Here is a 56326-nt window from a genome sequence, read left to right on the forward strand (position 1 = left end):
GGGGGGCCGGGCGGCAGCGGGGGAGGGGCCGACACCGACCGCAGCTCCGTGGCGCGCGACGGGTCGAGGATCCGCTCGGCCTCCTCGTCGAGGGCGCGCGCGGAACCCCCGTGCGAATCCGGGACGAACGACCACGTGGCGCTCGCGTCGTCCGACAGGCCGGCCGGCCACGACGTGCGGACCACCCACCCGCCCGAGCGGTCCTTCCACGCGTCCCACGTCACCAGGTCCGGATCCACGCCGCGGCGGTCCAGGGCGGCGCCCACGCGGTCGGCCAGTGTGTTGAGCGCGGGCCCGTCCGGCAGCACCGGGTGCGCGGCCCGCGCCAGGTCGGCGGCGTTGGCCCGCTCCAGCAGCACGGGCACGGCGAAACCCTCGATGCGGGACAGCGGCACCCCCGCGTCGGCGGCGACCTCCTCCGGGGACGCCCCGTGCCGGATCCGGTCCTGGATCTCGCGGGGACGCAGCGTGCCGGTCACCGGCGCCCGGTCCGATCCGCCGGCCACGAACTCACCGCGAGCGGCGGCACGGAAACGGTCGTCGAGAGGCAGGGTGAACTTCTCACCGGAGTCCGGGACCTCGCATTCGACGACCGACGACTCGGTGTCCACACCGATGATCCTCAGCTTCCGCATGCGGCCTCCTCGACTCCTCGCGGCCCCGTCGGCGGCCTGAGCTGCTCCGCTGCCCGGGGGCCTGGGCGCGTTCCCACATGGTAGGGCAGCGCAGCCCACCCGGCGCGCGGACGGGCCGGGTGGGCTGCGGAAAAGTGCGGGTCCGGCCGGAGGGGGCCGGCGTGCCCGGGGCGGCTCAGGAGAGCTGGCCGACCACGTGGTCGATGCAGCGGGTCAGCTGCGTGACGTCCTCCGGCTCGATCGCCGGGAACATGCCGATGCGCAGCTGGTTGCGGCCCAGCTTGCGGTACGGCTCGGTGTCGACGATGCCGTTGGCGCGCAAGGTCTTGGCGACCTTCGCGGCGTCGATCTCCTCGGCCAGGTCGATGGTGCCCACGACCTGCGAACGGTGCGCCGGCGCGGCGACGAACGGGGTGGCGAAGTCGCTGGCCTCGGCCCAGTCGTACAGACGCGAGGACGAGTCCTTGGTCCGCGCCACGGCCCAGTCCAGCCCGCCCTGGTCGTTCATCCACTCGATCTGCGAGGCGAACATCAGCAGCGTCGCCACGGCCGGGGTGTTGTACGTCTGGTTCTTGCGCGAGTTGTCCACCGCGGTGGGCAGCGACAGGAAGTCGGGGCACCAGCGGTCGGTGGCCGCGATCTCGTCGACCCGCGCGAGGGCGGCCGGGCTCATGATCGACACCCACAGGCCGCCGTCGGAGGCGAAGGACTTCTGCGGGGCGAAGTAGTAGACGTCGGCGTCCGCGATGTCGACGGGCAGGCCGCCGGCGCCGGAGGTGGCGTCGATCGCGACGAGCGCGTTCTCCGAGCCCGCCGGGCGGGACACCGGCACCATCACGCCGGTGGAGGTCTCGTTGTGGGCCCAACCGATGAGGTCGACGGACGGGTCGGAGGTCGGCTCCGGCGCCGAGCCGGGGTCGGCCGAGATGACGATCGGGTCGGCGAGGAACGGCGCGCCGCCGGTGACCTTGGCGAACTTGGAGGAGAACTCGCCATAGGTCAGGTGCAGCGACTTCTCCCGCACCAGGCCGAACGCGGCGGCGTCCCAGAACGCGGTGGTGCCGCCGTTGCCCAGCACGACCTCGTAGCCCTCGGGGAGGGAGAACAGCGCGGCCAGGCCGTCGCGCACGCGACCCACGACGTCCTTGACCGGGGCCTGGCGGTGGCTGGTGCCCATCACCGTAGTGGCGGCGTCGGCCACGGCCGAGATCTGCTCGGGGCGAACCTTGGACGGACCGCAGCCGAAGCGGCCGTCGGCGGGCTTGAGGTCGGCGGGAATGGTGGGCAGCTGATCGCTCATGCTCTTGGGATGCCGTTTCGGTGTCGTCGGGTGGGTCGCGCTCCATGGTAGTCCGGCCCGGCGCCGGGCCCGGAGTACCGTCTGGGGTCATGGAGGAACCGGTCCTGGAACCCACCGACTTCGACACCATGCGCGTCGGGTACGGCCTGCACGCGCGGCTGGACGTGGCCGACCTCGCCGGCGGGTGGTTGCCCCTGTTCACCGAGTGGTTGGACGAGGCGGGCCGGCGCGGCGTCCGCGAACCCAACGCCATGGTGCTCGGCACCGTCGGTGCAGAGGGACGGCCGTCGACCAGGACCGTCCTGTGTAAGGGCGTCGACGAGGGCGGGGTGACCTTCTTCACGACGACGACGTCGCGCAAGGGCGTCCAGTTGGCGCAGACCGGGTACGCGTCGGTGACCTTCCCCTGGTTGATCGCCGAGCGTCAGGTGCACGTCGAGGGCGCCTGCCATCCGATCGACCGGGCGGACAGCCTCGCGTACTGGCGCACCCGGCCGCGGGGCTCGCAGATCGCCGCGTGGGCGTCGGAGCAGTCGCGCCCGGCGGAGTCGGTGGCCGAGCTCGAGTCGCTGTACGCGACCGCGGAGCAGCGGTTGGCCGGCGTCGACGAGATCCCCATGCCCGACCGGTGGGGCGGGTACCGGGTGGTCCCGGACCGGGTGGAGTTCTGGCAGGGCGGGCCGGACCGGTTCCACGACCGCGTCGAGTGCCTCCGGGACGGCGACCGGTGGACGGCCCGTCGGCTGCAGCCCTGACGCGGGGTCGGGTCGCCGGGCCGGGTCGCCGGGGGGAGAACGGGAGAACTCCCTTCGAACCCCGAACGGCGGCCACGGTAGGGTGTGGCACAGCACATTCGTGGCGGGACTCGACCGCCGGGACCAGTCGTCGGAGAGGGAATCGCGTGACCGCAGGCTCGAACGGTTCGGACCGCAAAGCAACACTGTCCTACCCCGGCGGTGAGCTCGAACTCGACGTGGTGGAGGCGAGCTGCGGTAGTGACGCCGTGCAGCTCGGCTCGCTGTTGGCCGAGACGGGGATGACCACCCTGGACGTCGGCTTCGTCAACACCTCCGCGTGCACGTCCTCGATCACCTACATCGACGGTGCCGAGGGGATCCTGCGTCACCGCGGCTACCCGATCGACCAGCTCGCCGAGAACGCCTCGTTCCTCGAGGTCTCCTACCTCCTCATCTACGGCGAGGATCCCACCGAGGCGCAGCTCGCCGAGTTCACCGACAAGGTCCTCGCGGAGACGGCGCTGCCCGGGCAGATGATGCCGCTGCTGCAGGCCTTCCCCCGTGACACGCACCCGATGCCCGTCCTCTCGGCCGGCGTCAGCCTGTTCGGCACGCACGGTGACGACCTGGACATCGACGACCCCAAGGCCGTCGACCTGGCCACCGCGCGTCTGCTCGGACGCGGCCCGACCCTGGCGGCGGCCATCGAGCGCATCCGCAACGGCAAGGACGCCATCGACCCGGACCCGTCGCTCGGGTACGTCCGCAACTTCCTGCGGATGACGTTCGGCCCGGACTACGAGATCACCGACGAGGTTGCCAAGGCCCTCGACATGCTCCTCGTCCTGCACGCGGACCACGAGCAGAACTGCTCCACCTCCACGGTGCGGATGGTCGGCTCCTCCGAGGCGCCGCTGTACTCCTCGATCACCGGTGGCATCAACGCCCTGTACGGCCCGCTTCACGGCGGCGCCAACCAGGCCGTGCTCGAGATGCTCGAGCGGATCGAGTCGGAGGGCGGCGACGCCACCGATTACATGGACCGCGTCAAGAACAAGGTCGACGGCGTCAAGCTGATGGGCTTCGGTCACCGCGTCTACAAGAGCTACGACCCGCGCGCCCAGATCGCCAAGAAGCACGCCCACGCGCTGCTGTCCCAGAGCAACGACCCTCTGCTCGAGATCGCGCTCAAGCTCGAGGAGACCGCGCTGGCCGATGACTACTTCGTCGAGCGCAAGCTCTACCCGAACGTCGACTTCTACACCGGCCTCATCTACCGTGCGATGGGCTTCCCGACCGACATGTTCACCGTGCTGTTCGCGCTCGGTCGCATGCCCGGCTGGATCGCCCACTGGCGCGAGATGCGCGAGGATCCCTCCACCAAGATCAACCGCCCGCGCCAGGTCTACACCGGCCCGGCCGAGCGGAGCTTCACCCCGATCAGCCAGCGCTGAACCCGGGATTCCCACCCCAGGAGAACATCATGGACAAGCCCGAGATCGACATGCCGACGGGTCCCGCGCCCACCGACCTCGTCAGCGAGGACCTCACGGTGGGCGACGGCGCGGAGGCGGTCGCCGGCGGTAACGTCACCGTGCACTACGTGGGGGTGGACTACGAGACCGGTGAGCAGTTCGACTCCTCCTGGGATCGGGGTGAGTCCATCACCTTCCCGTTGAACGGCCTCATCCAGGGTTGGCAGGAGGGGATCCCGGGGATGAAGGTGGGCGGACGCCGCCAGCTGGTGATCCCGCCGGACAAGGCCTACGGCACCTCCGCGGCCCTGCACCCGCTCGGTGGCAAGACCCTGGTCTTCGTGATCGACCTGCTCGACGCCTGACCGGGCGGTCCCGGAACGCGACAGCGGCGCCCCGTCCTCCTTTCACGGGAGGGCGGGGCGCCGTCGTCTGTCGGGCCGGAACCCGCGACGCGCCCTCCGCCCGGTACGCACACACACCCGGCCGGTACGCACAAGTCCGGCCGACGGCTGCTGGCCCGGCCCTGCCGCAGCCCAGGGTGCCCGACCGCCACAGCCGCCCCTCGCCATGGCGTCTCGCCTGCCCCGCGGTTCGCGCCAGGCGCCATGGCGAGGGGCGGCTGCGATGCGCAGCGTCATCGACGGGAGCGAGACGCCATCGACGGGAGCGAGACGCCATCGACGGGAGCGAGACGCCAGGCGCGGGCGCGGATGCGGGTGCCCTGCTGTCGCAGGCTCGGGTTTACCCCTGCTGCCGAAGGAAAGGCGCGAGGGCTTCGAGGACGGCTGGGTCCTCGATCGTCGACGGCACCGCCACATCCTGCTGGCCGTCGGCGATCTGCCGCATCGTCTTGCGGAGGATCTTGCCCGAGCGGGTCTTGGGCAGTCCCTGCACGACCGTGCAGTCGCGGAAGGTGGCCACCGCCCCGATCTCGTCACGCACCATCGCCACCAGCTCCGACCGCAGCTCGTCGGGGTCGCGGACCTGGCCGGACTTGAGCACCACGTAGCCGACGGGGCGCTGGCCCTTGAGAGGGTCCTTCACGCCGATCACCGCGACCTCCGCGACGGCGGGATGCCGAGCGATGACGGCTTCCATCGACCCCGTGGACAGCCGGTGGCCGGCGACGTTGATGACGTCGTCTGTCCGACCCATCACGAAGACGTAGCCGTCCTCATCGATGTACCCGCCGTCACCCGTGGAGTAGTACCCCTCGAAGACTGTCATGTACGAGGAGACGAACCTCTCGTCGTCCTCCCAGAGACCCGCCAGCGTGCCCGGGGCCATGGGCAACTTTATGGCCAGGTTCCCCTCCTCGCCGGGCGGAAGTGGCTTGCCGTCTCCGTCGAGCACATGCAGGTCGTAACCGGGGACCGCGACGGTCGGGGAGCCGGGCTTGATCGGCATCGGTTCCAGGCCGCGCAGGTTGGAGGCGATGGGCCAGCCGGTCTCGGTCTGCCACCAGTTGTCCACGACGGGCTTGTCGAGATTGTCGGTGGCCCACTGGTAGGTGTCCGGATCGAGACGCTCGCCAGCGCAGAAGAAGGTGCGCATGGCCGACAGGTCGTACTTGCCGATCTCGAGGCCCTCGGGATCCTCTTTGCGGATCGCCCGCACGGCGGTCGGAGCCGTGAACAGCGCGACCGCGCGGTGCTCGGAGGCCACCCGCCAGAACGACCCGGCGTCAGGGGTGCCGACGGGCTTGCCCTCGTAGATCACCGAGGTCGCGCCGACCAGCAGGGGCGCGTAGACGATGTAGGAATGGCCGACCACCCAGCCCACGTCCGAGGCGGTCCACCACACGTCGCCCGGGCGGATGCCGTAGACGTTCCACATCGACCACGCGAGCGCGACGGCATGTCCGCCGTTGTCGCGGACCACGCCCTTGGGTAGCCCGGTCGTACCGGAGGTGTAGAGGATGTACAGCGGATCGGTGGCCTTCACCGGGATCGGTGCCGCCGGATCGGAGCCGGCGACGGCGTCTTCCCAATAGCTCCAGGTGGTCCCCGGGGTGTCGGGGAACGCCATGTCGGGGAACTGGTCGTGACGCGGGGCCACGATCACAGCCCCCGGGTTGTGGCGGGTCAGCTCGAGCGCCTTGGCGACCATGGGGAAGTAGGGCACCTTGCGCGTCGGCTCGATGCCGCCGTGGGACGTGACGATCACCTTGGGGCGGGCGTCGTCGATCCGGATCGCCAACTCGGGCGCGGCGAAGCCGCCGAAGACAACGGAGTGGACGGCACCGAGCCGGGCGCACGCGAGCATCGCCACGGCGGCGCGGGGGACCATCGGCATGTAGATGACGACCCGGTCGCCGCGACCCACGCCCTCCGCGGCGAGCGCGCCCGCGAACTCCTCGACCTGCTGTAGCAACTGGGCGTAGGTGATGGTCTGCTTGACGCCGGTGACCGCCGAGTCGTAGATGAACGCGGCCTGCTCGCCCCGCCCGGCGGCGACGTGCCGGTCGACGCAGTTGTACGACGTGTTCAGCTCACCGTCGGGAAACCACCGGTAGAAGGGCGGACGGGATCCGTCGACCGCCGTCGTGGGGGTCGTGGTCCAATCGATGTCCCCGGCGACGTCCAACCAGAAGGCATCGGGAACGTTGATCGATAGCCGGTGGGCGGCGTCGTAGGTCGAGGTCGTCGAGTCCGACATCGGGTACTTCCCCTCACGTACGGGAGCGGGCCCGCCGACCGCGCCGACGGGATGTGACTGGTTTCACTCTAATCCGAGGCCCAGTTCGCGATACCGCATCATCCGCTCGGCGTACCTCCGCTCAGGGGGGCGTCGGCGGACCTCGAGCAGCGCGGACGCGACCGCGCCGGCCATCCGGTCGCAGAACGCCTCGGGCTCGTCCGCGGCGTCGGGACGTTCGGGCACGACCACGTCCACGATCCCGGCCTCCAGCAGGTCCGCGGAGCTGATGCCCTGCGACCGTGCGACCTCAGGGGCTCGGCTCGTCTCGTGGTGGAGGATCGCGCTGGCGCCCTCCGGCGGCAGGGGGGCGAGCCACCCGTGACGCGCGCACAGGACCCTGTCGGCGGGGAGCAGGGCGAGAGCGGCGCCGCCGGTGCCCTGCCCCAGGATCACGGAGACGGTCGGGGTCGGCAGGGTGACGAGGTCGGCCAGACTCCTGGCGATCTCACCCGCCAGTCCGCCCTCCTCCGCCTCCCGCGACAGAGCGGCGCCGCGGGTGTCGATGAACAGGACCAGAGGGACCCCCATCTCCGCGGCTATGCGCATACCGCGGCGTGCCGACCGCAACGCGGACGGGCCGAGAGGGCTCTTCTCGTTCTCCGCGTCCCGGTCCTGCGCGAGCACGACTGCGGACTGGCCTCGGAACCGGACCAGCGACAACAGGAGTGATCCGCTGTCCTCGCCCTGCCCGGTGCCGGACAGGAGCACCCGGTCGGGCGCCACGCGGTCGAGGAAGGCACGCGCTCCGGGGCGGTCCGGGCGCCGCGACCGGGTGATGGCGTCCCAGGCATCGGGGGGACGTCCGTCGTCGGACTCCGGTTCGGGGACCGGCCCGTGGGGCGGCACCGGCTCGTCGTCCGACGGCGGGTCCTGGCACAGCACCCTCAGGGCTCGGGCGGTGAGGTCGCGAAGCCCCTCCGGTGGGAGCACGCCGTCGATCATCCCGCGTCGCGCGAGGTTCTCGGAGACCTGGACCCCGTCCGGGAACGGCGCGTCGTAGAGCGCCTCGTAGACGCGGGGCCCGAGGAAGCCGATGAGTGCGCCGGGTTCGGCCACCGACACGTGACCGAGCGACCCCCACGACGCGAACACGCCGCCGGTCGTCGGATGCCGCAGATATACGAGGTAGGGCAGCCCCGCGCTCTTATGACCGGCCACGGCGGCGGAGATCTTGACCATCTGGAGGAACGCGAGCGTCCCCTCCTGCATCCGCGTACCGCCCGAGGTGGGAGAGGCGAGGATCGGAAGCCCTTCGGCCGTCGCCCGTTCTATCGCCGAGACGATCCGCTCGGCGGCGGCGATCCCGATCGACCCGGCGAGGAAGTCGAACTCGCACGCGATGATCACGACCCGGCGGCCCAGTAGGGTCCCCTCACCGGTGATGACCGACTCGTCCACCCCTGACTTCTCGGTCGCCCGCTGGAGCGCCTCCTCGTACCCCGGCGCCGCGTCGACCTGTGGCGGGCGGACCGGGGCGTCGTCCCAGGACCGGAAGGAGCCGTCGTCGAGGACCATGTCGAGGATCTGCAGAGCTCCGGTGCGCGCCATGACCGCATCGTACGGTGGGGCGCCTACCAGCGGGTATCGTGAGGGTGAGGGTGCACTGCCGTACCCCCGTCACGCAGAGGAGCCCTCCGTCGCCATGATCGTCAGCCGCAGGGACGGCGCAGTCGTCGTCGTCACCATCGACCGTCACGAGACCCGCAACGCGCTCGACGCCGAGGTGTGCATCGCCCTGCGCGACGCCATCGAGGCCGCCGGCGCGGAGGCCGACGCCGAAGACCCCGTCCGCGCAATCGTCATCACCGGAGCGGGAACCGCTTTCTGCGCGGGTGCCGATCTGTCCGGCGGGGTGTACAACTCGGATTTCTACGACGCACACGCCGGGATGCTCCGCGCAGTCGAGTCGGTCCCGGTGCCCGTCATCGCCGCCGTCAACGGCCCGGCTGTCGGTGCGGGCGTGCAGCTGGCACTGGCCGCGGATCTGCGGGTGGTGGCGCCCGGTGCCGTCTTCACCGTGCCCGTCGTGAAGGTGGGGCTGGCACTGGACAACTGGACCATCAAGCGGTTGGCCAACGTCGTGGGCGGCGGCCACGCCCGGTCGGTGCTCATGACCGCCCGCCCCGTCGGTGCGGAGGAGGCTGCCCGGATCGGACTGGCCAGCGAGATCGGGGACGTCGAGGCGGCCATGGAGCTGGCTGCCGAGCTCTCGCGGTTCGCACCGCTGAGCCTGCGGCACATCAAGACCGTGATCAACGATGACGACGCCCGGCTGCTCCCGCGCGAGGAGCACACCGAACTCCAGTTGCGCGCGTGGAGCAGCGAGGACATGGCCGAGGCCCGGGCCGCCCGCGCCGAGAAGCGGCCACCCGTCTTCCGCGGGCGCTGAACCGCCCCACCGCAGGACGCACGGTCGCCGTGGCGCCCCACGTACGGACACCGCGGGTCGCCCGGCCGGGTAAGATTCACCGCGCCCGACCCGGACCCGCGTGTCGCGGGCGTCTGGCACGACCCCGGGTATCGCATGACCGGGGGGAGCGTCACCGATGGCCAGGCACAGCGCATCGCCGCAGAACAACAATCCGACGGCCCGGCGGGTCGTCCTCGTGGGGGCGGCGATCCTCGCGGCCGTGCTCGTGGTGGGACTGGTGATCTCCGGGCTGTCGAGGGCGGGCGTCGCCGGCTTCTGCGGGGCTGAGCCGCGGATCAGCGTGGCAGCCGAGCCCGACATCGTCGAGCACGTCCGAGTCCTGGCGGAGCATGCCGACGGTTGTCACGCCTTCGACGTGGAAACGGTCTCCTCCGCGGACATGTCCACCCGCACGGTCTCGCGGGAGGCGTTGCCGGACATCTGGGTGCCGGACTCCGCCGTACGTCTCGCTCAGGTGTCCCAGGACGTGCAGATCCCGTTCGAGACGGTCCTCAACTCCCTCGCGTCGACCCCGGTGGTCATCGCTTCCCGTGACGCCGGGGTCGACAAGTCGACGTGGACCTCGGCGCTCGCCACGCCGGGGCTGATGATGGGTGATCCGGTCCGGTCCGGGGTAGCGGACGCGCCGATCCTCGCTGCGACCTCGGAGGTCGAGATGCTGCGGTCGGCTCCGGAGGCGCTGGGGGCCTCGATGGCGATGTTGGCCCAGGGGCAGATGAGTCGGATGGAGGTCCCGCCGACCTCCCGAGAGATGCTCGACAGGGTGATCGCCGGCGGCGGCGCGGCGATCGTGACGGAGCGAGACGCGGTGCTCGCGCAGCGGGCGGCACCCGACTCGGGGATGGAGCTGTACGCGCCCGCCACCGGGGCGGTATTCCTCACCTATCCGGTGGCCGTGACGACCCAGGATTCGACGCGCCGCGTCGACGTGGTCGAGGCCGCTGAGGCGCTCCGGGACGCCACCGCGGCGACCGCTGTCGCCGACGGGCTCTCCCGGGACGGTTTCCGGACCGCCTTCCGGGCGCCGCTCGCCGGGGGAGCGGGGGTGGGCGAGATCGAAGCGCTCGTGGTCCGGGATGCGAACCGGGTCCACAGTGCTCTGCGGGGCCCGTCGGTCGGTGACCTGGGCCATCGCGCTCATCGGCGGGTTCTACCTGTTCACCCTCGTCCTGGGCTTCGGTGCCGCGGCGATGGTCGGACCCGAGGTCATCGAGAACGCCCCCGGCGGTGTGAACTCGGCGGCGCCGCTGCTCGCCTTCGCGCTCGGAGGTGAGATCTTCCTCGGGATCATCTCGGCCGTCGCCTTCGCGACAATCCTCGCCGTGGTGGCCGGACTCGCCATCACCGCCTCCGCTTCCTTCGCGCACGACATCTACAACGGCGTGATCAAGCACGGGCAGGCCACCGAGCAGTCGCAGCTGCGAGTTTCCCGGATCACGGTCGTCGTGATCGGCCTCGTGTCGATCGTCATGGGCATCGGCGCGATGGGGCAGAACATCGCCTTCCTCGTGGCCCTCGCCTTCGCGATCGCGGCCTCGGCGAACCTGCCGACGATCCTCTACTCGCTGTTCTGGAAGCGGTTCAACACCACCGGCGCGCTGTTCTCCATGTACGGCGGCCTGATCAGCACCCTGGTGCTCATCGCGCTCTCGCCGGCGGTCTCCGGCAGCGAGAAGTCGATGATCTCGAGCGTCGACTTCTCCCTGTTCCCGCTCTCCAACCCGGGCATCGTGTCGATCCCCCTTGCGTTCCTGCTGGGCATCATCGGGACGTTCATCGGCAAGAAGGACGAGTTCCCGGAGAAGCGCGTGGAGATGGAGGTCCGCTCGCTCACCGGAGTCGGTGTGGAGAAGACCATCGCGCACTGACCCTGACCCCCATTGGCCCGCCCGACCGTCGCCAGACGGTCGGGCGGCGTCGTCGTGCCCACCGAGGGACTACCCTCGGTGGGCACCACACCGATTCGGAGGCGGTAGAGATGTATCCTGGACAGGACGACCACACCCGACGCATGGGTCAGCAACCCGACTCGCGTGCCTACTCGAGGATGAGCGGCGACCGGGCGTACGACCCCGCCCATGACGACGGCTACGGCGCCGAGGGCGGCTACGACGACGGCTATGTGGAACCCCGCCAATCCCGCCGCGGGCCCGCGATCGACGTGGGGAAATTCGTCGGCAGCGTGGCCGCCACCGCACTGGTAGCAGCCATCGCGGGGTGGCTGATCGCCTGGGTGGTGGACGCCGTGTTCTCCCGTTTCGGCCACCAGTGGGCCAACGGCGGGAACACCCCGACGATGTACGCCGTCTACGGCGCCGTCGCGGCGATCCTCGCCGGGTTGCTCTGGTACCTGCTGCTGATCGGCACCGCCAACCCCCAGCAGTTCTACTCCTGGACGGTGGGGCTGCTCATCGTGGCGGCTGTGGCGCTGCCGTTGCTGGTGACGGTGCCGTTCCTCGACGGGCTCGCGGCCGCGATCGTGCACCTGTTCATCGGTCTGCCGATCCTCGCGCTGACGAGCGCCTTCTCGGCCACGCTCAGGCGCTGACGTCCCGCCGGGTCCGCGACGCCGACGCGGCCCGGGCGATCAGTGGTGCCCCCGAGAGGAATCGAACCTCCGACACCGGCTTTAGGAGAGCCGTGCTCTATCCACTGAGCTACGAGGGCGGGAACCGGGGAGAGTCTAACCGATGGGCCGCTCTGTCGTGATCGGCGACTTGGAGTGGGCGCCTGCCGGACGGTATCGTCGACTGTCGGCGTCCATGTCGTCTCCTTTAACGGAGACGGTGGACCGCCTCGCACGGGTCACCACCGGCCGCCGTTCGAGGGGGAGGGCGCCTGCCGGCCGGCAGCCCACTAGACAGACAGAGGTATTGCCTGTGTCCACGTACACCCCCAAGCCCGGGGACGTGACGCGCGCCTGGTATGTCATCGACGCCACCGACGTGGTGCTCGGTCGACTCGCCGTCCAGGTCGCCAACATCCTCCGTGGCAAGCACAAGCCGCAGTTCGCCCCGAACGCCGATACCGGCGACTTCGTCATCATCATCAACGCCGACAAGGTCGCGATCTCGTCCAACAAGCGTGACCGCGTGGTGCAGCACCGCCACTCCGGTTTCCCCGGTGGGCTGAAGTCGCAGACCCTGGGCAAGGCCATGGACACGCGCCCCGACCGCGTCGTCGAGAAGGCCGTCAAGGGCATGCTGCCGAGCAACAAGCTCGGTCGTGCCGTCGCCTCCAAGCTCAAGGTGTACGCGGGTCCGGATCACCCGCACGCCGCCCAGCAGCCCGTGCCCTTCGAGATCAAGCAGGTGGCCCAGTGACCGACGAGAACATCACCCCCGAGGCCGAGGTCGCCGACGACATGGTGGCGGATCTCGCCGCCGAGGTCGCCGAGGATTACAGCGAGGCCGACTACGCCGGTGGCAGCGACTTCGTCGCCGACGCCGATGCCCAGTTCGCGCCCGTCGTCTCCTCCGGCCCGGCCCAGGCCGTCGGCCGCCGCAAGGAGGCCGTCGCCCGCGTCCGCCTGCTGCCCGGCTCCGGCCAGTTCACCCTCAACGGCCGGTCCCTGGAGGACTACTTCCCGAACAAGGTGCACCAGCAGCTCGTCAAGTCGCCGCTGGTGCTGGTCGAGCGCGAGGAGCAGTTCGACATCGTGGCGCTGCTCCACGGTGGCGGCCCTTCGGGTCAGGCCGGCGCGCTGCGTCTGGCCATCGCCCGCGCGCTGACCCAGTACTCGCCGGACGATCGCCCGGCGCTCAAGAAGGCGGGCTTCCTCACGCGTGACGCCCGCGCGGTCGAGCGCAAGAAGGCCGGCCTCAAGAAGGCCCGTAAGGCCCCGCAGTACTCGAAGCGCTGATCCGCCAGGATCACGACACCAGAGCAGGTTCCCGCGACGCGGGGCCTGCTCTGGTCCATTTGCCGAGTGCGCGACCGGACGGGGTTATCCTGACCCGGGCATTCCCGATCCGCCCCGCGGCGGCGACCACAAGACCTCGGAGGACTACACGACATGACGCGACTGTTCGGCACCGATGGGGTCCGTGGGCTCGCCAACCGGACCCTCACCGTCGACCTGGCGGTCCGGCTCGGTGCGGCGGCCGCCGTTGTCCTCGCCACTGAGACCGGCCCCGTGTCCGACCGTGCGGGCGCGCGCCCACTGGCCGTCGTGGGTCGCGACCCGCGCGTCTCGGGGGAGATGCTCGAGGCCGCGCTCGCGGCGGGGCTGGCCAGTCAGGGCGTCGACGTTCTGCTGGTGGGCGAGGTGCCGACCCCGGCCGTGGCCCACCTGACGGACCGCCACGACGCCGCGCTCGGCGCCGTCATCTCCGCCTCGCACAACGCCATGCCGGACAACGGCATCAAGTTCTTCGCCGCGGGCGGTCACAAGCTCGGCGACGAGGTCGAGGACCGGATCGAGGCCGCGCTCACCGAAGGTGCCATCACCGGGCCGACCGGGTCGGCGATCGGCAGGATCTCACGTGCGACCCCCGAGGATGCCCTGGACAGTTATGTCGGTCATCTGCTCAGCGCGACGCCGGCCCGGCTGGACGGAGTCCGCGTCGTCGTCGACTGTGCCAACGGCGCCGCCAGCGTCGCCGGACCGCGCGCCTACCGCGAGGCGGGCGCGACGGTGATCGAGATCCACGCCAGTCCCGATGGCTACAACATCAACGACAACTGCGGCTCCACCCACCTCGACGACGTCCGTGCCGCGGTCCTCGAGCACGGCGCGGACCTCGGGCTCGCCCACGACGGGGACGCCGACCGCTGCCTCGCGGTGGACTCGAGCGGCGAGGTCGTCGACGGTGACCAGATCATGGCGATCCTGGCCCTGGCCATGCGCGACGCCGGCGAGCTCGCGGGCAACGCGCTGGTCGCCACCATCATGAGCAACCTCGGTCTCAAGGTGGCGATGCGGGAAGCCGGCATCGAGGTCACCGAGACCAAGGTCGGCGACCGGTACGTCCTCGAGCGCCTCCGCGAGGGCGGATACAGTCTCGGCGGCGAGCAGTCCGGCCACCTCGTCCTGCCCGCGCACGCGACCACCGGGGACGGGGTCCTCACCGGACTACGCATCATGGCGCGGATGGCCGAGACGGGCAGGTCGCTCGCCGAGTTGGCCTCCGTGATGCCGGTGCTGCCCCAGATCCTCATCAACGTGCCGGTGGAGGACAAGGCCGCGGTCGTGGCGTCCCCGGCGGTCGGCGACGCCGTCGCCGCCGAGGAGATGCGGCTCGGCGCCGCCGGCCGCGTTCTGCTGCGCCCCTCGGGGACCGAGCACCTGGTCCGCGTCATGGTCGAGGCCCAAGACGCGGAGCTGGCCCGCGAGGTCGCCGAGCGGCTCGCGAGCGTCGTCGTCGCCGTCTGACCCGCTCAGCCGCCTGTGATTGACTTGAACAGCTTGAGCAACGGGGGCGCGGTGGCCAGCGGGTCGTCCCCCGGCTCCTCCAGCATCTCGTCCGTCACGGGGACCGCGTCCTTGAATTTCGCCCTGGGATCCGCGAACGCCGCGTAGGTGTCGTCACCGGCGAGCGTCGCCAGCAGGTAGCCGGCCAGCATCGGACGCACGGTCCTGTGCGTGCGGCGGTCCGGGTCTGCCAGTCCGATCCGCTCGATCAGCGCGTTGCGCTCGACCAGCCCGCCCTCGATCGCCTTGTCCAGACGCCGGTGCACGAGGTCGCCCCGCCACGCGAGGTGCAGCGCTCGCGCGTCCTCCGCGTGGACACCGCCGGCGGCGGACAGCAGCAGAGCGGGGGAGTCGATGGTCATCGCCCGGTCCGCGGCCGACGGGACCGTCTCGGTGGGGAACACCATCGCGACGGCGTCGATGTCGGTGCGCTGTGAGGCCAGCAGTGCGGACACGCCGGCGCCCAGGCCGTGACCGGCCAGGCCGATGCGCCGCGGATCCGCACGGACCGACCCGCGGCCGAGGGCCGCCCGGAGGGTGTCCTCGAGAGCCGCGGACAGGTGGTCCGCGTAGTGCTGGTGGTTCGGGCGCACCCCGAGATCGGTGGCCGGTGCCACCACCACGAAACCCCACGACGCGAGGTGCTTGAGAGTGTCGACGTAGTGCCGCGGCCCCCGGGTCCAGTCGTGGGCCCATCCCACGACGGGCGCGGGCGTCGGGGCGTCGCGCGGGACGTAGACGACGCCGGGGGTGCCGGTGAACCCGAGGTCACCCCTGTCGACGCCGTAGGGTCCGCGTCGACTCACCCTGGCGTGCAGTTCCTTGGTCTTCTTGGCCACGATGGCCACAGTATCGCCTCGCGGGCGCTAAGGGTGCCGGGGCTGTCAGACCTCGTGGCTACACTTAGCGCCCATGTGCGGAATCGTCGGTTATGTCGGGCATCGCCCCGCCCTCCCAGTCGTCGTCGAGGCCCTGCGGCGGATGGAATACCGCGGCTATGACTCAGCGGGCGTCGCCGTCCTCGACGGGTCGGGGGCCTCCCGGGTCGAGAAGAAGGAGGGCAAGCTCGCCAATCTCGAGGCCGCGCTCGCGGCCGCGGGAGAGGGTGGCTTCCCGGGCTCGACCGGCATCGGTCACACCCGGTGGGCGACGCACGGCCGTCCGAGTGACCGCAACGCGCACCCCCACGTCTCCGGCGATGTCGCGATCGTGCACAACGGGATCATCGAGAACTTCGCCCCGCTGCGTGCCGAGCTCGAGGCCGCGGGCGTCGAGCTCGAGTCGGACACCGACTCGGAGGTCGCAGCCCACCTGTTGCGCCGGGAGATGGAGTCGGGTGGCAGCGGCGGGGACTTCGTGGCCGCGTGTCGCACGGTGCTCCGTCGCCTCGAGGGCGCTTTCACACTGGTGTTCAGCCACGCCGCCCACCCGGACGTCCTGGTGGCCGCGCGGCGCTCGACCCCGCTCGTGCTGGGTGTCGGTGAGGGCGAGATGTTCCTCGGTTCCGACGTCGCGGCGTTCATCGAGCACACCCGCGACGCCATCGAGCTGGGGCAGGACAACGTCGTGGTCCTGCGCGCGGACTCCTACGAGATCACCGATTTCGCCGGCGAGCCCTCCGAGGGCCGTCCCTTCTACATCGACTGGGACCTGGCGGCGGCCGAGAAGGGCGGCTACGACTACTTCATGCTCAAGGAGATCGCCGAGCAGCCCGGGGCTGTCGCCGATACCCTGCTCGGTCACTTCCAGGACGGTCGCATCGTGCTGGACGAGCAGCGGATGAGCGACCAGGACCTACGTGACATCGACAAGGTGTTCATCGTGGCCTGCGGCAGTGCGTACCACTCGGGCATGGTCGCCAAGTACGCGATCGAGCACTGGACCCGGCTCCCGTGTGAGGTCGAGATCGCGTCGGAGTTCCGCTACCGCGACCCGGTGCTGGACCGATCCACGCTCGTGGTGGCCATCTCCCAGTCCGGCGAGACCGCGGACACCCTCGAGGCGGTCCGCCACGCCAAGTCCCAGAAGGCCCGCGTCCTGGCGGTGTGCAACACCAACGGTTCGCAGATCCCGCGCGAGGCCGACGCCGTCCTGTACACGCACGCCGGCCCGGAGATCGGCGTCGCCTCCACCAAGGCGTACCTCGCGCAGATCACGGCAAACTACCTGGTGGGTCTCGCGCTCGCGCAGGCCCGCGGCACCAAGTACCCGGACGAGGTGGCGGCCGAGTTCCGCCAGCTCGAGCGCATGCCCGAGGACATCCAGAAGGTCGTCGACTCCCTGGACCCGGTCCGGGGGATCGCGCGCGAGCTCGCCGGCTCCAAGTCGGTGCTGTTCCTCGGTCGCCACGTGGGGTACCCCACGGCACTGGAGGGCGCGCTCAAGCTCAAGGAACTGGCGTACATGCACGCCGAGGGCTTCCCGGCGGGGGAGCTCAAGCACGGCCCGATCGCCCTCATCGAGGAGGGCATGCCGGTTTTCATCGTGATGCCGCCGGTCGAGGGGCGCGGGGTGCTCCACTCCAAACTGGTGAGCAACATCCAGGAGATCCGGGCCCGTGGTGCGCGGACCATCGTGATCGCCGAGGAGGGCGACGAGGTGGTCCGGCCGCTCTCGGACTACTTCATCCCGATCCCGGCCTCGACCACGCTGCTGCAGCCCCTGCTGGCCACCATCCCGTACCAGGCCTTCGCCGCCGAGGTCGCCGCCGCGCGCGGGTACGACGTGGACAAGCCCCGCAATCTCGCCAAGTCCGTCACGGTGGAGTGACCCGCCCGCGGTAGTCAGATCATGAGGCGCGCCCATCCCGTCGAGGTCATCCGCGCCGCGGAGCGTCCGCTCGTCGAGGCGGCCGCCGCGGCGGGGGACCCCGACGCGGTGATGCGGCGCGCCGCGGCGGGCGTCGCCCACCACACGGCCGCACTGCTGCGCGAGCGCACCGGCGGCGTGTACGGCCGCTCCGTGCTGCTCCTGGTGGGGAGCGGCGACAACGGCGGGGACGCCCTGTACGCGGGCTCGATCCTCCGGGGCCGCGGGTGTCGCGTGGAGGCCGTTCTGCTGAGCCCGGACCGGGTGCACGAACGCGGTCTCGCCGCCCTGCGTCGCGCCGGCGGGCGGGTGCGCGGCGCGGAGGCCGGGGGCTCCGACGTACCCGTTCCCGATGTCGCCGTCGACGGCGTGGTGGGTCTGAACGGTAGGGGACCGCTGCGCGACCAGGCGGCGCGGATCGTCGAGGGCATGGTCGCGGCCGGCGTGCCGTGGGTGGCGGTGGACCTGCCCAGCGGGATCGACGCCGACACGGGAACTGTCCACGAGCCGCACGTGCGGGCGACGCTTACCGTCACCTTCGGGATGCTGCGCCGCGCGCACCTGCTCGCCTCGCCGGAGTGCGGCAGCGTCGAGCTGGTGGACATCGGCCTGACCGAACCGCCGGCCGGGCCGGCGGCCGTGCGGTGCCCGGACCCCGCCGAGGTGGGGCGCCACTGGCCGGTGCCGGGGCCCGACGACGACAAGTACACGCAGGGCGTGGTCGCGGTGCGCGCCGGGTCCGAGCGGTATCCGGGCGCGGCGGTGTTGTGCGTGTCGGCGGCGGTGGCGGCCACGTCCGGGTTGGTGCGGTACGTGGGGTCGGGGGCGGACGCGGTGCTCGCCGCCCGCCCCGAGGTGGTGTGCCACCCGACGGTCGCCGACGCGGGGCGTGCCCAGGCGTGGATCGTGGGGCCCGGCGGTGGGACGGGGCCGGACGCGGTCGCGGACGTCGACGCGGTCCTCGCGGAGGGGCGACCGACGGTGCTCGACGCGGATGCCCTCACCTGTGTGGCCGCCCATCCGGTCCTGCTGCGGAGCGCCACCGCTCCGGTGCTGCTCACCCCGCACGCCGGCGAGTTCGACCGGCTCACCGGCGGGTGGGACCGCGGCGACCGCCCCGGCGCGCTGCGCCGGTACGTCGCGGGTCTGCGGGACCGTGGGATCGAGGCGACGGTGCTGCTCAAGGGGCGTGTCACCCTGGTCGACGACGGCGAGACGACGTTCGCGGTGGACTCCGGTTCCTCGTGGGCCGCGACGGCCGGTTCGGGAGATGTGTTGGCCGGGATCGTGGGCGCGTTGCTCGCGAGCGGCAGGGCGGTGCACGGATCTCCGGCGCGGCCGGCGGTCGAGGCGGTCACGGTGCACGGGGAGGCAGCGCGCCGGGCGGCGCACCGGCACACCGTGGGCGCGGGCGGTGCTCGCGGGGGGCCGGGCGCGCCGATCGGTGCCTCCGACCTGCTGGCCGCGATACCGGGGGCGATCTCGGCGCTGAGGGGGAGGGAATCGGTGCCCGCCGGCGCTCTTTGGCAGAATTGACAGAATGGGTCCAGTTGTCCCCCCGGCACCGTGCCGCGCCGAGATCGATCTGGACGCGATCGAGCACAACAGTCGCGTCCTCGTCCGGTCTGCCCGCGGGGCGCGGGTCATGGCCGTGGTCAAGGCCGACGCCTACGGGCACGGCGCCGTCCCCGTCTCCCTGGCCGCGCTCCGCGGGGGTGCGCACGCGCTGGGGGTGACCACCATCGCCGAGGCCCTGCAGCTGCGATCGGCGGGCATCGACGCGGAGATCCTCGCGTGGCTCTACTCCGCCTCGGACGACGTTCGCGCGGCGGTCGAGGCGGATGTCGACCTCGCGATTCCCAGCCCGGTCCATCTGGACACCGTCCTGGAGGCGGCGCGCCGCACGGGCCGTCGTGCCCGCGTCACCCCCAAGATCGACACCGGCCTCGCGCGGTCCGGCATCTCCCTCGAGGAGTGGCCGGCCGTGCTCGAGCGGCTCGTCACGGCCACCGCCGGCGGGCAGGTCGAGGTCACGGGGCTGATGGCCCACTTCGCCCATGCGGACGACCCGGGTAACCCGGTCATCGACCTGCAGGTGGCCCGGCTCCACGAGTGCGTGGCGCAGGCGCGTGCGCGGGGTCTGGAGTGCCCGGTCAACCACCACGCCAACTCGGCGGCCGCGCTCACGCGGCCGGAGGACGGTTTCGAGATGGTGCGGCCGGGGATCGCGCTCTACGGTCTGAATCCGGTCGAGGGCCTGGACGTGGATCTGGTGCCGGCGATGACGTTCTCGGCCGAGGTGCTCATGGTCAAGCGGCTGGCTGCAGGGCAGGGTGTGAGTTACGGGCACACGTGGCACGCCCCCCACGACACCACCGTCGCCCTCATCGCGGCGGGTTACGCCGACGGCGTGTGGCGGCTGCTCTCGGGCCGGCTCGACGTCTCGATCGGCGGGCGGCGCTATCCGAACGTCGGCCGCGTGTGTATGGATCAGTTCGTCGTCGACCTCGGACCCGATCCCGACCAGGCGGTGCGGGTGGGGGACACGGCCGTGTTGTTCGGCACGGGCGCCGACGGCGGGCCCACCGCCGCCGAGTGGGCCGAGACCCTGGACACCATCCACTACGAGGTGGTCACCGCCGTGCGCGGCCGGGCCGCGCGCCACCACGTGATGCACGGCAGTCACCCCGTGCCGTCCGCGCTGGGGACCCACGCCGTCGCGCGGAGCGACGACGCCGCGCCGGGGGCCGGGCAGGGGGCCGCGCCCGGGCCCGGGCGGGGGACGGGGAGATGAGCGAGGACCACGACGACGAGCTCGGCGGCGACCCGCGCGGTAGGCCCCGGCTGCGGTTCCCGAAACGGCCCGAGCGGTCGGCCGCCGGGACCCCGGTCGAGATCCGACCGCCGGCGATGGCCGGGGGCACGCCGCGCGACGCGGAGGCGGTCGCCGAACGGATCCGGACGCCCGGTGGCCTGCGCGCAGGCCTGAGCGCGCTCGGCGCCGCCACTCTCGGTTCCGTCGTCACACTGCTGCCCGGCCGACGCGCCAACGACCCGTGGGCCGGCGAAGACATGTGGGAGCTCGGGGTGGACCGTGGCTCCATGGTTGCCGCGACCGACGGTGTCCCGCTCGCGGTGCGCGAGGCGGGGCCCACCGACGCGCCGATGACGGTCGTGTTCGTCCACGGCTACACCTTGTCGATGGACACCTGGCATTTCCAACGCCGGCATCTGGCCGACCGGTTCGGCTCCGAGATCCGGATGGTCTTCTACGACCAGCGCGGGCACGGATTGAGCGGGTCCGGCTCGCGGAAGAACGCGACCATCGACCAGCTGTCCCGGGACCTCGACACCGTCATCTCGGCGACCACGCCGACCGGGCCCGTCGTCGTGATCGGCCACTCCATGGGCGGGATGACCGTGATGGGGTTCGCCTCCCGTCACCCGGAGACCGTCCGTGAGCGGGTCCTGGGGGTCGGGCTGGTCTCCACCGCGATGGCGGAGCTCTCGGAGGCCGGGCTCGGGTCAGTGCTCGACAACAAGAGCGTGGCCCGCCTCGCCGGGTTGGCGGGCCGCAGCCCCGGCGTGTTCACCAGCAGCCGACGTGCGCTCGGGGCGATCATCTCGCCGTTCATCTACGGTGGGTCGTTCGGAGACCCCGCCACGGTCAGTCCGACCGTCGCCCGGTTCGTGGACAAGCTCATAGCCTCGACCGACGTGCTGACCATCGCCAACTTCTTCGAGACCCTCACGCGGCACGACGAGTCGGCCGCCATGCCCGTTCTCCGTGAGGTCCGCACGACGGTCCTCTGCGGTGACCGGGACCTGCTCACCCCGCTGGACCGGTCGGTCGACATCGTCGAGGAGCTCCCCGACGCCGAGTTCGTCGTGGTCCCCGGCGCCGGGCACATGGTGATGCTCGAGGAGCCCGCGCACGTGTCCGAGGTGTTGGGCGACCTCGTGGCCGACGCGATCATGGAGTCGCGCCGCCTCGAGCGGGCGGGCCGCGCCGACGGAAGCCGGATATCGTGACGATCGATGTGCCGGGGGAGCGCGACCTGCCGACGGTCGACGAGACGCGCGCGCTGGGCGTCGAGTTGGCCGGACTGCTCCGCGCCGGCGACGTGGTGGTGCTCGACGGCCCCCTCGGCGCGGGCAAGACCGCCCTGACCACCGGTATCGCAGCGGGCCTCGGCGTGCGGGGCCGCGTGACCTCGCCGACCTTCGTCATCGCGCGCCGGCACCCGCCCATGAGGCCCGGGGGTCCGGGGCTCGTACACGTCGACGCCTACCGTCTCCTCGGCGGGCAGGACCCGGACGGGACCCGGCCCACGACGGGCGACCTGGCCGACGAACTCGAGTCCCTCGACCTGGACTCGGCCCTCGACTCCGATGTCGTGGTGGTCGAGTGGGGCGCCGGGTTCGTCGATTCCCTCGTCGAGGCCCCGCTCGTGGTGACCCTGAGCCGGCCCGACGGCACCGACGTGCGCACCGCCGGCTGGAGCCGGGGCGCCTCGCCCGGTCGCGCGGCCGGCCCGGCGGTACCCTGACCCCGTGCTGGTCCTCGCTGTCGACACCTCGACCCCCTTCGTCACCGCGGGGGTGTGCCGACTCGTGCCCGGTGGCGACGGCCCCGTGGTCGCGACACTGGCCACCCGCGTCACCGAGGACGCCCGTGCCCATGCGGAACTGCTGACCCCGCACATCCTCGACTGCCTCGCCGACGCCGGCCTGTCCGCGGGCGGCCTCGACGCCGTGGTGGTGGGCACCGGGCCGGGTCCGTTCACCGGGCTGCGGGTCGGGATGGCCACCGCCGCCGCGTTCGCCGACGCCCTGGGGAGACCGGTCCACGGAGTGTGCTCGCTCGACGGGCTCGCGGCCACCGCGCGCGCCGCCGGGGCCGGCGGGGACCTCGTCGTCGTCACCGATGCCCGGCGCCGCGAGGCGTATCACGCCCGCTACTCGCCGCAGGGCGTGCGGACGTCGGGCCCCACGGTGGGGCCATCCGCCGACATCGACCTCACGGGCGCCACCCACCTCGCCGGGGACCCCGCCCGCCTGCGCGAGGTCACCGACGCCCACGGCTCTGACGGCGTCCGCGGCTCTGACCCCGCCCACGGCCCCACCGCCGCTCCGGGTGACCACGGCGCGGGTGGCCCGCTGCCGCGCGTCCTCGACGGCGTGCACTCACCCGACCCCGCCGGGCTCGTCACCGCGGCGGCCGACGCCTTGCTCGCCGGTGCGACACCGGTCCCGCTCGAGCCCCTCTACCTGCGGCGCCCCGACGCGGTGCCGCCCCGGCGCGCCGAACCCTCCGCGGCCCTGCGCGGGGTGGGGCGATGACCGCGACGCCGGCCGACGTCGTCCACGACGCGCTGGTCCCCGACGACGCCCTGCGGTGCGCTGACCTGGAGAGACTCCTGTTCCGCGGCGACGGCCCGTGGTCGGCGGCGACGTTCCTGTCCGAGATCGGCTCACGTCACACCACGTGCCTGGCCGCCCGCGGCGACGGGCGGCTGGTCGGCTACGCGGTCCTGGCCGGGCTCGGGCCCGAGGGCGACCGCGAGTTCGAGGTGCACACCATCGGCGTCGACCCGGAGTACCAGGGACGCGGTATCGGACGGGCGCTGCTGCGGCGGATGCTCGAGGTGGCCGATGCCGAGGGCGCGCCGGTCGTCCTGGACGTGCGGACCGACAACGTCCCCGCACTCACGCTGTACGAGGCCCACGGGTTCGAGGTCGTGGGCCTGCGCCCCCGGTACTACCGGCCCAGCATGGCCGACGCGCATCTCATGGTGCGGCCGGCGCGGGGCGGCGGCGCGGACCGTGACGTCACCGGCAGCGCGGACGGCGGCGGCGGCGGGGACACTGTAGGCGGGGACACTGTTGGCGGCGACACGGGAGAGGGGAGCGGCCGATGAGGACCGTCATGGGGATCGAGAGCTCGTGCGACGAGACGGGCGTGGCCGTGGCGCGGGTCCACGACGACGGGCGGGCCGATCTGCTGTCCGACGTGGTGGCCTCGTCGATGTCCGAGCACGCGCGCTTCGGAGGCGTCGTCCCGGAGATCGCCTCCCGCGCCCACCTCGAGGCGCTCGTCCCCACGGTCCGCGCCGCGCTCGCCGAGGCCGGGGTGGAGCGGCCCGACGCCGTCGCCGCCACCATCGGGCCCGGGCTGTCCGGGGCGCTGCTCGTGGGCTCGTCCGCGGCCAAGGCCTACGCCGCGGCCTGGGGCGTGCCGTTCTACGCCGTGAACCACCTGGTCGGCCACGTCGCCGTCGCGGGCTTCGACGGCGGGCCGCTGGGGGAGTGCGTGGCCCTGTTGGTCTCCGGCGGCCACACCCAGCTGCTGCACGTGCGCTCGCTGACCGAACCGGTCGTGGAACTCGGGTCGACCGTCGACGACGCCGCGGGCGAGGCGTACGACAAGGTCGCCCGTCTGCTCGGCCTCGGTTACCCGGGTGGACCGGTGATCGACCGCCTCGCCGCCACCGGTGACCCCCGCGCCATCGCGTTCCCCCGTGGCATGACCGGACCGCGTGACGCACGGCACGATTTCTCCTTCTCCGGACTCAAGACCGCCGTGGCCCGGCGGATCGAGGCCGCCGAACGGGACGGCGAGCGGCTCGCCGTGGCCGACGTCGCGGCGTCGTTCCAGGATGCCGTCGCCGACGTACTCACCATGAAGGCGGTGCGGGCCTGCACAGACCTGGGCGTGGACACCCTGCTCATCGGCGGCGGCGTGGCGGCCAACTCGCGACTGCGCGACCTCGCCGCCCACCGGTGTGCCGAGGCCGGCCTCACACTGCGTGTCCCGCGGCCGCGCCTGTGCACGGACAACGGCGCGATGGTCGTGGGGGTCGCCTCCGCCCTGCTCACCTCGGGCGCCGCGCCCAGTCCGCTGACCGTCGCCGCCGACCCGGGCCTGCCGGTCGAGGTCACGCAGGTCGCCTGACTCCGCCCCCGGGCGGCCCGGCGACCGGGGCCGGCACGGCGCGCGGGGCCCGCACGGCGCGCGGGGCTAGAACCCGAGCAGGGCCATCCCTATCGCGGCGGACGTCAGCGCCAGGACGAGGAGCACGAACACCCACGCGATGCCGAGGTAGCCGATGACCAGGGCAGAGATCGCCATCGCGCGGCCCTCCTCGCCCCGACGCCTTATCTGCGCGAGCGACACGTGCCCGAGGATCACCACGATCACGGTGATGACCGCGGGCACCAGCGGGACGAACAGGCCGAGGAACGAGCCGAAGACGACGTTGGCCACGGCGACGACGAGGGCGACGACGGCGAGCTCGTTACCGCCTGCCGGGGGCGCCGGCTCATACGGGTCGGACACCGGCGGGTCAGTCCTCGGTCGGACCGACGCGGTGGACGCGGGTCCGTTGTGCGAAGTACAGGCCGAGCCCGGCGAGTGTGAACCCGCCGATGAAGTTTCCGATGTGGACCGGGATCTGATTCCACAGCAGCCAGTCGGCGACGCTCACGTCCGCCCCGAGCATCATCCCCGCGGGGATCGTGAAGTGGTTGACCACCGCGTGCTCGTAACCGAGCGCGAAGAACGTGAGGATGGGCAGCCAGATGGCCAGGATCTTGCCCGAGGTACTGGAGGAGGAGAACGACATGATCACGCCCAGCGCCACCAGCCAGTTACACAGCACCGCGCTGAGCGTCACCCAGCCCAACCCGGTGACCAGCCCCGCCTCCTTGTAAGCGATCGTCTTCTCCACCGCGAGGTCGGCGAGGGCCTGGGCTCCGGTCGCATCCGGTTCCGTGCCCATCCCCGTGAGTACGGAGGTGATCATCCAGGCGGCGGCCAGGCCCCCGATCGTGTGGCCGAGGATCATCCATCCGAAAACCCGCAGGCAGTCCCGCACGCGGACCCGCTTCTCCAGCGCCGCGAGCGGAACCAGACCGTACGCGCCGGTGACGAGTTCCCACCCGAGAAGGACGACGAGGGTGAGGCCGATGGGGAAGAGGACGGCACCGACGATCTCCACCCCGGTCGCGTCGGTGACCATGACGGCCAGCGTCGTGGCCGCGCCGAGCAGGTAGACGGCGAGGAAGCCGCGCAGCGCCAGTTGCCAGCCGGGGACGTGGGCCTTCTGCTCCCCGGCCTCGACGGACGCGGAGACGATGTCGGAAGGGGCGACCGCGGTCATACTGGGCCTCGCTGTCCTCGATGGAAATCGGATCGGGCAGAGGTGTTCTGGTGGCTGATGTCCGTGCGTGCGGGCGAGCCTACCGGCCGCGGGGGGATCCGCAACGGGATGAGCCTGCACGCGGTTTCCTTGAGTGCTGGCACTCGCCTGTGTAGAGTGCCAATAGACACGGTGCACCGAGGGCGTCACCCGCGACGGCGCACGCGGCGGGCCGGGTCGTACGGAAACAACGGGACGCCCACGGTGTCCCGGATCTTCGAACCACACTCCGAGCCGCCCTAGACCCGGGCGGCCACACCCCATACGGGAGGATCATCGTGGCGATCAAGCCGCTTGAGGACAAGATTCTCGTCGAGGCCCTCGAGGCCGAGACCACCACGGCGTCCGGCCTCGTCATCCCGGACACCGCCAAGGAGAAGCCCCAGGAGGGCACCGTCGTCGCGGTCGGCGAGGGCCGCTTCGACGAGGACGGCGACCGCATCCCCATGGACATCAAGAAGGGGGACAAGGTCATCTACTCGAAGTACGGCGGCACTGAGATCAAGTACGAGGGCAAGGAGTACCTGATCCTCTCCTCGCGCGACGTCCTCGCGGTCATCGACTGACGTGAGCTGCGTCAACCCCGCCCCGGCGGCGCCGGCGACTGCCAGGCACCACCGGGGCGGAGGTGTCTCACGCCGCGACACCGTATCGACCCGACCACCCACTTCCCTCCAGGAGTTCCATCAATGTCCAAGTTGATCGCGTTCGACGAGGAGGCCCGCAAGGGCATGCTCGCCGGTGTCGACGAGCTCGCCGACACCGTCAAGGTCACGCTCGGCCCCAAGGGCCGCCACGTCGTGCTCGCCAAGGCGTTCGGCGGCCCCACCGTCACCAATGACGGCGTCTCCATCGCCCGTGAGATCGAGCTCGCCGAGCCGTTCGCGAACCTCGGGGCGCAGCTCGTCAAGAGCGTTGCCACCAAGACCAACGACGTCGCCGGCGACGGCACCACCACCGCCACCGTGCTCGCCCAGGCCCTCATCCGCGAGGGGCTGCGTAACGTCGCGGCCGGCTCCAACCCGATGGCGATGGGCAAGGGGATCGAGAAGGCCGCCTCCGCCGTCGTGGAGTTCCTCCGCTCGGCCGCGACGCCCGTCTCCGGCTCCGAAGCCGTCGCGCAGGTCGCGACCGTGTCCTCGCGTGACCCCGAGATCGGCCGCATGGTCGCCGAGGCCATGGACGCCGTCGGCGTCAACGGCGTGGTCTCCGTCGAGGAGTCGCAAGGGCTGCACACCGAGGTGGCCGTGACCGAGGGCATCGCCTTCGACAAGGGCTTCCTCTCCCCGTACTTCGTCACGGACCCGGACGAGCAGAAGGCCATCTACGAGGACGTCCTGGTCCTGCTCCACCGCGAGAAGATCAGCTCCCTGCCGGACCTGCTCCCGCTGCTCGAGAAGGTCGCCGAGACCGGCAAGCCGCTTCTGATCGTCGCCGAGGACGTCGACGGCGAGGCGCTGTCGACCCTGGTGGTCAACTCGATCCGCAAGACGCTCAAGGTCGTCGCCATCAAGGCCCCGTACTTCGGTGATCGCCGCAAGGCCTTCCAGGAGGACCTCGCAATCGTCACCAAGGGTCAGGTCGTGAGCCCGGACCTCGGCATGAAGCTGTCCGAGTGCGGACTGGAGGTGCTCGGGCAGGCCCGCCGGGTGACCGTGTCCAAGGACGAGACGATCATCGTCGACGGCGCCGGCGACCAGGCCGACGTCGACGCCCGCGTGGCCCAGCTGCGCCGCGAGGCCGAGGCCACCGACTCCGACTGGGACCGCGAGAAGCTCGAGGAGCGGATCGCCAAACTCGCCGGTGGCGTCGCCGTGATCCGCGTCGGCGCGGCCACCGAAACGGAGCTGACCGAGCGGAAGCTCCGCGTCGAGGACGCCGTCAACTCGGCCAAGGCCGCCGTGGAGGAGGGCATCGTCGCCGGTGGTGGCTCCGTGCTCGTGCAGGCGGCCGCCGCACTCGATCGGCTCGCCGAGGACACCGCCGACGCCGATGAGAAGGTCGGCGTGACCGTGGTCCGCAAGGCGCTGTCCGCCCCGCTGTTCTGGATCGCCGCCAACGCCGGCGAGGACGGTTCCGTCGTCGTCAGCAAGGTCTCGGACCTCGGCCCGCGGGACGGTTTCAACGCCGCGACGGGCGAGTACGGCGACTTGGTCTCCGCCGGGATCATCGACCCGGTGAAGGTCACCTCCTCCGCCGTCGTCAACGCCTGCTCGGTGGCTCGCATGGTCCTCACCACCGAGACCGCGATCGTCGAGAAGCCCGAGGAGAAGAGCGCCGACGCGCACTCGCACGCCGGTCACTCCCACTGATCGCGACCGGCACACGGGCCCCGTTCCCCGCTCCGGCGGGGGCGGGGCCCGTCCGGTGTCACGGGCCGGTCGTGTGGTCCCGCGTCGCCGGCAAGGGTTACGCTGGGCGCTCAGCAGTACTCCCCCGACACTCCGGTCAGGCGCCTATTCTGAGCGCGAGCCGCGCCGGCCGCCCCCGGGCCCGGGCGTGGGACCCGTCGCGACCCGTGTCGCGCCCCGAGAGAAAGGCCTGGCCCCGTAACACATCCGTGTAACGCGTGGCCCTCCGAATCCGATGACAGGTACAGCAGACGAGTTGGAACTCGCCGTCGCCGACGCGGTCAAGGGTGACCGTGCCTCTGCAGCGCGTGTGCTGGAGCTCGTGCGACCCGGTGTGGTGCGGTACTGCCGCTCCCGCGTCGGAGGCTCGGAGAGGGCCAACCTGTCTGCTGACGATGTCGCCCAGGAGGTGCTGATCGCGGTGCTCTCGGCACTGCCGGGATACCGGGATCAGGGACGTCCCTTCATGGCCTTCGTGTACGGGATCGCGGCTCACAAGGTCGCGGACGCCCATCGTGGCGCCGCGCGGAACAAGTCCGATCCCGTGGAGTACCTCCCCGAGGTGCTCTCGACCGACACGGGGCCGGAGGACCACGTCCTCGACGGCGAGGTGTCGAGAGCTATGAGCCGCCTTCTCGACACCCTGCCCGAGAAGCAACGGGAGATCATCCGACTGCGTGTCGTGGTCGGACTCTCCGCGGAGGAGACGGCGGAGATCGTCGACAGCACGGCCGGAGCCGTGCGCGTCGCTCAGCACCGGGCGATGAAGCAGCTCCGCGCGAGAATCGAACAGGACGGAGAGGAGCGATGGCGATGAACGACGACGATGTCGACCCCGGCGCCCGGGACGACGACGCCTCGCTCGACGAGCATGAGGTGGACCCCCTCGGGGTCGACCGTGACGACGAGCTCCTCGACGCCCTCGGACGCGGAGAGCGCCCCGAGGGGGACGATCCGCTCCTGGCACTGTTCGCCGACTGGCGTGCCGAGACCGGTTCCGCGGAGCTTCCCGCGCTCCCGAGCGACGAGCAGATCGAGGTCGCTCTCGCACCGAACGTGTCGCGGCTGTGGCCCCGGCGCGGGGGGGTTTCCTCGGGAGATCACCATCACGGCAGGCGTCCCGCGCTCTGGCAGGCGGTGACCGGGGCCGCGGCCGTGACCGCCGTGATCGTCGGTGGCCTGTCCGTCGCCGCGCACAGCGCGATGCCCGGCGACCCGCTCTGGGGTGTGTCCAAGACGATCTTCTCCGACCGCGCCGGAGACGTCGAGTTGGTCAACGACCTCACAGAGTTCCTCTCCGCCGCCGACCTCGCCGCCCGCGAGGGCGACCGGGGCGAGGCCGAACGCCTTCTCCACGAGGTGAGCGAGCGGCTCGACGAGGTCTCGGACGCCTCGGAGCGTGTGGAACTCATGAAGCGCAGGGACGCCATCAAGCGCGATCTCAGCCGCGTGACCCCGAGCACGGTGCCGTCGCCCGCGCCGGCACCCGCCCCGAATCCGGCTCCCGCCCCCGCACCGGGCGCGGCGACGCTGGTTCCGGGTGTCCCGGTGCCGCTGCCGTCCAACCTGATCCCCCCGCCGCCCCCCGGCATGCCGGTCATCCCGCTGCCGCTCGACGGTCTGCGCATCTCCACGACGCTCCAGATCCCGATCGACACCCAGCGGATCCAGGATTTCCTGGCGCCCACCACGGGCCGTCCGAACGGGGACGTGGGGGAGGACCAGCTGGGCGTGCAACCGTCACCGTCCCGCACCACTGTGACCCAGGTGCCCACCCCGACCCAGCAGCCCCCGACGTCGTCCCAGCAGTCGCCGGAGTCGACCCGGCCCACCAACTGATCGGCGGCGGCCCCTCGTGGCCGAGGGGTTTCCACGTTTCGCACGCCGAACGAACCGACCCCGCCTACCGGTCACGGGAGGCGGGGATCGGCTCTTCTGTCACTATCCGGGTCAGCGACGCCAGTTCAGCCGGCGGGGCCGCATCGCGCGGACAGCGTCCGCGTAACCGCGGCAGTACTCCCACGTGACGTAATCATCGGGGATGGGGTCGAAGGCGGGCTCGTGGGGCAGCAACGAACCGTCGTCGAGCAACTGCATGAGGTTGGCGCGCAGCATGTCCCACTCGTGGTAGTGCTCCTCCGCGCAGTCCTCGCACTGCACCGCGACACCCTTGACCCCGATCGGGGCCAGCAGTCGACAGAATTCCGCGAGGTCCGCCAGGTCCTCCTCGATCGCGCGTCGCTCATCGGCGTCGAGGGGGCCCGAGGGCACCCCGTCGTCGATGGGGTCCAGCCCGGCCAGCTCCGCGGCCGGGTCATCCGGATCGCCGGCGAACGGGTCGGGCGGCATTCCGTGCCGTAGGGGATCGTTCACGCCCTCCACCGTACCCGTGACCACGGTCTCACGGGGCCGACGGTTCGAGCCGCGGGCCCGGTAACCACTATCCTCGGAAGCAGCACCGAGACGACCCCCCCAGGAGGACGGCAGATGAGCGAGTCGCAAGGCCCCGTACGCACCGGCGGCGACGACCCGACCAAGGTCGCGATGGTGGGCCTGACGTTCGACGACGTTCTCCTCCTCCCGGCCGCGTCCGAGGTGGTCCCCAGCGAGGTCGACACCAGCACGCGACTGACCCGGGAGATCACCCTCCGGGTACCCCTGATCTCCTCGGCGATGGACACCGTCACCGAGGCGCGCATGGCCATCGCCATGGCCCGACAGGGCGGTATCGGTGTCCTGCACCGCAACCTGTCCGTGGGTGACCAAGCCGCGCAGGTCGAGACGGTCAAGCGGTCCGAGGCCGGGATGGTCACCGACCCGGTCACGTGCGCCCCGGGCGACAGCCTGGCCGAGGTCGACGAGATGTGCGCCCGCTACCGCATCTCCGGCCTGCCGGTGACCGACGAGCGCGGCGAGTTGGTGGGCATCATCACCAACCGCGACATGCGCTTCGAGATGGACAAGTCGCGGAGGGTCGACGAGGTCATGACCCGCGCGCCCCTCGTGGTCGCGCGCGAGGGCGTGACCGCCGAGGCCGCGCTGGGGCTGTTGCGTCGTCACAAGATCGAGAAGCTGCCGATCGTGGACGGGGACGGGCGTCTGACCGGCCTCATCACGGTCAAGGACTTCGTCAAGACCGAGCAGCACCCGAACGCCACCAAGGACTCCGACGGACGCCTCCGGGTGGCCGCCGCGATCGGCACCGGCGAGGACGCGTGGCAACGCGCCGGCGCCCTCACCGACGCCGGTGTCGACGCGCTGGTCGTCGACACCGCGCACGCCCACAACCGCAACGCCCTCGACATGGTGGCCCGCGTCAAGCGTGAACTCGGCGACCGCGTCCAGGTCATCGGCGGCAACCTCGCCACCCGCGGTGCAGCCCAAGCGATGATCGACGCGGGAGCGGACGCCATCAAGGTCGGCATCGGTCCCGGCTCCATCTGCACCACCCGCGTCGTGGCGGGCGTGGGCGCGCCCCAGATCACGGCGATCCTCGAGGCCTCGGTGGCCGCGAAGGCGGCCGGTGTCCCGGTGATCGCCGACGGCGGGATGCAGTACTCCGGGGACGTGGCCAAGGCGATCGCCGCCGGTGCGTCGTCCTGTATGTTCGGCTCGCTGCTGGCGGGCTGCACCGAATCCCCGGGCGAGCTGATCTTCGTGGACGGTAAGCAGTACAAGGTGTACCGCGGCATGGGCTCGCTGGGAGCGATGCGCGGGCGCGGCAAGCCGGGCGATGAGAAGTCGTTCTCCAAGGACCGCTACTTCCAGGACGATGTGCTCTCCGAGGAGAAGCTGGTCCCCGAGGGCATCGAGGGGCGGGTCCCGTACCGGGGCGACGTCGCACAGGTCCTTCACCAACTTGCCGGCGGTCTCCGCGCGGGCATGGGCTACACGGGGTCGGCGACCATCCCGGAGATGAACGACGCCCAGTTCGTCCAGATCACGGCTGCGGGGTTGAGGGAGAGCCACCCGCACGCGATCCAGATGACCGTCGAGGCCCCCAACTACAACGTCAAGGACTGAGGGCGCGTGCGCAACGTCGTGGAGATCGGCCTGGGCCGCGAGGCCCGTCGGATGTACGGGCTCGGCGAGGTGGACATCGTCCCGTCCCGCCGGACCCGGAGCTCCAAGGAGGTGTCGACCTCCTGGCAGATCGACGCCTACCAGATGGACATCCCCGTGATGACGCATCCGACGGACGCGGTGGTGTCCCCGTCCTCGGCCGTCGAGTTCTCCAAGCTCGGCGGTCTCGCCGTGCTCAACGGAGAAGGTCTCTGGGCCCGTCACGCCGACCCCGAGTCGGCAATCGACGAGCTGCGTGAGCTCGCCCTGGAGGACGTGACCGGGCATCGCGCGGTCGCCCGCCTGCAGGAGTTGCACCGTGCGCCGATCGACCGCGAGCTGCTCGCCGCGTCGGTGCAGCGTATCCGCGACGAGGGCGCCACCGTGGCCGTGCGGGTCTCGCCGCAGCACGCGCGCGAACTCACGCCCGGTCTGGTCGCGGCCGGGATCGACCTGCTGATCGTGCAGGGCACCATCATCTCGGCCGAGCACGTCAGCGGCGAGGACGCCCCGCTCAACCTCAAAGACTTCATCGGCGGGCTCGACGTGCCGGTGATCGCCGGTGGCGTCGTCGACTACAAGACCGCCCTACATCTCATGCGCACCGGTGCCGCCGGGGTGATCGTGGGCTACGGCGGCGCCGACGGCGTCACCACCACCGGGCCGGTGCTCGGCATGGAGGTCCACATGGCCACCGCGATCGCCGATGCGGCCGCGGCCCGCCGTGACTACCTGGACGAGACCGGCGGTCGCTACGTGCACGTGCTGGCCGATGGTGACATCTACACGTCGGGTGACATCGCCCGCGCGGTCGCGTGCGGCGCGGACGCGGTCGTGCTGGGTCCGCTGCTGGCGGGCGCGCTCGAGGCCCCGGGCCGCGGGGTCTACTGGAACTCGGTCTCCGCGCACCCCAAGGTCCCGCGGGGGCACGTCGCCGAGGTGGGGGACGAGACCGCCCGGGCGCCGCTCGCCGAGGTTCTCGAGGGGCCGACAAGCGTCCCCGACGGCACCCGCAACCTCATGGGTGCCCTGCGGCGTGCCATGGCCAAGTGTGGATACTCCGACGTCAAGGGTTTCCAGAAGGTGGACCTGTCCGTCCGTCCCTGATCCCTCCGCCTCCAGCCCGCGCACCCGGAAGCCCGCCAGGGCCCGGGTGCGCGGCCATTACGGTGGGCGCCCCGGCCGGCTTCGCCACCAACAGCCGACCTCTGGACAAACCGCGGGCTACTGTCGAGTAAGTTAGCTGTACTCGGGTACTGTGACCCACAACATCGACCACCTCGGGAGTTGCATCATGACGTCACACACGCAGTCGACCCCGCCTCCCGCCCCCTCCGCGGCGACGGACACCGATGTCCTCGTGATCGGATCAGGCTTCGGCGGCAGCGTGACGGCCCTGAGGCTCACGGAGAAGGGCTACCGCGTCACGGTGGTCGAGGCCGGCCGCCGGTTCGAGGACGCCGACCTGCCCAAGACGTCGTGGCGTCTCCACAAGTACGTGTGGGCGCCCAAGCTCAAGCTGTTCGGTATCCAGCGCGTTCACATGATGCGCGACGTGATGATCCTCGCCGGCGCGGGCGTGGGGGGCGGCTCGCTCAACTACGCCAACACGCTCTACAAGCCGACCGGCCAGTTCTTCAAGGACCGCCAGTGGGGCCACATCACGGACTGGGAGGAGGAACTCACGCCGTTCTACGACCAGGGCCGCCGCATGCTCGGCGTGGTCACCAACCCGACGCACACCCACTCGGACGAGGTCATGAAGAAGGTCGCCCGCGACATGGGCGCGGAGGACACGTTCGTCTACACCCCGGTCGGCGTGTTCTTCGGCGAGAAGACCGGCGGCGAGGGCAAGCCCGGCGAGAAGGTGCCGGATCCGTACTTCGGTGGGGTCGGCCCGGACCGCAACGCGTGCATCGAGTGCGGTGAGTGCATGACGGGATGCCGCCACAACGCCAAGAACACCCTCATGAAGAACTACCTCGCCCTGGCAGAGCGCGCGGGTGCCCGGATCCTGGACCGCACGACGGTCAGCGACCTGCGCGAGCGCGCCGACGGGACGTGGGAGGTGACCCTCGAGCGGACCGGCGCATGGACCAGGCTCGGCAAGCGCACCACGACCACGTCCGCCCAGCAGGTCGTCGTGGCCGCCGGCACCTGGGGGACCCAGCACCTGCTCCACTACGCCAAGGACTCGGGCTCGCTGCCCCGGCTCTCGGACGCCCTCGGCAGGCTGACCCGCACCAACTCGGAGGCCATCCTCGGGGCGATGCGCCCGAACTACGAGCCGGAGCAGGACTTCTCCGAGGGCGTGGCCATCACGTCGTCGTTCCATCCCCGCTCGGACACCCACATCGAACCGGTCCGCTACGGCAAGGGTTCCAACGCCATCGCCATCCTGCAGACCCTCCTCACGGACGGCGACGGGCCGCTCCCGCGGTGGCGCGTCCTCCTCAACGAGGTCCGGCGCGAACCGAAGGTCTTCCTGCAGCTGTTCAACCTGCGCCGCTGGAGCCAGCGGTCGGTCATCGCGCTGGTCATGCAGAACCTGGACAACTCGCTGCAGACGTACGTCAAGCGCTTCGGACCGTTCCGCTACGTCACCAGCAAGCAGGGACACGGCGATCCCAACCCGACGTGGATCCCGGCCGGCAACGAGGCGACCCGCAAGATCGCCGAGGAGATCGGCGGGCTGGCCGGGGGCACGTGGGGGGAGATCGCCAACATCCCGCTCACCGCGCACTTCCTCGGCGGCTGCGTGATCTCGGACTCGCCGGAGACGGGCGTCGTGGACCCGTATCACCGTGTGTGGAATTACCCGACGATGCACATCGTGGACGGTTCGGCGATCTCGGCGAACCTCGGCGTCAACCCGGCGCTGAGCATCACCGCCCAGGCGGAGCGGGCGATGTCGCTGTGGCCCAACAAGGGCGAGGCGGACCCCCGGCCGGCGCAGGGGGAGGCCTACCGTCGCCTGTCCCCGGTGAAGCCGGTGCGCCCGGTGGTGCCCGAGGACGCGCCGGGTGCGCTGCGGTTGCCGATCGTCGAGGTCTCTAGCGGCGGGGTGCCTGCTCGCGGGTGAGCTCGAGCAGGCGGTCCATGGCCTCGCGGATCCCGGAGGCGACCAGATCGGGGTCGGGGACGAGGTGCTCGCAGGCGTTGATGCCCACGTCGAGCTGACCGTCGACGGACATGGCGGTGACGGACAGTCCGGAGCCGTGCATGAGCGGGCCTAGCGGGTACATGCGGGTGACCCGTCCGCCGAGGAAGTCGAGTTCCTCCTCGGGGCCGGGGATGTTGGAGACCACCAGGTTGTGCACGACGGGGTGCAGGTCCGCGAGGTGGAAGTCGCCGTAGATCCGCATGAGCACCTGCAGTGCGGTGGCGGGGGCGAGTTCGGCGACGTCCTGGATGAGGTCGGGTCGCATCCTGTTCCTGGTCTGCTTCTTGCCCCGGCCGGTGCGGGCGGAGATGGCGCGCAGTCGGTCGACGGGGTCGGCGATGTCGGTGCGCAGGGACGCGAACAGGACGGTGACGCGGTTGTGCCCGCGGGCGCCGTCGGCGTCGCGGGTGGAGACGGGCACCACTGCGATGAGCGGTGGGTCGGGCAGGTCGTCGTGGGCCCGGAGGTATCGGCGGAGTCCGCCGCCCACCACGGTGAGGTAGACGTCGTTGACGGTGACGCCGAAGGCGTCCTTGACCTCGGTGATCTCGTCGAGGTCGAGGGAGGTGCCCCACACGGCGCGGTGGGGGGTGATCGTGGCGTTGAACCGGGTGCGCGGTGCGGTGAACGGCGCGGCTCCGGGGACGACGACGAGGTCCTCGTTCCCGTCCTGCGAGCGGTCGTCGTCGGGGGCGGACTCGGCGGGGGCCGCCGGCGACGAGGGTGAGTGCAGTGCGAGGGGCAGGGTCAGGACCTCGGGGATGAGCCGTGCCAGGGTCAGCGGGCGTCGTACGGTGAAGTCCCACAGACCGCCGGCGAGGAGCCGGATGGGGTTGGCGCTGCCGGCCTCGACGCGCACCATGTCGAGGTCGCGGGGTGAGGCGGGTCGTCCGGCCCGGCTGAGCTTGAGCAGGATGTCGGCGCCGTGTGCCCCGTCGAGGACGGCGTGGTGGGCGCGGAAGAAGACGGCGACGGTGTCGGGTTCGGCGAGGTGCTCGAGGATCCACATCTCCCACAGGGGGCGGGTGCGGTGGAGCGGGCGGCTGCCGAGGGTGCCGCACATCTCGAACACGGCGCGTTCGTCGCCCGGTTCATCGACGTCGACGCGGCGGACGTGGGCGGAGACGTCGAGGTCGTACTCCTCGACCCAGGCGGGGTGGCCCAGGTTGAGCGGGGAGTCGTAGATCTTGCGCCGCAGCTCGGGGAGTTCCTTGATCCGGCGGCCGAGTTCGGTGCGGAGTCGGTCGAAGGAGTACTCGACCTCGAGGCCGGACACATCGATGAACAGGACCGCCCCCACGACGAGGGGCTGCTGGGCGGTCTCGAGGTACAGCAGGCTCGCGTCGAACCCGGTCATCCGTTCCATGGGTGCCCTCGCGCTCTGTGAGCCCGTCGCCGGGCCGGGGTCGTGGTGGGAGTTCATTGTGAACCCCGGTGCGGGGGATGTGGTGGAGTTCGGCGGACGGGCCGTGGGGCCTAGACTCGGGCGCGTGGCCGAGAACGCACAGACCGATTCCCAGAACACCGCCGAGGCGGTGGCGCCCCGTCCCGTCCTCGTCGTGGACTTCGGTGCCCAGTACGCGCAGCTCATCGCGCGGCGGGTGCGCGAGGCGCGCATCTACTCCGAGGTGATCCCGCACACCGCGTCCGTGGAGGAGATCCGCGAGAAGGACCCGGTCGCGCTGGTGCTGTCGGGTGGGCCGGCCAGTGTCTACTCGGAGGACGCGCCGTCGATCGACCCGGCGGTGTTCGAGTTGGGGCTGCCGGTGTTCGGCATCTGCTACGGCTTCCAGGCGATGGCCGGTGCGTTGGGCGGCGAGGTCGCGCACACCGGGAACCGCGAGTACGGGCGGACCGATGTCTCCGTCTCGGGTGGCGTGCTGCACGCGGGCCTGCCGGAGCACCATCCGGTGTGGATGAGCCACGGGGACGCTGTCACCGCCGCCCCGGACGGCTTCGAGGTCACCGCGTCCTCGCCGGGCGCCCCGGTGGCGGCGTTCGAGTGCCCGGAGCGCCGGATGGCGGGTGTGCAGTACCACCCGGAGGTGTTGCACTCGCCGCACGGGCAGCAGGTGCTGAGCCGCTTCCTCACCGACGTCGCGGGTCTCGAGCCCACGTGGACGGCGGCGAACATCGCCGATCAGCTGGTCGAGGCGATCCGCGAGCAGGTCGGTGACGGGCGCGCGATCTGCGGCCTGTCCGGTGGCGTCGACTCGGCGGTCGCCGCGGCGCTGGTGCAGCGGGCGATCGGTGATCGCCTCACGTGTGTGTTCGTCGACCACGGTCTGCTGCGTGCGGGCGAGCGCGAGCAGGTGGAGAACGATTTCGTCGCCGCCACGGGCGCCCGTCTCATCACGCTGGACGACTCCGACGTCTTCCTGGGGCACCTCGACGGGGTGACCGATCCGGAGACCAAGCGCAAGATCATCGGCCGCGAGTTCATCCGGTCCTTCGAGCGGGCGGTGACGCAGGCGCTCGAGCTCCAGGGCGAGGACGGCGGGTCGGTTGACTTTCTCGTCCAGGGCACGCTGTACCCGGACGTCGTGGAGTCCGGTGGCGGGTCGGGTACCGCCAACATCAAGAGCCACCACAACGTGGGCGGTCTTCCGGATGACGTGGAGTTCACGCTCGTCGAGCCGCTGCGGTTGTTGTTCAAGGACGAGGTGCGTGCGGTGGGCCGTGCGCTCGGCCTGCCCGAGGCGATCGTCAGCCGCCACCCGTTCCCGGGGCCCGGTCTGGCGATCCGCATCGTCGGCGCGGTGGACCGTGACCGGTTGGCCACGCTGCGGGCGGCGGACGCGATCGTGCGCGAGGAGATGACGGCCGCGGGACTGGACGCCTCGGTGTGGCAGTGCCCCGTGGTGCTGCTCGCCGACGTGCGTTCGGTGGGCGTGCAGGGCGACGGCCGCACCTACGGTCACCCGATCGTACTGCGTCCGGTGAGTTCCGAGGACGCGATGACGGCCGACTGGACGCGCGTGCCGTACGAGACGCTCGCGCTGATCTCCAACCGCATCACCAACGAGGTGCCGGACGTCAACCGGGTCGTGTTGGACGTGACCAGCAAGCCGCCGGGGACCATCGAGTGGGAGTGAGCACCACCCGCTGAGCCGAGCCGCGCAGCCGCTCCTCGCGATGGCGTCTCGCCCTCGCGCCTGCCCGCCTTTGTTTCGCATCCGCTCTCCGCGATGGCGTCTCGCCCACCCCGAAGTGCGCGCGAGACGCCAGGCCGAGGAGCGGCTGTCGGTGGGTCGCGAGCACTCATGCGGGCGCGAGACCACCGAGCCAGGAGGTGGCGTACGTGGCGGGCGCGGAATGGGCCTTCGACGCGGTCAGCGCCGCAGGACCATCATCAGTCCCATGAGCACGGCCAGGACGAGCCCGGCGGCCAGCAGCAGCGTCGGGGTGATCACCGGCGCGCCGAGGATCGCCCACACCGCGACGCCCAGCGAGGCCAGGCCCGCCACGGCGAGGACCGGCGAGCCACCCCGGCGACGCTGGGCCACCTCGACGGCACCGGCCGCGGGCGGGACTGGTTCGGGGGCGACTCCGAATCCGAGCGGCTCGGGGGTGGCGAACCCATCGCCGTAGGGGAGTGGGTCGTGCAGCGGCTGGTCGGGGCGGAAGCCGGTGTCGGAGGTGTGGCCTGGGCTGGTCATGTCGGTGCTCCTGTCGGGGTGCGGTCGGGTGGGCCGGTCGCTCATCGCGTCACCGTGATCGATCCGGCGCCGGTGGTCACGTCCAGCGTGAGAACGGGGCCGGACGCCTCGCCGGGCGTCGGGTCCGGGCAGTCGACGGACCCGAGGTCGGCGTGACAGCTCAGGTCCACGGCGAGGTCCTCGGGCAGCAGGACGCGTACCCCGCCGAGGTCGTTGCGGACGCTGAAATCGCGGTCGCGGTCGAGGTCCAGCTCACGCAGGTCGACCGTCACGGATCCCAGCTCGTGGACGACCGGGGTGTCGAGCTGTGTGGGCTCGGTGATGTCGACGCGCAGGTCACCGGTGCCCTCCCAGGCACCCTCCGGCAGGTGGGGCTGGACGAGCGAGGCCAGCAGGACGAACCCGACGAGCGGGCCGGCCACCACGAGCAGCCCGTGGCCGCGTCGGGTGAACGCCCCCACCACCAGACCGCCCGCCACCACGGCGAGGGCGATCGCCGCGATCCGCGTGGAGTCGAGCCAGGTGATCCCGCCCAGGGTGGACAGGCCGATCGCGACGGCCGTGGCGATGAGCGCGAGCCCGAGGGTGACCTTGGTCAGGCGCGAGCGCGGCGCGGCCGGCTCGGGATCGGGGCGGGGTGCGTCCGCGGGGTCGGGCAGGTCCCACGCGAAGGGCGCCGCGCCGAGCGGGTCCCACGCGGGCGGGGCGGGCGGGCCGTAGACGGGCTGGCCGTGGGAGGCCGGGCCGTAGGGTGCACCCGCGCCGACGCCGGGGTCCGGAGCCGTCCCCGGCGCGCGCCAGGGGCTGGGGCGGGTCGCCGCGCCGCCGAAGTCGTGCGTGGGTGCGGGCCGCACGGAGGAGACCTCCGCCCACCCCGCGGGCGGGGTCGGGGTGCGGCGGTGCAAGCCGTACCACCCGGCGAGCATCGCGGCCGCCATGAGGAACCCGGCGCCCACGAGGAAGGTGCCTCCGGAACCACCGAAGGTGGGGGCGCTGATGAGGGCGACGACGACGAGGAGCACCGATGTCGTCCTGGATCCCGACGCCCGGCCCTTCCCGAGGAGCGCCTCCCCCTTGGACACCTCGTCGCCGGCGGCCCGCAGGACGAGCCAGAGCAAGGCGTAGAGGAACACCCCGGCGCCGCCCCAGAGCGCGGCGATCACGAAGGCGATGCGGATCAGGACGGGATCGACGCCGTAGCGTCGGCCGAAGCCTCCGCAGACACCGGCGATCCGTGAGTCGTCCGGGGTCCGGACGGGCCGTGTCCGCCATAGGGAGCGGAGCTCTGACGGGACGTCGTGGGTGCTGGTGTTGGACATGCCCCCATCGTGCTCGGCCGGCGGGTCCGGCACATCGGGGACCGACCCTGAGATCCGCACCCCCGGAATCTCGGGGTCGGACCCCGATGCGACCCCGGGGCGGATCTGTGACGATGGCGGATATGAGTGAGAACGCGACCGTCCGTGCGACAGGCCCGGGCCTTGTTCCGGCCCCCGGCACGGCGTCGCGTCCGCCCGTCGCGCAGCCGGTCGGCTTCCGCTGGTACCCGCGGCTGTCCCGCGTGCCGGACGGGGCCGTGGTCTCCGGGGTGTGCACGGGGCTGGCCGGGCACCTGGGCGTGCGGGTCACGTATGTCCGGGTGGTGATGGTCCTGCTGGCCACGCTGTCCGGCGCCGGGGTGGCGCTCTACGCGGCCTTGTGGGCGTTCACCTCGTCGAATCCCGCGTTCTCGGGGTCGGCGGCTACGGAGCACCGCGAGCGCAGACGCGGCGTGGCGCTGGCCGTCCTGGGGGTCGTGGGTTCGGTGTTGTCGTTCATGGTGACCACCGCGACGGGACTGCACGTCATCGTGCCCGTCGTGATCGTGGCCCTGGGTGCCGGGCTGGTCTGGCAGCAGTACGACGGCGGCGGAAGAGGGTCTCCCCGCTCCGTCTTCGACTGGGCCAGGGTCACGGCAGGGGCCACCCTCGTCGTCGTCGGCCTCGCTGTTGTCGTGCTCGGCCAGGTCGAGCTCGCCGCCCTCCGGTCGTCCCTCCTGGCGGTCGTGGCGACCCTCGTCGGCGTGGGGCTCCTCAGCGTTCCCGTGGGCCTGCGCCTGTGGCGGTCGCTGGAGGAGGAACGCGCGGCGCGGATCCGCGAGGCCGAGCGCAGTGACATCGCCTCCCACCTGCACGACTCCGTCCTGCAGACCCTGGCCCTCATCCAGAAGCGCTCCGACGACCCCGCGCAGGTGGCGCGCCTCGCCCGCCGACAGGAACGCGAACTGCGGCAGTGGCTGTTCGGCGCCGGCTCCCGGATGTCCTCCGGCGCCGCGACCGTGGCCGGGGCGGTCGAGGTGATGATCGGCGACGTCGAGGACGTCTACGGCCTGCGTGTCGACCAGGTCGTCGTGGGCGGTGACGGCCCGGTCGGCGACGCCGAGGACGCCGTGCTGGGCGCTGTCCGCGAGGCCCTGGTCAACGTCGCCAAGCACGCAGGGGTCGACACCGCCGACGTGTTCGTGGAGAACGACGGACGCACCCTCAGTGCGTTCGTCCGCGACCGCGGCCGGGGCTTCGACCCCGACGCCGTCGACGGCGACCGCCACGGTCTCGCGCAGTCCATTCGCCACCGCGTGGAGAGTCGCGGGGGCACCGTGCGCGTGCGCAGTACGCTCGGACGCGGGACCGAGATCGGGATCGAGATGCCGCTGGAGGGCGAATGACGGACGGGTCGGGGACCGCGACCGGGGTGAGCCGGGTCTTCCTCGTGGACGACCACGCGGTGTTCCGCAGCGGCGTCCGCGCCGAGCTCGCCGGCCAGTCGTCGATCGAGGTGGTCGGCGAGGCCGGGTCCGTGGCCGAGGCCATCGCGGGCATCGCGCGCGTGCGCCCCGACGTGGTGCTGCTCGACGTGCACATGCCCGACGGCGGCGGCGTGGCCGTCCTGCGGTCGGTGTTAGGATCGGATCCGGGCGGGGTCGCCGATCCCGCCCGCGCACCGGAGCCGACCTTCCTCGCGCTGAGTGTCTCCGATGCCGCCGAGGACGTGATCGCCGTGATCCGCGCCGGCGCCCGCGGCTACGTCACCAAGACCATCACCGGTGACGACCTCGCCGAGGCCGTCCGCCGAGTGGCAGACGGGGACGCCGTGTTCTCCCCGCGCCTGGCCGGATTCGTGTTGGACGCGTTCGCCCGCGCCGCACCCGGACCCGAGGAGCGTGGCGAACCCGTCCACGATCCCGAGGTCGACTCGCTCACCCCGCGCGAGAAGGAGGTCCTGCGGCTGCTCGCCCGCGGCTACACCTACCGGGAGATCGCCGAGGAGCTGTTCATCTCGGTCAAGACCGTGGAGACCCACGCCTCGAACGTGCTGCGCAAGACCCAGCAGTCCAACCGCCACGCGCTGACCCGCTGGGCGCAGTCGCGGCACCTGGACTGAGCCCCCGCCGCCACCGCCGGGCGGGCGATACCGTGACGGTATGAGCGAACCGCGTGATCTGCCCGTCTGCTTCATCGGTGATTCGTTCGTGGCCGGGTACGGCGACGAGACGGGCCGCGGCTGGACCGCGCATCTGGTGGAGGCAGGTGCCCGCGAGGGGCTGAACCTGCATGCCACCGTCGCGGGGATCGGCGGGGACACGTCCGAGATGATCCTGGCCCGCTGGGACGAGGTGGACCGTCGGCGGGCGGCGTTCCCGACCACCGCGGTGATCGCGGAGTTCGGCGTCAACGACGTCATGGAGGTCGAGGGGGAGGTGCGCGTCGACGAGGCGGGCACGGTCACGGCGCTGCGCGGGATGATTGACCGGGCTCCCCGCGGACGGTTCCTCGTGGTGGGTCCGCCGCCGGTCGTGTGGGACGAGGTCAACGAGCGGATCGCCGCCCGCGCCGAGGCGATGGCCGCGGTGTGCGACGAGGCCCGCGTGCCGTTCGTGCCGATGTTCGACGTGTTGTTGACGGGTGGAGCGTGGATGCGCGAGGTCGCCGCCGGAGACGGGGCGCATCCCGGCCCCGGCGGGTACGAGCAGTTCGCGGACGTCGTCGCCGGCCCTGTGCTCGCGTGGCTGGGCGCGCTTCCCGACGCCGAACCCGGCTACTAGCCGTCGAGCCGGGCTGCCAGACGTGGCACCGGGTCGCTAGCGGCCACGCGGGGCGAGTCCATGGGTAGCAGCGCGATCCGCCCGTCGGCGTCGAAGTGCAGGGCCCAGCCGTAGGTCTTGGCCAGAGGAGAGGTACGCAGGCAGGGCTGGCCCTTACCGAAGAACCGCTCGCGTTCGGCGGCCCGGTCGCTCTCCGGGATCCCCTTGCGCGCGCAGTGCACGTCGAACAGCAGGTCGTCGCTCGTCCACGTGTAGTCCGTGTCCGCGAGCCGCTCGTACTGCAGTTCGGCGACCGTGCCCTTCCCGGAGGGCGGGGCGGTCGCGGACTCCGCCCGGGTGTCGGGCGCGGGCAGGATGAGCGTGTCGGTGTAGTTGGTGGTGTGCATGGCGAGCCTCCGGCCCTCGTCGCCCGGCATCCGGCGCCGTGCGGTGCTGTGCGGTCGTGCCGGACGGGGTGTCCGGTAACGTGAGTCCCGCCGTACGCCCGGTACGGCGGGAGGAGATTGTTGCATGTCCAACCCGCAGAACTCTGACCACAACGACGACAAGTCCGACGAGAAGGACGAGAGGGATAACCGTCCGGATTCGAAGGACGACCTCGCCGACGAGTGGGGCGACGAGTCCTTCCCGGCCAGCGATCCCCCCGGGGCTCCCTGAGCTCATCTCAGGATTTCGAACTGTTCGGACACCGCCCGCAGCGCGCTCGCGCTGCGGGCGAGCTGTTCGCGCTCGGTGGTGTCGAGCTCCAGCTCCACCACCCGGTGCACGCCGGTCCGTCCGATCACGGCGGGCACCCCGATGAAGATCCCGTCCTCGCCGTACTCGCCCCGCAGCAGGGTGGACACGGGTAGGGAGACCTGTTCGTTGCGCAGCACGGCGCGGGTGATGCGGGCCAGGCCCATGCCGATGCCGTAGCTGGTGGAGCCCTTCGAGTCGATGATCCGGTAGGCGGCGTCCCGGGTCTCGGTGAAGATCTGTGCGAGCCGCTCCCGCTTGGCGGGGTCGCCTTCCAGGTCGCGGCGCAGCGGCACCCCGGAGACGTTGGCGGAGGAGAGCACCGGCAGTTCGGTGTCGCCGTGTTCGCCGATGATCGAGGCGTGCACGCTCATCGGGGCGACGCCGTAGTACTCGCCCAGCATGAACCGGAACCGGGCGGAGTCGAGGATCGTCCCGGACCCGATCACCTGCGCTGACGGCAGCCCGGAGAAGCGCCAGGTGGCCTGGGCGAGGATATCGACAGGGTTGGTGGCCACCAGCAGGATGCCGTCGAAGCCGGTCGCCATGACGTCGCCGACGATCCGCTCGAACAGCCCCATGTTCTTGCCGACCAGGTCGAGCCGGGTCTCCCCGGGCTTCTGGGCGGCGCCGGCGCAGATCACCACCATGGTGGCGTCAGTGCAGTCGGCGTAGGTGCCCTCGGTGACGAGGGTGGGGGAGGGCGCCCACACGACGCCGTGGTTGAGGTCCATGACCTCGCCCACGAGTTTGTCGCGGTCGATGTCGATGATGGCCAGATGGTCGGCCAGGCCCTGGTTGACCAGCGCGTAGGCGTAGGCGACGCCGACGTCGCCGGCGCCGATGAGCACGATGCGGTTCCCGATGGAGGCCTTCATGGTCACCGATGGTAGGCCTTCGGTACGACAGGGCGGGTGGAGTCGCGGTGGACAACCGGGGTGACGACGACGAGGAGAACCCGTCTCGAACAGGTGTTCTTGCGCGGTGTCGTACCCGTGGTGTTCACTGTTCACGTGATCGAAAAATAGTTCGATTACGTGCTCGACGGCGTGTCGCGCATGGCGGGAGGTTCTGATGATGGTAGTGGACGCTGCTGCTGTTGCCGATATGGCCGACCTCGACACGGCGGACCGGGTCGCGGAACTGCGACGCCGCCTGGCCGCGATGCCGGGCGGGGGCCCGCCCGCGTCCGCGCGGTCCACCGCGCCCGCGGCTCCGCGCCCGCCGGCTCCCGCCGCGCCGCCGCGCTCGTCGGTCCCGCCCGCGGCCCCCGTCCATCCGGAGGGCCCCGGGGACGTCGCCCCCGTCCTCGCCGGTCCCGACCCTGTGGCGTCCGCCGCCACCGGCGTCGCCGCCTCCGCTCCCGTCACCCGCCCGCCCGCGGCGCCCGCCGTGGCCGTGCCCGGGGTGGCCGTGCCGGAGTCCGTGGCGCATCTGGTGCCGGGCGGGGTGCTGCCCGCGGGGCGCGTCACGGCGGTCTCCGGCAGCGCCACCCTACGGGTCGGCCTGTTGGCCGCGGCCACGGCGTCCGGCGCCCGGTGCGCGGTCGTGGGATGGCCCGAGCTCGGGGTGGCGGCCGTGGCGGAACAGGGCGGTCGGTTGGACTGTCTGGCGCTCGTGCCCGATCCCGGCCCGGATCCGGCGGCGGTCGTGTCGGTCCTGCTCGACGGGCTGGACCTGGTGCTGCTCGGTCCGGCGGTCGCGGCCGTCGCCCCGTCGCGGGCACGGGTGCTCGGCGGTCGGGTGCGGGCCGCGGGCGCGGTGCTCCTGGTGGGCCCGGGTTGGCCCGGCGCGGAGCTGACGCTGGCGGGGCGGCACTGCCGTTACGGCGGTCTGGGTGCGGGCAGGGGCCGGCTGGCCTCGGTCTCCACCGTGGTGCGCTGCTCCGGACGGGCCGCACCCGCCCGGACCGCGGAATGGGTGGCGGCGGGATGAGCGCCCGGGTCATGGCGGTGTGGTGCCCGGACTGGCCGGCGGTCGCGGCGGCCCGGGCCGAGGGGCACGGTCTCCACCTGCCGTTGGCGGTGATCGGGCCCCGCGGGGTGCTGGCGTGCAACGCCGTCGCCCGTGCGGTGGGGGTGCGTCGCGGGCTGCGTCGGCGCGAGGCCCAGTTCCGTTGCCCGGAGCTCGTGGTGGTCGCCGCGGACCCGGCGCGGGACGCCACGTGGTTCGAGCCCGTGGTGCAGGCGCTCGACGCCGTCGTCCCGGGGATCGAGGTGCTGAGACCCGGCCTGTTCGTGTTCTCCGCGGCCGGCGCGCTGCGTTTCCACGGCGGGGTCGAGCAGGTCGTCACCCGTGTGGTCGACGCGGTGGCCGCGGCGGGGGTGGAGTGCCAGGTGGGACTCGCCGACGAACTGCCCACGGCCGTGCTCGGCGCCCGTGGCTCGGCGCTGTTGGAGCCGGGCGGGGACGCGGACTATCTGGCGGGTCTGCCCGTGGAGGCGCTCGTGGTGGAACCCGCGCTGGGGGGTCCTGAGGTGCTGTCGGAGCTGGTCGGACTCCTTCACCGCCTCGGAGTGCGGACGCTGGGCGACTTCGCCGCCCTCCCGCCGCGGGACGTGGCCACCCGTTTCGGCGAGGCCGGGTCGGTGGCGCACCGGATCGCCCGCGCGGTCCCGTGGCGCCCGCCGTCGGTGACCGCGGTGCCCACGGGCTCGGCGGTCGAGCACCGGTGCGATCCGCCCCTGGAGCGGGTCGACGAGGCGGCGTTCCTCGGCCGGCGGCTGGCGGGGGAACTGCACGCCGTGCTCGCCGCGGCCGGGGTCTCGTGTCTGCGGCTGTCCATCACGGCCCGGGTCGAGGGTGGTACGGAGGTCAACCGGGTGTGGCGGTGCTCGTCGCCGCTCACCCCGGAGGGCACCGCTGACCGGCTGCGTTGGCAACTCGAGGGCTGGCTCACCGGCACCGCGATCGCCGGCGGGGCCGGGGGCGCGGTCACCGCCCTCGCCCTGGAACCGGTGGAGGTCGTCCCCGCAGGCCGCGTCCAGGAGGGGCTGTGGGGCGAGGCCGGGCTCGCGGAGGCCCGCGTCCACCGCGCGCTCGTGCGCGTCCAGGGACTGCTCGGACCCGAGGCCGTCCGGGTGCCGGTGGAGGTGGGTGGCCGCGGCCCGGCCGACCGGGTGCGCTGCCTGCCATACGGGGACGCCCCGGCCGAGCCCGCCGCCCGCGGTCCGTGGCCGGGTGCGCTGCCCGCGCCCTCGCCGTCGGTGGTGTGGCCCGGACCCGGCTACCGGCTCGAGATCCGCGAGAACGGTGACCCGGGGGCCGCCGTCGTGGCGCGGGTCCCGCTCGCCGGGGGAGTCGTGCTGCGCAGCGTGGAGGGGGCAGCCGTCGGGGTCACCTCACGCGGTCTGCTCAGTGCGCGACCCGCCGCCATCGAGGTAGGCGGTCGCAGCTGTGCGCTGCTCGGGTGGTCGCGGCCGTGGCCGATCGACGAGGCCTGGTGGGAGCCCACGTCCGACGGGGAACCCCGCCGGCCCCGGGCCCGCATGCAGGTCGTCCCCGAGCGTGCGGCCGCGTTGCTGCTCTGCGGCGTACTCGGGGACGGGTCGGAGAACTGGACGGTCGAGGGAGTCTACGAATGATGATCCGGCCGCTCACGCCCCGGTCAGCCGTGCCCGACTCGGGGGCGCGATCAGCGCTCGATGTCCACCACCAGACGGGTCGGGTTCTGCAGGAGGAAGGCGGAGAAGGCACGATCGGTGCCCTCGAGGCCGATCACCGCCTGCGCCTGTCCCTCGAACTGTCCCGCGAACGCCACGCCGGCCACCCCGGTGGCGTCGTCACCCGTCACGGTGCCCACCGGGACCTCCTCCAGGCCGGTCTCGGTCGGCAGGACCTGGCCTCCGATCATCACCTGGAGGAACGAGTCGCCCTGTACCTCCACGGGGAAGCCGCTGCCCTGCTGGGCGGGGGCGTCCACATAGTCCACGGAGTAGTTCGGGACGCCGCGCCCGTCGAGTTCGAAGACCACGCGGTCCTTGCCCTGGTAGTCGCCCATCCGGATCTCGGACACGACCAGCTCGGCGCGCCCTGCGGCGGCATCCGGGGTCTCGCTCTTGGGAGCGGAGTCCGCCGGACCGGCCGTGGGGTCGGCGGCCTCGGTCTCCTCCGGGGACAGGTTCTGCGCCAGGGCGGCCGGCGAGGAGCCGGCGGTGGTCGTCTGGCTCGTGGCGGGGGCGTCGGTCGAGGTGTCGGTCCCGCACCCCACCACTGCCAGGGACGCGGCGGCGGTCAGTGCGGCGGCCGCGACGAAGCGGCGGTGTCGGGTACGCATGGCCCCACCCTAAATCCCTCTAATCACTTTTGTCCCACAAGGTGGCTACAGTTACACCACTTCGCATGGTGGGGCACCATGGGGGCGTGTCAGTCATCGATCCCGCCCCAGTCCCCGCCTGGTGTTCGCTCCAGTCGGCCGACGAACCGCCGGCCGGCACCGCTGCCCACGAGGAGTCGTGGGTGTTGTTGGAGGTCCCCGCGCGATGGGGGCGCGACATCTTCGACGGGGAGGCGCTGGGCGACGAGCTCTCCGAGCGCCTCAAGAAGCACGTCTCCGACTGCGGGTCCCGCATGTTGTTCATCAGGCGACCCGGCCGCGAGGGTCAACGCATCGACCGGCACCGCTTCTACCTCTGTGACACGCGGCCCGGTCGACGGAGTATCAGGGTCGGCCGCGTCGACCGACCCGCGGACATACTCGACCTCGATCTCTCACCCGGTGGACACGTGGAAGGCGCCCGTGAGGTCGAGGGGCCCGTGGTCCTCGTCTGTACTCACGCCAAGCGCGATCAGTGCTGCGCCGTCCGGGGCCGCCCGGTTGTGGCCGGACTCGAGTCCCGTCTCGGGGACCGTCTGTCCTCGCTCGATCAGGACTCCGCGGTGTGGGAGTGCTCCCACACCGGCGGACACCGCTTCGCCCCGGTCCTGCTGCTGCCCGGGACCGGGTACACCTACGGGCCCGCGGAGACCGACCTCGCGGTCCGCATCGTCGAGGCCGAACTGGACGGCCGGGTCGTCACCGAGCACCTGCGGGGGCGCAGCACGTGGCCGCCGGCCGGGCAGGTCGCGGAGGTCGCCGTCCGCGACTCCGGCGTGGAGGCGGGGATCGACGACCTCGTCGTCGACATCGACCCGGACGACCCGCACGTGGCCGTCGTACAGCACACAGACGGCCGCGCCTGGCGCGTCGAGACCGGTACGCGCCCGCTCCCGCCCCGCGCGCAGAGCTGCCGCAAACCACCGGGCAAGGCCTCCGCATGGGTCGTGGAGTCCCTCACCCGGCTCTGACCGCACCCACCGGCACCGGGCGGGTGAGCCCCGGTGAACTGGTACCACGGGCCCAGGAGCTGGGGAGAGCTCGAACGGGTGCTGTCCGGGCGGCCGAACCCGCGCAGGCCGGAGAACCCCCATCCCGGCGACGGCAGCGACGCCCCCGCATGGTCGCGCACGCGGGGTGACTACACGCCCCCACAGCGGCCGCGCGTCCAGGGACGCGTGCCGTACGCGGAGTTGCACGCCCACACGGCGTTCAGCTTCCTCGACGGTGCGTCCTCGCCCGAGGCGATGGCGGAGGCGGCGGCCGAGCTGGGGCTCACGGCCCTCGCGATCACCGACCACGACGGCCTGTACGGGGTCGTACGTTTCGCCGAGGCCGCCTCCGAGCTGGGCCTGGCCACGGTGTTCGGGGCGGAGCTGTCCCTGCCGGGTGGCGAGCACCTGCTCGTTCTCGCCAGGGGGCAGGAGGGATACCGCCGGCTGTCCCGCGCGATCGCCCGCGCCCACCTGCGGGGCGGGGCCAAGGGCGAGCCGCGGTACGAGATCGCGGAGCTCGCGGAGGCGGCCGGGGGCCACTGGTACGTGCTCACCGGATGCCGACGCGGCCGCGTCCGTCGTGCGCTGGAACGCGGCGGCACCGGAGCCCCCGATTTCGACACCGAGGCGGCCCGCACGGCCCTGGAACAGCTGGTCGAGCTGTTCGGGCGGGACCGGGTGGTCGTGGAACTCACCTGCCATGGAGTGCCCGAGGACACCGAGCGGTGCGACGCGCTGGCCGGACTCGCGGCCCGGGCGGGACTCCCCGTCGTGGCCACGACCGCCGCCCACTGCGCGGGGCCCGAGGGCGCGCGGCTGGCCTCGGTCATGGCGGCCCTCGGCGCGCGTGACGCGCTCGAGACCCACGCCGCGCACCTGCCCGCGGCGGGCGGTGCCCACCTGCGCTCGGGAGAGGAGATGGCCGACCTGTTCGACCGGTGGCCCGACGCCGTCGCCGGGGCCGACAGGCTGGGTCGGGAGTGCGCGTTCGACCTGCGACTCATCGCTCCGCAGCTGCCGCCGTTCGATGTCCCCGAGGGACACACCGAGGACACCATGCTCGCCGAGCTCGCCTACGCCGGTGCCGCCCGCCGCTACGGCACCCGCGAGGAGATGCCGGAGGCGTACGCGCAGATCGACCGCGAGCTGAAGGTGATCGCCGAGCTGGGTTTCCCCGGGTACTTCCTCGTGGTCCACGACATCGTCGAGTTCTGCCGCCGCGAGGGCATCCTCTGCCAGGGCCGGGGCTCGGCCGCCAACTCGGCGGTCTGCTACTCCCTGGGCATCACCAACGTCGACCCGGTGCGCGCCCAACTCCTCTTCGAGCGGTTCCTGGCGCCCGAGCGCGACGGCCCGCCCGACATCGACGTGGACATCGAGTCCGGTCGTCGGGAGGAGGCCATCCAGTACGTCTACTCCCGGTACGGCCGGGACTACGCCGCCCAGGTGGCCAACGTCATCACCTACCGAGGACGCTCGGCGGTGCGGGACGTGGCCCGGGCGCTCGGGTACTCCCCGGGACAGCAGGACGCCTGGTCCAAGAGCGTCGACCGGTGGTCGGGGCTGAAGAACCACGAGCGGGAGGCCACCGAGCACACCGTCCCGCCCGACGTGCTCGCGCTGGCACGACAGCTCGTCGGCCTGCCCCGACACCTGGGCATCCACTCCGGCGGCATGGTGATCTGTGACCGCCCGGTGGCCGACGTGGTGCCCGTCGAATGGGCGCGGATGCCGGGCCGGACGGTGCTGCAGTGGGACAAGGACGACTGCGCGGCGGTCGGACTGGTCAAGTTCGACATGCTGGGTCTGGGCATGCTCACCGCACTCCACCACGCCATCGACCTGGCGGCCGAACACAAGGACCTCGACGTGGACCTGGCCAAGCTCGATCTCGCGGACCCACAGGTCTACGAGATGCTGTGCCGCGGCGACTCCGTGGGCGTGTTCCAGGTGGAGTCCCGGGCCCAGATGGCCACCCTGCCCCGGCTGCGACCGCGGACGTTCTACGACCTCGTGGTGGAGGTCGCCCTCATCCGCCCGGGCCCCATCCAGGGCGGTTCCGTCCACCCCTACATCCGCCGACGCAACGGGCGGGAGAAGGTGGAGTTCGATCATCCCGCCCTGGAAGAGGTACTGGGACGGACGTTGGGGATCCCGCTGTTCCAGGAGCAGCTCATGCAGATCGCCACGGTGATCGCCGGCTTCACCGGCGCGGAGGCCGACCAGCTGCGCCGGGCGATGGGGGCCAAGCGGTCACCGGAACGGATGGCGCGGCTGAAGGAGCGGTTCTTCGCGGGCATGCGCGAACTGCACGGCATCGGCACCAGCCCGCCGGGGACCCCGTACACCGGCCCGGAGGTGGGGGAGCGGATCTGGGAGAAGATGTGCGCCTTCGCCAACTATGGCTTCCCCGAGAGCCACTCCCAGTCCTTCGCCGCGATCGTCTACTACTCCGCGTGGTTCAAATGCCACCACCCGGCGATCTTCTGCGCCGCCCTGCTGCGCAGCCAGCCCATGGGCTTCTACTCACCCCAGTCGCTGGTGGCCGACGCCCGCAGACACGGCGTCACCGTGCACCGGCCGTGCGTCAACCGCTCGCTCGGCGGCGCCACATGCGAGAACGACGGCACCGAGGTTCGCCTCGGCCTGGAGTCCGTGCGGGCGATCGGGGAGGACCTGGCCACCGCGATCGCCGACGAGCGCGACAGTCACGGCCCCTACACCTCCGCGGCCGACCTCGCCGGGCGCACCGGACTGTCCGTCCGGCAGATGGAGGCACTGGCCACCGCCGGTGCGCTCGACTCGCTCGGCACGGGAGGACGCCGGGCGGCCCTGTGGTCGGCGGCCACCGCGGCCCGTGAGAAGCCCGGCATGCTGCCCGGGCTCAGCCAGGTCGACGCTCCCGCCCTCCCCGGGATGAGCCTCCTCGAACTGACCTCCGCGGACCTCGCCGCCACCGGCATCAGCCCGGAGGAGTACCCGACCGTCCACGCCCGGCCGTGGCTCGACTCCCAGGGGGTGTGCACCACCGCCGGACTCGCGCACGTCCCCGACGGCAGCCGCATCCGGGTCGCCGGGGCGGTCACCCACCGACAGCGGCCCGCCACCGCGGAGGGCGTGACCTTCCTCAGCCTCGAGGATGAGACCGGCATGACCAACATCGTCTGCTCGGTCGGGCTGTGGGCGCGCTACCGGCCGATCGTCTCATCGGCCCCGGCGCTCATCGTTCGCGGCACCGTGGAGAACCGCTCGGGCGCGGTCAGCGTGGTGGCGGACAAGATCGAACGACTCCACCTGGGCATGGCCATCGGACGCAGCAGGGACTTCCGGTGACCACCCGGGGCGGCGACAGAGGGGCCCGCCGAGGGGCGGTGTCAGGCGGCCCGCACCGAGGCGATCGCGCGGACGCTGGCGACCGCACACACCACCCAGATGACGATGAGCACCGCCACCGTCAGCAGGCTCGCCGCATGCCATCCGAGGTAATGAGCGCCCAGGCCGCAGGTCGACAACGGATAGGTCATCGCCCACCACCCCGGGGTGAACGGCATCCGGGCCAGGAATCCCCGCACCGTCGTCAGAACCGCGAACGCGCCAAGTCCCGCACCGGCGACCAGCACGGTGGCCCCGTACACCCGGGCCACACCCGCCAGTGCCGGACCCGAGAGCACCTGGGCCGCCGCCGTGGACTGTCCCACGATCCCCAGCGGAATCCACGTCGAGGTCGACAGCACCACCGGCACCGGCGTGCGGAACCACGCATGGTGGTACGCCATCACGATCACCGCGCTCCCCAGCGCCAGGGCCAGCACGAAGCAGAACACGCACGCCGCCGACAACAGGACCCTGGCGACATCCGACTCGAACTGCCGGGCGATCACGCCACCCGCCGTCGCCGAGACCATCGGCGGCACCATCGGCAACGCCCACGTGGGGAGCGGATGGTCGGGTCGCGTAGCGAACAGCCACACCGCGAACCCCACCGCCGTGGCCAGGCCGAGCACCGTGCCCGCGGCCCACAACGCCACATCCACGCCGAAGGCGATCCACGCCAGCGTCGGCGCATGGGCGTCCACCACGACGAACGAGGCGGACCCCACCGCGAGCAGTCCCATCGAGACCATGCCCCACAGCGGGAGCATCGCCGCGTCCCGCACAGACGACGTCCACATGTCCGGATCGCGCGCCACCGACCTGGCGAACCCCGCGCCCAGCCCGACCAAGAGGACCCATCCCGCGACAAGCATGATCACCGCTGCCGGGGAGAAACCGGGCACCCGCACCGAGTGCGTCTGCAGAAGCGTGGCCAGGCCACCGGTTCCCATCACCGCGCCGAACCACGCCGGCCCCGGGCCGGGAACAGCGGACGCCGCAGGTCCTCGTCCTGCTCCGGAGGTCTCGGTCACCAGGACACTATGCCCCCGGCCGCCCACGCGCGAAGAACCGGGGGGTGGAGGGCGCGGACCATGCGCGGATACCGCGGCGGCAGGTGGGGCGACGCCGTACCTTCGGGGCATGAGCGTCCCCTCCGCCGACCGTCATCCCGCCGCGGCACTCGACGACCTCCGTACCCGTCTCGACCACTCACACCTCATCACCGACCCCGACGTCCTGCAGAGCTACCGGCAGGACTGGGCCAAGGCCCCCGACCCCGGTACGCCCCTCGCCGTGGTGCGCGCACGCACCACCGAGGACGTCCAGGAGGTCATGCGCTGGGCGAGCACCCACTCCGTCCCGGTCGTCCCGCGCGGCGCGGGATCCGGGCTGTCCGGCGGCGCCACCGCAGTGGACGGCGGGATAGTCCTGTCCACGGAACTCATGCGCGACCTCCACGTCGACCCTGTCACCCGTACGGCCACCGTCCAGCCGGGGTTGTACAACGCCGAGGTCAAGCAGGCCGTCGCCGAACACGGCCTCTGGTACCCGCCGGACCCGTCCTCCTACGAGATCTGCTCGATCGGCGGCAACATAGCGACCAACGCCGGCGGACTGTGCTGCGTGAAGTACGGCGTCACCACCGACTACGTCCTCGGGATGACGGTCGTCCTGGCAGACGGCACCGCCGTCCGACTCGGCGGACCGCGGCTCAAGGACACCGCCGGGCTGAGCCTGACGAAGCTGTTCGTCGGCAGCGAGGGGACGTTGGGTGTCGTCACCGAGATCATCCTGCGGCTGATCCCCGCCCAGCCACCGCGGTCGACGGTGGTGGGGATCTTCCCCGACGTCGTCGCCTGCAGCGAGGCGGTCCTGGCCATCACCCGCCGAATCCGCCCCGCGATGCTCGAGTTCATGGACACCGTCAGCATCCGCGCCGTCGAGGCGGACCTGCGGATGGGCCTCGACACCGACGCCGGCGCGATGCTTCTCGCGCAGTCCGACCTGACCGGGCCCGACCGCGCGGACGAGACCGAGTTCATGGCCGAGGCCTTCCGCACCCACGGCGCCACCGAGGTCTTCGCCACCGACGACCCCGACGAGGGCGAACAGTTCACCATGGCGCGCCGGGCCGCGTTCACGAGCCTGGGCAAGGTCGGGACCCTGCTCCTCGAGGACGTCGGCGTGCCGCTGCCCTCGCTGCCCCGGCTCGTCGCGGGAATCGAGGAGATCTCCGCGCGCCGAGACGTCCCGATCGCCCTCGTCGCCCACGCCGGTGACGGGAACACCCACCCCATCATCGTCCTCACCGACGACGACCCGGACCGCGCCGACCGGGCCCGCCTCGCGTTCGGCGAGGTGATGGACCTCGCGATCGGGATGGGCGGGACGATCACGGGGGAGCACGGCGTCGGACGCCTCAAGGCTCCCTGGCTGCCCGCGCAGCTGGGCGATGACGTCATGGCCCTGACCCGGCGCATCAAGAACGCGCTCGACCCGCAGGGGATCCTCAACCCCGGCACGATGCTGTAGCGGCCGTCACCGGGCCGGAATCAGGCCGGATCCCGGGGATTTCCCCGATGCGCGGTCGCGCCCGGCCGACGAGCACCCACCTCATGGTCACCGACCGATTCTGCGAGTGACCGCGGGGGAGCGGGGCGGACGCGGCCCTCGTCGTCGTCGCCCCGCTCGCCGAACGGGGTGCCCGACGTCAGTCGTCGACGCGGACCCGCACCGCCGCGGCCACCGGCGTGCCCACCTGCACGACCCGGCCCGCCAACGACACCGAGATGATCCCCAACTCGACCTGCCGGGAGACCACCTCCACGGGCGAATCGGGGCGCAGGCCGATCTCGGCGAGGTGGCGCAGGACGGCGTTGTCACGGTCGGAGACCCGCGTCACCACACCCGTAGAACCCTCGTCGACATGATCCAACGGGGTGTCGCCGAGCGGGTCGAGGTGGCCGTCGCGGGTGGGGATGGGATCACCGTGGGGATCGCGGCGCGGGTGGTCGAGGAACACGTCGAGGGCGTCGACGAACCGGTCCGAGACCACGTGCTCCAGCGCGTCGGCCTCGGCGTGCACCTCGTCCCACGGGTACTCCAGGCACCGGGAGAGGAAGGTCTCGATGATCCGGTGCCGCCGCACCATCGCCACCGCGAACGACCGACCCGCCTCCGTGAGCACCACCGGCGCGTACGGCCGGTGCTCGGCCAGGCCCATCGTGACCAGCTTGCGGACGCCCTCGCTCACGGATGAGGGCGACGCGCCGAGACGCTCGGCCAGCGCGCTCGAGGTCACCGGGTCGCCGCCGGCGCCGAGCGCGTGCACGGCCATGAGGTAGGCCTGGATCGTCGGGGTGAGGTCGGCGAGGGCTCTCGGCGGGTCGACGGTCATGTGACCATCATCCCCGATCGTCGCCCGCGGGCGCTCGCCACCGCCCGCGGGATCACCCCGCGCCTGGGCGCGAGCAACTGCGCCGTCGCGAAGATGACCGCCTGGGTGAGGACCACGACCGGACCGGGCGGGAGGTCGGCGTAGTAGCCGAGGTACAGGCCGGTGACACCGCCGATCAGGGCGACGACGACGGCGAGGATCATCGTCCCCCGCATCGTGTCCGCCACCAACTGGGCGGTCGCGCCCGGGATGATGAGCGTCGCCACGACCAGGATCACACCCACGGACTGCACCCCGGCGACCGTCGCGGTGGCCAGCGTCGCCAGCAGCAGGGCGGTGAGCGCCCGGGTGCGCAGCCCCAGGGTGTGGGCGTGGAGCCGGTCGAACGCCAGCAGGATCAGGTCGCGCCGGAACGTCAGCAGCACGATCACCGTGAAGGCGGCCACGACGAGCACCTGCACGAGGTCGGAGTCGCGGACGCCGAGCACGG

The 56326-nt window shown here is 71.9% G+C and carries 50 protein-coding genes, 1 tRNA gene and 2 pseudogenes (1 of these 53 cut by a window edge); 35 read left to right on the plus strand and 18 right to left on the minus strand.

Annotated elements, in window-relative coordinates; genetic code table 11:
- Positions 1-635 (minus strand): septation protein SepH (gene sepH, locus DPA01S_RS02975; RefSeq protein WP_061913941.1); only part of this gene is annotated, 635 nt, incomplete at its 3' end.
- A gap of 175 nt (positions 636-810) precedes the next feature.
- A complete protein-coding gene (serC, locus tag DPA01S_RS02980) occupies positions 811-1935 on the minus strand; it encodes a phosphoserine transaminase (RefSeq protein WP_061229992.1) in 1125 nt (374 codons plus the stop codon).
- A gap of 89 nt (positions 1936-2024) precedes the next feature.
- Here serC and pdxH point away from each other — a divergent pair, with 89 nt between their 5' ends.
- The 3 genes from pdxH to DPA01S_RS02995 all read left to right on the plus strand — a co-directional run bounded on the left by pdxH (position 2025) and on the right by DPA01S_RS02995 (position 4512).
- On the plus strand, positions 2025-2690 hold the full coding sequence (gene pdxH / locus DPA01S_RS02985) for a pyridoxamine 5'-phosphate oxidase (RefSeq protein ID WP_061229991.1): 666 nt from the start codon (positions 2025-2027) through the stop codon (positions 2688-2690).
- 146 nt (positions 2691-2836) lie between these two features.
- Complete coding sequence (locus DPA01S_RS02990; RefSeq protein ID WP_082767862.1) at positions 2837-4126, plus strand: citrate synthase; 1290 nt, start codon at positions 2837-2839, stop codon at positions 4124-4126.
- Positions 4127-4155: 29 nt separating this feature from the next.
- Positions 4156-4512: an FKBP-type peptidyl-prolyl cis-trans isomerase gene (locus DPA01S_RS02995; protein WP_061229990.1), complete on the plus strand. Its 357-nt coding sequence runs from the start codon at positions 4156-4158 to the stop codon at positions 4510-4512.
- 379 nt (positions 4513-4891) lie between these two features.
- Here the strand turns inward: DPA01S_RS02995 and DPA01S_RS03000 are convergent, their stop codons facing one another.
- Together DPA01S_RS03000 and DPA01S_RS03005 are read right to left on the minus strand one after the other, a co-directional pair.
- On the minus strand, positions 4892-6808 hold the full coding sequence (locus DPA01S_RS03000) for an AMP-binding protein (protein ID WP_061913943.1): 1917 nt from the start codon (positions 6806-6808) through the stop codon (positions 4892-4894).
- 63 nt (positions 6809-6871) lie between these two features.
- Positions 6872-8398 (minus strand): carboxyl transferase domain-containing protein, encoded by a 1527-nt coding sequence (locus tag DPA01S_RS03005; RefSeq protein ID WP_061229988.1) that lies wholly within the window; start codon positions 8396-8398, stop codon positions 6872-6874.
- 94 nt (positions 8399-8492) lie between these two features.
- On the opposite strand from DPA01S_RS03005, the gene DPA01S_RS03010 reads away from it, so the two are divergent.
- From DPA01S_RS03010 to DPA01S_RS03025, 4 genes and pseudogenes are all read left to right on the plus strand, one after another.
- Positions 8493-9239, plus strand: coding sequence for an enoyl-CoA hydratase (locus DPA01S_RS03010; protein WP_061229987.1), 747 nt, complete (start codon positions 8493-8495; stop codon positions 9237-9239).
- Positions 9240-9396: 157 nt separating this feature from the next.
- Positions 9397-10278: pseudogene (locus tag DPA01S_RS17650) on the plus strand (substrate-binding domain-containing protein); the annotation flags it as partial.
- A 109-nt stretch (positions 10279-10387) separates the two neighbouring features.
- Positions 10388-11149 (plus strand): annotated as a pseudogene (locus tag DPA01S_RS17655) (solute symporter family protein); the annotation flags it as partial.
- A 110-nt stretch (positions 11150-11259) separates the two neighbouring features.
- Positions 11260-11829 carry a hypothetical protein gene (locus DPA01S_RS03025; RefSeq protein ID WP_061230063.1) on the plus strand — a complete coding sequence of 190 codons (570 nt, stop codon included), beginning with the start codon at positions 11260-11262 and terminating at the stop codon, positions 11827-11829.
- Positions 11830-11872: 43 nt separating this feature from the next.
- Here DPA01S_RS03025 and DPA01S_RS03030 read toward each other — a convergent pair.
- Positions 11873-11948 (minus strand) — tRNA-Arg (locus tag DPA01S_RS03030).
- A gap of 212 nt (positions 11949-12160) precedes the next feature.
- On the opposite strand from DPA01S_RS03030, the gene rplM reads away from it, so the two are divergent.
- The 3 genes from rplM to glmM all read left to right on the plus strand — a co-directional run bounded on the left by rplM (position 12161) and on the right by glmM (position 14655).
- Positions 12161-12604: a 50S ribosomal protein L13 gene (gene rplM / locus DPA01S_RS03035; RefSeq protein WP_007627425.1), complete on the plus strand. Its 444-nt coding sequence runs from the start codon at positions 12161-12163 to the stop codon at positions 12602-12604.
- Positions 12605-12645: 41 nt separating this feature from the next.
- Entirely contained in the window at positions 12646-13143 is a 498-nt protein-coding gene (gene rpsI / locus DPA01S_RS03040) for a 30S ribosomal protein S9 (RefSeq protein WP_232302988.1), read from the plus strand.
- 153 nt (positions 13144-13296) lie between these two features.
- On the plus strand, positions 13297-14655 hold the full coding sequence (gene glmM, locus DPA01S_RS03045; protein WP_061913946.1) for a phosphoglucosamine mutase: 1359 nt from the start codon (positions 13297-13299) through the stop codon (positions 14653-14655).
- A gap of 5 nt (positions 14656-14660) precedes the next feature.
- Here the strand turns inward: glmM and DPA01S_RS03050 are convergent, their stop codons facing one another.
- On the minus strand, positions 14661-15533 hold the full coding sequence (locus tag DPA01S_RS03050) for a dienelactone hydrolase family protein (protein ID WP_232302983.1): 873 nt from the start codon (positions 15531-15533) through the stop codon (positions 14661-14663).
- 73 nt (positions 15534-15606) lie between these two features.
- Between DPA01S_RS03050 and glmS the strand changes: the two genes are divergently transcribed.
- From glmS to tsaD, 8 genes are read left to right on the plus strand one after another with little or no spacing between them, the layout of a single operon-like run.
- Complete coding sequence (gene glmS, locus DPA01S_RS03055; protein WP_061913950.1) at positions 15607-17463, plus strand: glutamine--fructose-6-phosphate transaminase (isomerizing); 1857 nt, start codon at positions 15607-15609, stop codon at positions 17461-17463.
- Positions 17464-17484: 21 nt separating this feature from the next.
- Positions 17485-19038, plus strand: coding sequence for a bifunctional ADP-dependent NAD(P)H-hydrate dehydratase/NAD(P)H-hydrate epimerase (locus tag DPA01S_RS03060; RefSeq protein WP_061913952.1), 1554 nt, complete (start codon positions 17485-17487; stop codon positions 19036-19038).
- 4 nt (positions 19039-19042) lie between these two features.
- On the plus strand, positions 19043-20296 hold the full coding sequence (gene alr / locus DPA01S_RS03065) for an alanine racemase (RefSeq protein WP_061913954.1): 1254 nt from the start codon (positions 19043-19045) through the stop codon (positions 20294-20296).
- Positions 20293-21534, plus strand: coding sequence for an alpha/beta fold hydrolase (locus tag DPA01S_RS03070; protein WP_181365938.1), 1242 nt, complete (start codon positions 20293-20295; stop codon positions 21532-21534). The genes alr and DPA01S_RS03070 overlap by 4 nt, the downstream gene beginning before the upstream one ends.
- The gene (tsaE, locus tag DPA01S_RS03075; RefSeq protein ID WP_061913956.1) at positions 21531-22052 is read left to right on the plus strand and encodes a tRNA (adenosine(37)-N6)-threonylcarbamoyltransferase complex ATPase subunit type 1 TsaE; all 522 of its coding nucleotides are present in this window, start codon (positions 21531-21533) and stop codon (positions 22050-22052) included. The genes DPA01S_RS03070 and tsaE overlap by 4 nt, the downstream gene beginning before the upstream one ends.
- 4 nt (positions 22053-22056) lie before the next feature.
- Positions 22057-22845, plus strand: coding sequence for a tRNA (adenosine(37)-N6)-threonylcarbamoyltransferase complex dimerization subunit type 1 TsaB (gene tsaB / locus DPA01S_RS03080; protein ID WP_061913958.1), 789 nt, complete (start codon positions 22057-22059; stop codon positions 22843-22845).
- Positions 22842-23423: a ribosomal protein S18-alanine N-acetyltransferase gene (gene rimI, locus DPA01S_RS03085; protein WP_061913960.1), complete on the plus strand. Its 582-nt coding sequence runs from the start codon at positions 22842-22844 to the stop codon at positions 23421-23423. The genes tsaB and rimI overlap by 4 nt, the downstream gene beginning before the upstream one ends.
- Positions 23420-24457 carry a tRNA (adenosine(37)-N6)-threonylcarbamoyltransferase complex transferase subunit TsaD gene (tsaD, locus tag DPA01S_RS03090; protein ID WP_061913962.1) on the plus strand — a complete coding sequence of 346 codons (1038 nt, stop codon included), beginning with the start codon at positions 23420-23422 and terminating at the stop codon, positions 24455-24457. The genes rimI and tsaD overlap by 4 nt, the downstream gene beginning before the upstream one ends.
- A 66-nt stretch (positions 24458-24523) precedes the next feature.
- Here tsaD and DPA01S_RS03095 read toward each other — a convergent pair whose 3' ends face one another.
- Together DPA01S_RS03095 and DPA01S_RS03100 are read right to left on the minus strand one after the other, a co-directional pair.
- The gene (locus DPA01S_RS03095; protein ID WP_061913964.1) at positions 24524-24841 is read right to left on the minus strand and encodes a DUF4190 domain-containing protein; all 318 of its coding nucleotides are present in this window, start codon (positions 24839-24841) and stop codon (positions 24524-24526) included.
- A 7-nt stretch (positions 24842-24848) separates the two neighbouring features.
- Complete coding sequence (locus tag DPA01S_RS03100; RefSeq protein WP_061913966.1) at positions 24849-25664, minus strand: formate/nitrite transporter family protein; 816 nt, start codon at positions 25662-25664, stop codon at positions 24849-24851.
- A 317-nt stretch (positions 25665-25981) separates the two neighbouring features.
- Between DPA01S_RS03100 and groES the strand changes: the two genes are divergently transcribed.
- From groES to DPA01S_RS03120, 4 genes are all read left to right on the plus strand, one after another.
- Entirely contained in the window at positions 25982-26269 is a 288-nt protein-coding gene (gene groES / locus DPA01S_RS03105) for a co-chaperone GroES (RefSeq protein WP_061913968.1), read from the plus strand.
- A gap of 123 nt (positions 26270-26392) precedes the next feature.
- Positions 26393-28015, plus strand: a complete 1623-nt coding sequence (gene groL / locus DPA01S_RS03110) for a chaperonin GroEL (RefSeq protein ID WP_061913970.1) — start codon at positions 26393-26395, stop codon at positions 28013-28015.
- Positions 28016-28289: 274 nt separating this feature from the next.
- Positions 28290-28871 (plus strand): sigma-70 family RNA polymerase sigma factor, encoded by a 582-nt coding sequence (locus DPA01S_RS03115; protein ID WP_061913973.1) that lies wholly within the window; start codon positions 28290-28292, stop codon positions 28869-28871.
- Complete coding sequence (locus DPA01S_RS03120; protein ID WP_084374657.1) at positions 28868-29893, plus strand: hypothetical protein; 1026 nt, start codon at positions 28868-28870, stop codon at positions 29891-29893. Before DPA01S_RS03115 ends, DPA01S_RS03120 begins: the two co-directional genes overlap by 4 nt.
- A gap of 111 nt (positions 29894-30004) precedes the next feature.
- Here the strand turns inward: DPA01S_RS03120 and DPA01S_RS03125 are convergent, their stop codons facing one another.
- Entirely contained in the window at positions 30005-30427 is a 423-nt protein-coding gene (locus DPA01S_RS03125) for a DUF5319 domain-containing protein (protein ID WP_061914045.1), read from the minus strand.
- A gap of 114 nt (positions 30428-30541) precedes the next feature.
- On the opposite strand from DPA01S_RS03125, the gene guaB reads away from it, so the two are divergent.
- The 3 genes from guaB to DPA01S_RS03140 all read left to right on the plus strand — a co-directional run bounded on the left by guaB (position 30542) and on the right by DPA01S_RS03140 (position 35198).
- Positions 30542-32077: an IMP dehydrogenase gene (guaB, locus tag DPA01S_RS03130; RefSeq protein WP_061913977.1), complete on the plus strand. Its 1536-nt coding sequence runs from the start codon at positions 30542-30544 to the stop codon at positions 32075-32077.
- A gap of 6 nt (positions 32078-32083) precedes the next feature.
- Positions 32084-33223 (plus strand): GuaB3 family IMP dehydrogenase-related protein, encoded by a 1140-nt coding sequence (locus tag DPA01S_RS03135; RefSeq protein WP_061913979.1) that lies wholly within the window; start codon positions 32084-32086, stop codon positions 33221-33223.
- 187 nt (positions 33224-33410) lie between these two features.
- The gene (locus tag DPA01S_RS03140) at positions 33411-35198 is read left to right on the plus strand and encodes an FAD-dependent oxidoreductase (RefSeq protein ID WP_061914047.1); all 1788 of its coding nucleotides are present in this window, start codon (positions 33411-33413) and stop codon (positions 35196-35198) included.
- Here DPA01S_RS03140 and DPA01S_RS03145 read toward each other — a convergent pair.
- Positions 35170-36636 (minus strand): WS/DGAT/MGAT family O-acyltransferase, encoded by a 1467-nt coding sequence (locus tag DPA01S_RS03145; protein ID WP_232302984.1) that lies wholly within the window; start codon positions 36634-36636, stop codon positions 35170-35172. The genes DPA01S_RS03140 and DPA01S_RS03145 overlap by 29 nt on opposite strands.
- A 133-nt stretch (positions 36637-36769) precedes the next feature.
- On the opposite strand from DPA01S_RS03145, the gene guaA reads away from it, so the two are divergent.
- On the plus strand, positions 36770-38374 hold the full coding sequence (guaA, locus tag DPA01S_RS03150; RefSeq protein ID WP_269747521.1) for a glutamine-hydrolyzing GMP synthase: 1605 nt from the start codon (positions 36770-36772) through the stop codon (positions 38372-38374).
- A 237-nt stretch (positions 38375-38611) separates the two neighbouring features.
- Here guaA and DPA01S_RS03155 read toward each other — a convergent pair whose 3' ends face one another.
- Positions 38612-38938, minus strand: coding sequence for a hypothetical protein (locus tag DPA01S_RS03155; protein WP_061913983.1), 327 nt, complete (start codon positions 38936-38938; stop codon positions 38612-38614).
- Between the two features lie 41 nt (positions 38939-38979).
- Positions 38980-40257 (minus strand): PspC domain-containing protein, encoded by a 1278-nt coding sequence (locus DPA01S_RS03160; protein WP_061913985.1) that lies wholly within the window; start codon positions 40255-40257, stop codon positions 38980-38982.
- A 122-nt stretch (positions 40258-40379) separates the two neighbouring features.
- Here DPA01S_RS03160 and DPA01S_RS03165 point away from each other — a divergent pair, with 122 nt between their 5' ends.
- From DPA01S_RS03165 to DPA01S_RS03175, 3 genes are read left to right on the plus strand one after another with little or no spacing between them, the layout of a single operon-like run.
- A complete protein-coding gene (locus DPA01S_RS03165) occupies positions 40380-41642 on the plus strand; it encodes an ATP-binding protein (RefSeq protein WP_083324426.1) in 1263 nt (420 codons plus the stop codon).
- On the plus strand, positions 41639-42358 hold the full coding sequence (locus tag DPA01S_RS03170; RefSeq protein WP_061913987.1) for a LuxR C-terminal-related transcriptional regulator: 720 nt from the start codon (positions 41639-41641) through the stop codon (positions 42356-42358). The genes DPA01S_RS03165 and DPA01S_RS03170 overlap by 4 nt, the downstream gene beginning before the upstream one ends.
- Positions 42359-42398: 40 nt before the next feature.
- On the plus strand, positions 42399-43019 hold the full coding sequence (locus DPA01S_RS03175) for a GDSL-type esterase/lipase family protein (RefSeq protein ID WP_061913988.1): 621 nt from the start codon (positions 42399-42401) through the stop codon (positions 43017-43019).
- On the opposite strand, the gene DPA01S_RS03180 is transcribed toward DPA01S_RS03175, so the two are convergent.
- Positions 43016-43405 carry a DUF6157 family protein gene (locus DPA01S_RS03180; RefSeq protein WP_061914053.1) on the minus strand — a complete coding sequence of 130 codons (390 nt, stop codon included), beginning with the start codon at positions 43403-43405 and terminating at the stop codon, positions 43016-43018. The genes DPA01S_RS03175 and DPA01S_RS03180 overlap by 4 nt on opposite strands.
- 124 nt (positions 43406-43529) lie before the next feature.
- Between DPA01S_RS03180 and DPA01S_RS16945 the strand changes: the two genes are divergently transcribed.
- The gene (locus DPA01S_RS16945; RefSeq protein ID WP_007630246.1) at positions 43530-43676 is read left to right on the plus strand and encodes a hypothetical protein; all 147 of its coding nucleotides are present in this window, start codon (positions 43530-43532) and stop codon (positions 43674-43676) included.
- A 2-nt stretch (positions 43677-43678) separates the two neighbouring features.
- On the opposite strand, the gene DPA01S_RS03185 is transcribed toward DPA01S_RS16945, so the two are convergent.
- A complete protein-coding gene (locus DPA01S_RS03185) occupies positions 43679-44632 on the minus strand; it encodes an L-lactate dehydrogenase (protein ID WP_061913989.1) in 954 nt (317 codons plus the stop codon).
- 196 nt (positions 44633-44828) lie between these two features.
- Here DPA01S_RS03185 and imuA' point away from each other — a divergent pair, with 196 nt between their 5' ends.
- Positions 44829-45689 (plus strand): DnaE2-dependent mutagenesis accessory factor ImuA', encoded by an 861-nt coding sequence (gene imuA', locus DPA01S_RS03190; protein ID WP_232302989.1) that lies wholly within the window; start codon positions 44829-44831, stop codon positions 45687-45689.
- Complete coding sequence (locus DPA01S_RS03195; RefSeq protein WP_061914056.1) at positions 45686-47338, plus strand: DNA polymerase Y family protein; 1653 nt, start codon at positions 45686-45688, stop codon at positions 47336-47338. The genes imuA' and DPA01S_RS03195 overlap by 4 nt, the downstream gene beginning before the upstream one ends.
- A 50-nt stretch (positions 47339-47388) precedes the next feature.
- Here DPA01S_RS03195 and DPA01S_RS03200 read toward each other — a convergent pair whose 3' ends face one another.
- Positions 47389-48030 carry an AMIN-like domain-containing (lipo)protein gene (locus tag DPA01S_RS03200; protein WP_061913990.1) on the minus strand — a complete coding sequence of 214 codons (642 nt, stop codon included), beginning with the start codon at positions 48028-48030 and terminating at the stop codon, positions 47389-47391.
- A gap of 86 nt (positions 48031-48116) precedes the next feature.
- Here DPA01S_RS03200 and DPA01S_RS03205 point away from each other — a divergent pair, with 86 nt between their 5' ends.
- Positions 48117-49040, plus strand: a complete 924-nt coding sequence (locus DPA01S_RS03205) for a ferredoxin family protein (RefSeq protein WP_061914060.1) — start codon at positions 48117-48119, stop codon at positions 49038-49040.
- A 33-nt stretch (positions 49041-49073) separates the two neighbouring features.
- Positions 49074-52397, plus strand: coding sequence for an error-prone DNA polymerase (locus DPA01S_RS03210; RefSeq protein WP_198150708.1), 3324 nt, complete (start codon positions 49074-49076; stop codon positions 52395-52397).
- Positions 52398-52438: 41 nt separating this feature from the next.
- On the opposite strand, the gene DPA01S_RS03215 is transcribed toward DPA01S_RS03210, so the two are convergent.
- The gene (locus DPA01S_RS03215; RefSeq protein WP_061913995.1) at positions 52439-53470 is read right to left on the minus strand and encodes an SLAC1 family transporter; all 1032 of its coding nucleotides are present in this window, start codon (positions 53468-53470) and stop codon (positions 52439-52441) included.
- Between the two features lie 109 nt (positions 53471-53579).
- Between DPA01S_RS03215 and DPA01S_RS03220 the strand changes: the two genes are divergently transcribed.
- On the plus strand, positions 53580-54971 hold the full coding sequence (locus tag DPA01S_RS03220) for an FAD-binding oxidoreductase (RefSeq protein WP_061913997.1): 1392 nt from the start codon (positions 53580-53582) through the stop codon (positions 54969-54971).
- A gap of 178 nt (positions 54972-55149) precedes the next feature.
- Here the strand turns inward: DPA01S_RS03220 and DPA01S_RS03225 are convergent, their stop codons facing one another.
- On the minus strand, positions 55150-55836 hold the full coding sequence (locus DPA01S_RS03225) for a metal-dependent transcriptional regulator (protein ID WP_061913999.1): 687 nt from the start codon (positions 55834-55836) through the stop codon (positions 55150-55152).
- Positions 55833-56326: the 3' portion of a metal ABC transporter permease gene (locus DPA01S_RS03230; protein WP_083324409.1), read on the minus strand. It continues 376 nt past the right edge of the window; only the last 494 of its 870 coding nucleotides appear in the window; its start codon lies off the right edge, out of view; the stop codon is at positions 55833-55835. Before DPA01S_RS03230 ends, DPA01S_RS03225 begins: the two co-directional genes overlap by 4 nt.

It is taken from the genome of Dietzia papillomatosis NBRC 105045 (assembly GCF_001570845.1).
Classification (GTDB): Bacteria; Actinomycetota; Actinomycetes; order Mycobacteriales; family Mycobacteriaceae; genus Dietzia; species Dietzia cinnamea.

What these genes read in the sequence shown, in the direction of transcription:
- serC (WP_061229992.1), bottom strand. Translation starts at nt 1,935, where the DNA reads ATGAGCGATCAGCTGCCCACCATTCCCGCCGACCTCAAGCCCGCCGAC.
- pdxH (WP_061229991.1), top strand. Translation starts at nt 2,025, where the DNA reads ATGGAGGAACCGGTCCTGGAACCCACCGACTTCGACACCATGCGCGTC.
- DPA01S_RS02995 (WP_061229990.1), top strand. Translation starts at nt 4,156, where the DNA reads ATGGACAAGCCCGAGATCGACATGCCGACGGGTCCCGCGCCCACCGAC.
- DPA01S_RS03000 (WP_061913943.1), bottom strand. Translation starts at nt 6,808, where the DNA reads ATGTCGGACTCGACGACCTCGACCTACGACGCCGCCCACCGGCTATCG.
- DPA01S_RS03005 (WP_061229988.1), bottom strand. Translation starts at nt 8,398, where the DNA reads ATGGCGCGCACCGGAGCTCTGCAGATCCTCGACATGGTCCTCGACGAC.
- DPA01S_RS03010 (WP_061229987.1), top strand. Translation starts at nt 8,493, where the DNA reads ATGATCGTCAGCCGCAGGGACGGCGCAGTCGTCGTCGTCACCATCGAC.
- DPA01S_RS03025 (WP_061230063.1), top strand. Translation starts at nt 11,260, where the DNA reads ATGTATCCTGGACAGGACGACCACACCCGACGCATGGGTCAGCAACCC.
- rpsI (WP_232302988.1), top strand. Translation starts at nt 12,646, where the DNA reads ATGGTGGCGGATCTCGCCGCCGAGGTCGCCGAGGATTACAGCGAGGCC.
- glmM (WP_061913946.1), top strand. Translation starts at nt 13,297, where the DNA reads ATGACGCGACTGTTCGGCACCGATGGGGTCCGTGGGCTCGCCAACCGG.
- glmS (WP_061913950.1), top strand. Translation starts at nt 15,607, where the DNA reads ATGTGCGGAATCGTCGGTTATGTCGGGCATCGCCCCGCCCTCCCAGTC.
- DPA01S_RS03060 (WP_061913952.1), top strand. Translation starts at nt 17,485, where the DNA reads ATGAGGCGCGCCCATCCCGTCGAGGTCATCCGCGCCGCGGAGCGTCCG.
- alr (WP_061913954.1), top strand. Translation starts at nt 19,043, where the DNA reads ATGGGTCCAGTTGTCCCCCCGGCACCGTGCCGCGCCGAGATCGATCTG.
- DPA01S_RS03070 (WP_181365938.1), top strand. Translation starts at nt 20,293, where the DNA reads ATGAGCGAGGACCACGACGACGAGCTCGGCGGCGACCCGCGCGGTAGG.
- rimI (WP_061913960.1), top strand. Translation starts at nt 22,842, where the DNA reads ATGACCGCGACGCCGGCCGACGTCGTCCACGACGCGCTGGTCCCCGAC.
- tsaD (WP_061913962.1), top strand. Translation starts at nt 23,420, where the DNA reads ATGAGGACCGTCATGGGGATCGAGAGCTCGTGCGACGAGACGGGCGTG.
- DPA01S_RS03100 (WP_061913966.1), bottom strand. Translation starts at nt 25,664, where the DNA reads ATGACCGCGGTCGCCCCTTCCGACATCGTCTCCGCGTCCGTCGAGGCC.
- groL (WP_061913970.1), top strand. Translation starts at nt 26,393, where the DNA reads ATGTCCAAGTTGATCGCGTTCGACGAGGAGGCCCGCAAGGGCATGCTC.
- DPA01S_RS03115 (WP_061913973.1), top strand. Translation starts at nt 28,290, where the DNA reads ATGACAGGTACAGCAGACGAGTTGGAACTCGCCGTCGCCGACGCGGTC.
- DPA01S_RS03120 (WP_084374657.1), top strand. Translation starts at nt 28,868, where the DNA reads ATGAACGACGACGATGTCGACCCCGGCGCCCGGGACGACGACGCCTCG.
- guaB (WP_061913977.1), top strand. Translation starts at nt 30,542, where the DNA reads ATGAGCGAGTCGCAAGGCCCCGTACGCACCGGCGGCGACGACCCGACC.
- DPA01S_RS03140 (WP_061914047.1), top strand. Translation starts at nt 33,411, where the DNA reads ATGACGTCACACACGCAGTCGACCCCGCCTCCCGCCCCCTCCGCGGCG.
- DPA01S_RS03145 (WP_232302984.1), bottom strand. Translation starts at nt 36,636, where the DNA reads ATGACCGGGTTCGACGCGAGCCTGCTGTACCTCGAGACCGCCCAGCAG.
- DPA01S_RS03155 (WP_061913983.1), bottom strand. Translation starts at nt 38,938, where the DNA reads ATGACCAGCCCAGGCCACACCTCCGACACCGGCTTCCGCCCCGACCAG.
- DPA01S_RS03160 (WP_061913985.1), bottom strand. Translation starts at nt 40,257, where the DNA reads ATGTCCAACACCAGCACCCACGACGTCCCGTCAGAGCTCCGCTCCCTA.
- DPA01S_RS03165 (WP_083324426.1), top strand. Translation starts at nt 40,380, where the DNA reads ATGAGTGAGAACGCGACCGTCCGTGCGACAGGCCCGGGCCTTGTTCCG.
- DPA01S_RS03170 (WP_061913987.1), top strand. Translation starts at nt 41,639, where the DNA reads ATGACGGACGGGTCGGGGACCGCGACCGGGGTGAGCCGGGTCTTCCTC.
- DPA01S_RS03175 (WP_061913988.1), top strand. Translation starts at nt 42,399, where the DNA reads ATGAGCGAACCGCGTGATCTGCCCGTCTGCTTCATCGGTGATTCGTTC.
- DPA01S_RS03180 (WP_061914053.1), bottom strand. Translation starts at nt 43,405, where the DNA reads ATGCACACCACCAACTACACCGACACGCTCATCCTGCCCGCGCCCGAC.
- DPA01S_RS16945 (WP_007630246.1), top strand. Translation starts at nt 43,530, where the DNA reads ATGTCCAACCCGCAGAACTCTGACCACAACGACGACAAGTCCGACGAG.
- DPA01S_RS03185 (WP_061913989.1), bottom strand. Translation starts at nt 44,632, where the DNA reads ATGAAGGCCTCCATCGGGAACCGCATCGTGCTCATCGGCGCCGGCGAC.
- imuA' (WP_232302989.1), top strand. Translation starts at nt 44,829, where the DNA reads ATGATGGTAGTGGACGCTGCTGCTGTTGCCGATATGGCCGACCTCGAC.
- DPA01S_RS03195 (WP_061914056.1), top strand. Translation starts at nt 45,686, where the DNA reads ATGAGCGCCCGGGTCATGGCGGTGTGGTGCCCGGACTGGCCGGCGGTC.
- DPA01S_RS03200 (WP_061913990.1), bottom strand. Translation starts at nt 48,030, where the DNA reads ATGCGTACCCGACACCGCCGCTTCGTCGCGGCCGCCGCACTGACCGCC.
- DPA01S_RS03220 (WP_061913997.1), top strand. Translation starts at nt 53,580, where the DNA reads ATGAGCGTCCCCTCCGCCGACCGTCATCCCGCCGCGGCACTCGACGAC.
- DPA01S_RS03225 (WP_061913999.1), bottom strand. Translation starts at nt 55,836, where the DNA reads ATGACCGTCGACCCGCCGAGAGCCCTCGCCGACCTCACCCCGACGATC.